The organism is Ralstonia sp. AU12-08, from assembly GCF_000442475.1.
In the GTDB taxonomy this organism is placed as follows: Bacteria; Pseudomonadota; Gammaproteobacteria; order Burkholderiales; family Burkholderiaceae; genus Ralstonia; species Ralstonia insidiosa.
In genome coordinates this window covers 1-55,152 of the sequence record NZ_ASZV01000032.1, presented here as the reverse complement: position 1 = coordinate 55,152, position 55,152 = coordinate 1, and the positions used below count along the sequence as shown (strand labels likewise).

General features: G+C 61.7%; 56 protein-coding genes and 1 pseudogene (1 of these 57 only partly in view). 24 read left to right on the top strand and 33 right to left on the bottom strand.

Features of this window, described 5'->3' with window-relative positions; all coding sequences use genetic code 11:
- On the bottom strand, positions 1–180 hold the 5' portion of the coding sequence (locus C404_RS47125; RefSeq protein WP_004631953.1) for a cold-shock protein. It extends 24 nt beyond the left edge of the window; only the first 180 of its 204 coding nucleotides appear in the window; it begins with the start codon at positions 178–180; the stop codon falls past the left edge of the window.
- A 269-nt stretch (positions 181–449) separates the two neighbouring features.
- On the opposite strand from C404_RS47125, the gene C404_RS60030 reads away from it, so the two are divergent.
- Genes C404_RS60030 through clpA form a run of 3 tightly spaced genes read left to right on the top strand, consistent with a single transcriptional unit; the run spans position 450 to position 3,367 of the window.
- A complete protein-coding gene (locus C404_RS60030) occupies positions 450–746 on the top strand; it encodes a hypothetical protein (protein WP_152524460.1) in 297 nt (98 codons plus the stop codon).
- A gap of 9 nt (positions 747–755) precedes the next feature.
- Positions 756–1,082, top strand: coding sequence for an ATP-dependent Clp protease adapter ClpS (gene clpS / locus C404_RS0130150; protein WP_003261876.1), 327 nt, complete (start codon positions 756–758; stop codon positions 1,080–1,082).
- The gene (clpA, locus tag C404_RS47120) at positions 1,079–3,367 is read left to right on the top strand and encodes an ATP-dependent Clp protease ATP-binding subunit ClpA (RefSeq protein WP_021195759.1); all 2,289 of its coding nucleotides are present in this window, start codon (positions 1,079–1,081) and stop codon (positions 3,365–3,367) included. Before clpS ends, clpA begins: the two co-directional genes overlap by 4 nt.
- A gap of 205 nt (positions 3,368–3,572) precedes the next feature.
- Here clpA and dut read toward each other — a convergent pair whose 3' ends face one another.
- Genes dut through coaBC form a run of 3 tightly spaced genes read right to left on the bottom strand, consistent with a single transcriptional unit; the run spans position 3,573 to position 6,264 of the window.
- Positions 3,573–4,019 (bottom strand): dUTP diphosphatase, encoded by a 447-nt coding sequence (dut, locus tag C404_RS47115; RefSeq protein WP_021195758.1) that lies wholly within the window; start codon positions 4,017–4,019, stop codon positions 3,573–3,575.
- On the bottom strand, positions 4,016–5,062 hold the full coding sequence (locus tag C404_RS47110) for an LLM class flavin-dependent oxidoreductase (RefSeq protein WP_021195757.1): 1,047 nt from the start codon (positions 5,060–5,062) through the stop codon (positions 4,016–4,018). Before C404_RS47110 ends, dut begins: the two co-directional genes overlap by 4 nt.
- A complete protein-coding gene (gene coaBC / locus C404_RS47105; protein WP_021195756.1) occupies positions 5,059–6,264 on the bottom strand; it encodes a bifunctional phosphopantothenoylcysteine decarboxylase/phosphopantothenate--cysteine ligase CoaBC in 1,206 nt (401 codons plus the stop codon). Before coaBC ends, C404_RS47110 begins: the two co-directional genes overlap by 4 nt.
- Before the next feature lie 142 nt (positions 6,265–6,406).
- On the opposite strand from coaBC, the gene C404_RS47100 reads away from it, so the two are divergent.
- Complete coding sequence (locus C404_RS47100) at positions 6,407–7,006, top strand: YdcF family protein (protein ID WP_021195755.1); 600 nt, start codon at positions 6,407–6,409, stop codon at positions 7,004–7,006.
- A gap of 115 nt (positions 7,007–7,121) precedes the next feature.
- Here C404_RS47100 and lspA read toward each other — a convergent pair whose 3' ends face one another.
- The 3 genes from lspA to C404_RS47085 all read right to left on the bottom strand — a co-directional run bounded on the left by lspA (position 7,122) and on the right by C404_RS47085 (position 11,628).
- The gene (lspA, locus tag C404_RS47095) at positions 7,122–7,646 is read right to left on the bottom strand and encodes a signal peptidase II (RefSeq protein WP_021195754.1); all 525 of its coding nucleotides are present in this window, start codon (positions 7,644–7,646) and stop codon (positions 7,122–7,124) included.
- Complete coding sequence (gene ileS, locus C404_RS47090) at positions 7,647–10,526, bottom strand: isoleucine--tRNA ligase (RefSeq protein ID WP_021195753.1); 2,880 nt, start codon at positions 10,524–10,526, stop codon at positions 7,647–7,649.
- A gap of 103 nt (positions 10,527–10,629) precedes the next feature.
- On the bottom strand, positions 10,630–11,628 hold the full coding sequence (locus C404_RS47085) for a bifunctional riboflavin kinase/FAD synthetase (protein ID WP_021195752.1): 999 nt from the start codon (positions 11,626–11,628) through the stop codon (positions 10,630–10,632).
- Positions 11,629–11,860: 232 nt separating this feature from the next.
- Between C404_RS47085 and C404_RS47080 the strand changes: the two genes are divergently transcribed.
- On the top strand, positions 11,861–13,696 hold the full coding sequence (locus C404_RS47080) for an ATP-binding response regulator (protein ID WP_031329630.1): 1,836 nt from the start codon (positions 11,861–11,863) through the stop codon (positions 13,694–13,696).
- Positions 13,697–13,748: 52 nt separating this feature from the next.
- Here C404_RS47080 and C404_RS47075 read toward each other — a convergent pair whose 3' ends face one another.
- Positions 13,749–14,414, bottom strand: a complete 666-nt coding sequence (locus C404_RS47075; RefSeq protein ID WP_021195750.1) for a response regulator transcription factor — start codon at positions 14,412–14,414, stop codon at positions 13,749–13,751.
- Positions 14,415–14,829: 415 nt separating this feature from the next.
- Between C404_RS47075 and purN the strand changes: the two genes are divergently transcribed.
- From purN to nadC, 7 genes are all read left to right on the top strand, one after another.
- Complete coding sequence (gene purN, locus C404_RS47070) at positions 14,830–15,480, top strand: phosphoribosylglycinamide formyltransferase (RefSeq protein ID WP_021195749.1); 651 nt, start codon at positions 14,830–14,832, stop codon at positions 15,478–15,480.
- Positions 15,477–16,886: an RsmB/NOP family class I SAM-dependent RNA methyltransferase gene (locus C404_RS47065; protein ID WP_021195748.1), complete on the top strand. Its 1,410-nt coding sequence runs from the start codon at positions 15,477–15,479 to the stop codon at positions 16,884–16,886. The genes purN and C404_RS47065 overlap by 4 nt, the downstream gene beginning before the upstream one ends.
- Positions 16,883–17,452 carry a phospholipase D family nuclease gene (locus C404_RS47060; RefSeq protein WP_021195747.1) on the top strand — a complete coding sequence of 190 codons (570 nt, stop codon included), beginning with the start codon at positions 16,883–16,885 and terminating at the stop codon, positions 17,450–17,452. Before C404_RS47065 ends, C404_RS47060 begins: the two co-directional genes overlap by 4 nt.
- Positions 17,453–17,490: 38 nt before the next feature.
- Positions 17,491–18,855 carry a mechanosensitive ion channel family protein gene (locus C404_RS47055; RefSeq protein WP_021195746.1) on the top strand — a complete coding sequence of 455 codons (1,365 nt, stop codon included), beginning with the start codon at positions 17,491–17,493 and terminating at the stop codon, positions 18,853–18,855.
- A 368-nt stretch (positions 18,856–19,223) separates the two neighbouring features.
- Positions 19,224–20,414 carry a DesA family fatty acid desaturase gene (locus C404_RS47050; RefSeq protein WP_021195744.1) on the top strand — a complete coding sequence of 397 codons (1,191 nt, stop codon included), beginning with the start codon at positions 19,224–19,226 and terminating at the stop codon, positions 20,412–20,414.
- A gap of 191 nt (positions 20,415–20,605) precedes the next feature.
- Positions 20,606–21,754: a quinolinate synthase NadA gene (nadA, locus tag C404_RS47045; RefSeq protein ID WP_021195743.1), complete on the top strand. Its 1,149-nt coding sequence runs from the start codon at positions 20,606–20,608 to the stop codon at positions 21,752–21,754.
- Positions 21,751–22,644: a carboxylating nicotinate-nucleotide diphosphorylase gene (gene nadC / locus C404_RS47040; RefSeq protein WP_031329629.1), complete on the top strand. Its 894-nt coding sequence runs from the start codon at positions 21,751–21,753 to the stop codon at positions 22,642–22,644. Before nadA ends, nadC begins: the two co-directional genes overlap by 4 nt.
- On the opposite strand, the gene nadB is transcribed toward nadC, so the two are convergent.
- From nadB to C404_RS47005, 7 genes and pseudogenes are all read right to left on the bottom strand, one after another.
- A complete protein-coding gene (nadB, locus tag C404_RS47035) occupies positions 22,645–24,246 on the bottom strand; it encodes an L-aspartate oxidase (RefSeq protein WP_021195741.1) in 1,602 nt (533 codons plus the stop codon). It abuts the gene before it with no gap.
- A gap of 201 nt (positions 24,247–24,447) precedes the next feature.
- A complete protein-coding gene (gene rpmG / locus C404_RS47030) occupies positions 24,448–24,618 on the bottom strand; it encodes a 50S ribosomal protein L33 (RefSeq protein ID WP_003262397.1) in 171 nt (56 codons plus the stop codon).
- A gap of 14 nt (positions 24,619–24,632) precedes the next feature.
- Complete coding sequence (gene rpmB, locus C404_RS47025; RefSeq protein WP_004631999.1) at positions 24,633–24,866, bottom strand: 50S ribosomal protein L28; 234 nt, start codon at positions 24,864–24,866, stop codon at positions 24,633–24,635.
- A gap of 191 nt (positions 24,867–25,057) precedes the next feature.
- Positions 25,058–25,321 (bottom strand): annotated as a pseudogene (locus C404_RS47020) (JAB domain-containing protein); the annotation flags it as partial.
- 74 nt (positions 25,322–25,395) lie between these two features.
- Complete coding sequence (locus tag C404_RS47015; protein ID WP_031329625.1) at positions 25,396–26,091, bottom strand: SOS response-associated peptidase family protein; 696 nt, start codon at positions 26,089–26,091, stop codon at positions 25,396–25,398.
- Between the two features lie 48 nt (positions 26,092–26,139).
- Positions 26,140–26,427: a hypothetical protein gene (locus C404_RS47010; RefSeq protein WP_021195738.1), complete on the bottom strand. Its 288-nt coding sequence runs from the start codon at positions 26,425–26,427 to the stop codon at positions 26,140–26,142.
- Between the two features lie 24 nt (positions 26,428–26,451).
- Positions 26,452–26,772 (bottom strand): hypothetical protein, encoded by a 321-nt coding sequence (locus C404_RS47005; protein WP_021195737.1) that lies wholly within the window; start codon positions 26,770–26,772, stop codon positions 26,452–26,454.
- Between the two features lie 247 nt (positions 26,773–27,019).
- On the opposite strand from C404_RS47005, the gene C404_RS47000 reads away from it, so the two are divergent.
- Positions 27,020–27,400, top strand: a complete 381-nt coding sequence (locus C404_RS47000) for a hypothetical protein (protein WP_021195736.1) — start codon at positions 27,020–27,022, stop codon at positions 27,398–27,400.
- Between the two features lie 48 nt (positions 27,401–27,448).
- Here C404_RS47000 and C404_RS46995 read toward each other — a convergent pair whose 3' ends face one another.
- A complete protein-coding gene (locus tag C404_RS46995) occupies positions 27,449–27,700 on the bottom strand; it encodes a DUF3562 domain-containing protein (RefSeq protein ID WP_021195735.1) in 252 nt (83 codons plus the stop codon).
- Between the two features lie 117 nt (positions 27,701–27,817).
- Complete coding sequence (locus tag C404_RS46990; protein WP_232317399.1) at positions 27,818–28,312, bottom strand: SDR family NAD(P)-dependent oxidoreductase; 495 nt, start codon at positions 28,310–28,312, stop codon at positions 27,818–27,820.
- Positions 28,313–28,592: 280 nt separating this feature from the next.
- On the opposite strand from C404_RS46990, the gene C404_RS46985 reads away from it, so the two are divergent.
- The 3 genes from C404_RS46985 to C404_RS61030 all read left to right on the top strand — a co-directional run bounded on the left by C404_RS46985 (position 28,593) and on the right by C404_RS61030 (position 30,074).
- Positions 28,593–29,246 carry a hypothetical protein gene (locus C404_RS46985; protein WP_152905869.1) on the top strand — a complete coding sequence of 218 codons (654 nt, stop codon included), beginning with the start codon at positions 28,593–28,595 and terminating at the stop codon, positions 29,244–29,246.
- Between the two features lie 241 nt (positions 29,247–29,487).
- Positions 29,488–29,883: a hypothetical protein gene (locus C404_RS46980; RefSeq protein WP_021195732.1), complete on the top strand. Its 396-nt coding sequence runs from the start codon at positions 29,488–29,490 to the stop codon at positions 29,881–29,883.
- A gap of 8 nt (positions 29,884–29,891) precedes the next feature.
- The gene (locus C404_RS61030; RefSeq protein WP_152524464.1) at positions 29,892–30,074 is read left to right on the top strand and encodes an integrase core domain-containing protein; all 183 of its coding nucleotides are present in this window, start codon (positions 29,892–29,894) and stop codon (positions 30,072–30,074) included.
- 88 nt (positions 30,075–30,162) lie between these two features.
- Here the strand turns inward: C404_RS61030 and C404_RS46975 are convergent, their stop codons facing one another.
- Positions 30,163–30,771, bottom strand: coding sequence for a DUF4304 domain-containing protein (locus tag C404_RS46975; RefSeq protein WP_021195731.1), 609 nt, complete (start codon positions 30,769–30,771; stop codon positions 30,163–30,165).
- A 127-nt stretch (positions 30,772–30,898) separates the two neighbouring features.
- Here C404_RS46975 and C404_RS60020 point away from each other — a divergent pair, with 127 nt between their 5' ends.
- Positions 30,899–31,195 (top strand): hypothetical protein, encoded by a 297-nt coding sequence (locus C404_RS60020; RefSeq protein ID WP_152524458.1) that lies wholly within the window; start codon positions 30,899–30,901, stop codon positions 31,193–31,195.
- Between the two features lie 543 nt (positions 31,196–31,738).
- Here the strand turns inward: C404_RS60020 and C404_RS46970 are convergent.
- Positions 31,739–32,383, bottom strand: coding sequence for an NADPH-dependent F420 reductase (locus C404_RS46970; RefSeq protein WP_031329623.1), 645 nt, complete (start codon positions 32,381–32,383; stop codon positions 31,739–31,741).
- 51 nt (positions 32,384–32,434) lie between these two features.
- On the bottom strand, positions 32,435–33,295 hold the full coding sequence (locus C404_RS46965; protein WP_198158895.1) for a type 1 glutamine amidotransferase domain-containing protein: 861 nt from the start codon (positions 33,293–33,295) through the stop codon (positions 32,435–32,437).
- Positions 33,296–33,309: 14 nt separating this feature from the next.
- Between C404_RS46965 and C404_RS46960 the strand changes: the two genes are divergently transcribed.
- The gene (locus tag C404_RS46960) at positions 33,310–34,242 is read left to right on the top strand and encodes a LysR family transcriptional regulator (protein WP_021195727.1); all 933 of its coding nucleotides are present in this window, start codon (positions 33,310–33,312) and stop codon (positions 34,240–34,242) included.
- Positions 34,243–34,347: 105 nt separating this feature from the next.
- Here the strand turns inward: C404_RS46960 and C404_RS0130140 are convergent, their stop codons facing one another.
- Together C404_RS0130140 and C404_RS46955 are read right to left on the bottom strand one after the other, a co-directional pair.
- On the bottom strand, positions 34,348–35,004 hold the full coding sequence (locus C404_RS0130140; RefSeq protein ID WP_021195726.1) for a superoxide dismutase: 657 nt from the start codon (positions 35,002–35,004) through the stop codon (positions 34,348–34,350).
- A 41-nt stretch (positions 35,005–35,045) separates the two neighbouring features.
- A complete protein-coding gene (locus tag C404_RS46955) occupies positions 35,046–35,756 on the bottom strand; it encodes an isochorismatase family protein (RefSeq protein WP_021195725.1) in 711 nt (236 codons plus the stop codon).
- Between the two features lie 68 nt (positions 35,757–35,824).
- Here C404_RS46955 and C404_RS58875 point away from each other — a divergent pair, with 68 nt between their 5' ends.
- A complete protein-coding gene (locus tag C404_RS58875; RefSeq protein ID WP_021195724.1) occupies positions 35,825–36,778 on the top strand; it encodes a LysR family transcriptional regulator in 954 nt (317 codons plus the stop codon).
- Here the strand turns inward: C404_RS58875 and C404_RS60015 are convergent.
- Positions 36,752–37,030: a hypothetical protein gene (locus tag C404_RS60015; protein WP_152524457.1), complete on the bottom strand. Its 279-nt coding sequence runs from the start codon at positions 37,028–37,030 to the stop codon at positions 36,752–36,754. The two genes, C404_RS58875 and C404_RS60015, sit on opposite strands and share 27 nt — an antisense overlap.
- A 23-nt stretch (positions 37,031–37,053) precedes the next feature.
- Here C404_RS60015 and C404_RS60695 point away from each other — a divergent pair, with 23 nt between their 5' ends.
- The gene (locus tag C404_RS60695; protein WP_232317400.1) at positions 37,054–37,800 is read left to right on the top strand and encodes an MFS transporter; all 747 of its coding nucleotides are present in this window, start codon (positions 37,054–37,056) and stop codon (positions 37,798–37,800) included.
- Between the two features lie 840 nt (positions 37,801–38,640).
- Here the strand turns inward: C404_RS60695 and C404_RS46945 are convergent.
- The 9 genes from C404_RS46945 to C404_RS46905 form a co-directional block, all read right to left on the bottom strand.
- Positions 38,641–39,228, bottom strand: a complete 588-nt coding sequence (locus tag C404_RS46945; RefSeq protein WP_021195722.1) for a hypothetical protein — start codon at positions 39,226–39,228, stop codon at positions 38,641–38,643.
- An 831-nt stretch (positions 39,229–40,059) separates the two neighbouring features.
- Positions 40,060–40,572 carry a hypothetical protein gene (locus C404_RS46940; RefSeq protein WP_021195720.1) on the bottom strand — a complete coding sequence of 171 codons (513 nt, stop codon included), beginning with the start codon at positions 40,570–40,572 and terminating at the stop codon, positions 40,060–40,062.
- A 142-nt stretch (positions 40,573–40,714) separates the two neighbouring features.
- Entirely contained in the window at positions 40,715–42,094 is a 1,380-nt protein-coding gene (locus tag C404_RS46935; RefSeq protein WP_235180657.1) for a catalase, read from the bottom strand.
- Between the two features lie 144 nt (positions 42,095–42,238).
- Positions 42,239–43,336 carry a porin gene (locus tag C404_RS46930; RefSeq protein WP_021195718.1) on the bottom strand — a complete coding sequence of 366 codons (1,098 nt, stop codon included), beginning with the start codon at positions 43,334–43,336 and terminating at the stop codon, positions 42,239–42,241.
- A gap of 109 nt (positions 43,337–43,445) precedes the next feature.
- Positions 43,446–45,284, bottom strand: a complete 1,839-nt coding sequence (locus C404_RS46925) for an amidohydrolase (protein WP_021195717.1) — start codon at positions 45,282–45,284, stop codon at positions 43,446–43,448.
- Positions 45,285–45,294: 10 nt separating this feature from the next.
- Positions 45,295–45,732: a DoxX family protein gene (locus C404_RS46920; protein ID WP_021195716.1), complete on the bottom strand. Its 438-nt coding sequence runs from the start codon at positions 45,730–45,732 to the stop codon at positions 45,295–45,297.
- A 16-nt stretch (positions 45,733–45,748) separates the two neighbouring features.
- Positions 45,749–46,036 carry a XapX domain-containing protein gene (locus C404_RS46915; protein WP_031329616.1) on the bottom strand — a complete coding sequence of 96 codons (288 nt, stop codon included), beginning with the start codon at positions 46,034–46,036 and terminating at the stop codon, positions 45,749–45,751.
- 102 nt (positions 46,037–46,138) lie between these two features.
- Positions 46,139–46,825 (bottom strand): hydrolase, encoded by a 687-nt coding sequence (locus tag C404_RS46910; protein WP_021195714.1) that lies wholly within the window; start codon positions 46,823–46,825, stop codon positions 46,139–46,141.
- 65 nt (positions 46,826–46,890) lie between these two features.
- Positions 46,891–47,712, bottom strand: coding sequence for an alpha/beta fold hydrolase (locus C404_RS46905; RefSeq protein ID WP_031329614.1), 822 nt, complete (start codon positions 47,710–47,712; stop codon positions 46,891–46,893).
- A gap of 772 nt (positions 47,713–48,484) precedes the next feature.
- Between C404_RS46905 and C404_RS46900 the strand changes: the two genes are divergently transcribed.
- The 4 genes from C404_RS46900 (at position 48,485) to C404_RS46885 (ending at position 54,179) form a co-directional block, all read left to right on the top strand.
- Positions 48,485–51,370, top strand: coding sequence for an ATP-binding protein (locus C404_RS46900; RefSeq protein ID WP_021195712.1), 2,886 nt, complete (start codon positions 48,485–48,487; stop codon positions 51,368–51,370).
- Positions 51,371–51,642: 272 nt separating this feature from the next.
- Positions 51,643–52,284, top strand: coding sequence for a hypothetical protein (locus tag C404_RS46895; protein WP_021195711.1), 642 nt, complete (start codon positions 51,643–51,645; stop codon positions 52,282–52,284).
- A gap of 213 nt (positions 52,285–52,497) precedes the next feature.
- Positions 52,498–53,454 carry a helix-turn-helix domain-containing protein gene (locus C404_RS46890; protein ID WP_021195710.1) on the top strand — a complete coding sequence of 319 codons (957 nt, stop codon included), beginning with the start codon at positions 52,498–52,500 and terminating at the stop codon, positions 53,452–53,454.
- 371 nt (positions 53,455–53,825) lie between these two features.
- Positions 53,826–54,179, top strand: coding sequence for a hypothetical protein (locus C404_RS46885; RefSeq protein ID WP_031329611.1), 354 nt, complete (start codon positions 53,826–53,828; stop codon positions 54,177–54,179).
- 196 nt (positions 54,180–54,375) lie between these two features.
- Here C404_RS46885 and C404_RS46880 read toward each other — a convergent pair whose 3' ends face one another.
- Complete coding sequence (locus tag C404_RS46880) at positions 54,376–54,756, bottom strand: OsmC family protein (RefSeq protein WP_021195708.1); 381 nt, start codon at positions 54,754–54,756, stop codon at positions 54,376–54,378.
- Positions 54,757–55,152 lie beyond the last annotated feature (396 nt).

The following is a 55,152-nucleotide window of genomic DNA, read 5'->3' as shown; positions in this document are numbered from 1 at the left end:
CTGCTTGCCCTTCGGGCCCTGCGTCACTTCGAACGAGACGCGCTGATTTTCCTTGAGCGTCTTGAAACCAGCCATCTGGATGGCCGAGAAATGCGCAAACAGCTCTTCGCCGCCTTCGTCAGGCGAGATGAAACCGAAACCCTTGGCGTCGTTAAACCATTTGACAGTACCGAGTGCCATGAAAACCCCTCCGAGAAAACACAAGTCCAAGCCGGGAGGGGTTGCCTGTCGGGGCAGAGCAGAGCGGTACCGCGCAGTCATCGCCCGGCCGCCGGCCCTGGGGCACGACGAACGGCGCGGATGGAACCGCGCCGCAAGCGATCGGTCTTCTTGTGGCAAAACACCACAGCCTGAAGCGGTTGTCGATCTGTTGTCGACTGGTGTGAGGCCTCCCGGGCTCACCATTCATGAGGCTTGCTGCCAAGTGTTTTTGGGGCAGTAAGGCGCACATGTTGAATTCGATTGTTCGAGGAAAGCAACAGACTGTCAAGGCTACCAAAGGTGGGTTTGTGGCGAAAAACGGTCAGTTTTTGAAGAGGTTTTGCTCGAAACTCGACAAATCGCCCCCACCTGCCGAAAACGTTCGGCATGCAGGGCTGGTGCGTGCCCCGTTCCCAGCCTTTGGCTGGCCGGGGAATGCCCCTCGCCCGGAGAGCCGGCTGGCGAACGCAATTCAGGCCAAACCATTTGCAGGGCTTGAAATCGGCGTTATTTCCCTAAATTGCGAAGTCGAAAGGAGTGGTTAGAATAAGACCATGGCAATCCGGCAAGCGACCACTCCACAACACGATGCAGGCACCGTCTTGGAGCGGAAAGAGCAAGCGCTCAAACCGCCCGCAATGTACAAGGTGCTGCTGCTCAACGACGACTACACCCCGATGGAATTCGTCGTGATGATCCTTCAGCAATATTTCAGCAAAGACCGGGAGACAGCGACGCAAATCATGCTGACTGTGCATCGGGAAGGTAAGGGCGTGTGCGGTATCTATACCCGGGATATCGCCGCGACGAAGGTGGAATTGGTGTCAACCCATGCACGGCAGGCGGGCCATCCGCTGCAGTGTGTGATGGAGGAAGCATGATCGCGCAAGAACTGGAAGTCAGCCTGCACATGGCGTTTGTTGAAGCCCGCCAGGCTCGCCACGAATTCATTACGGTGGAGCATCTGCTGCTTGCGCTGCTGGACAACCCGACGGCGGCCGAAGTGCTACGCGCCTGCGCCGCCAACATCGAAGACCTTCGCACGCACCTGAAGAACTTCATTGCTGACAACACCCCGGTGGTGCCCGGCACGGACGAGGTGGATACGCAACCCACGCTGGGCTTCCAGCGTGTGATCCAGCGCGCCATTATGCACGTGCAGTCCACTTCCAACGGCAAGAAGGAAGTGACGGGTGCCAACGTGCTGGTCGCCATCTTTGGCGAGAAGGATTCCCACGCGGTGTACTACCTCCAGCAACAGGGCGTGACCCGGCTGGATGTCGTCAACTTCATTAGCCACGGCATCCGCAAGGATCAGGCAGAACCGGCCAAGCACGGTGACGCCAACCCTGAAGGTGAGGGTGGCGACGGCAAGGAAAGCCCGCTCGAGCAGTTCACCCAGAACCTGAACGCGTTGGCCAAAGCCGGCAAGATCGATCCGCTGATCGGCCGCGAGCAGGAAGTCGAGCGCGTGGTGCAGGTGCTGTGCCGCCGCCGCAAGAACAACCCGCTGCTGGTGGGCGAGGCCGGTGTCGGCAAGACCGCCATTGCGGAAGGTTTGGCATGGCGCATCACCAAGGGCGAGGTGCCGGACATCCTGTCGAAGTCCGTCGTCTACTCGCTCGACATGGGCGCGCTGCTGGCCGGCACCAAGTACCGTGGGGATTTCGAACAGCGCCTGAAGGGCGTGCTGAAGTCGCTCAAGGACAATCCGAACGCGATCCTGTTCATCGACGAGATTCACACGCTGATTGGCGCGGGCGCCGCTTCGGGCGGCACGCTGGACGCGAGCAACCTGCTCAAGCCGGCGCTGTCGTCGGGTGCGCTCAAGTGCATCGGCGCGACCACGTTCACGGAATATCGCGGCATCTTCGAGAAGGACGCAGCGCTGTCGCGGCGCTTCCAGAAGATCGACGTGGTGGAGCCGACCGTCGACCAGACCGTGCAGATCCTGCGCGGGCTGAAGTCGCGCTTTGAAGAGCACCACGGCGTGAAGTACGCATCGTCGGCGCTCACGGCGGCGGCTGAGTTGTCGGCACGCTTCATTACCGACCGCCACCTGCCGGACAAGGCGATCGACGTGATCGACGAAGCCGGTGCCGCGCAACGCATCCTGCCGAAGTCGAAGCAGAAGAAGACCATCGGCAAGGGTGAGATCGAGGACATCGTCTCGCGCATTGCCCGCGTCCCGCCGCAAAGCGTGTCGCAGGATGATCGCAGCAAGCTGCAGACGCTGGAGCGCGACCTGAAGTCGGTCGTGTTCGGTCAGGACCCGGCGATCGATGCGTTGGCTTCGGCCATCAAGATGTCGCGCGCCGGGCTGGGCAAGACGGACAAGCCGATCGGCTCGTTCCTGTTCAGCGGCCCGACCGGTGTGGGCAAGACGGAAGTCGCCAAGCAGCTCGCGTTCATCCTGGGCATTGAGCTGATCCGCTTCGACATGTCGGAGTACATGGAACGCCATGCAGTGAGCCGGTTGATTGGCGCGCCTCCGGGCTACGTGGGCTTCGATCAGGGCGGTCTGCTGACGGAGGCCGTGACCAAGAAGCCGCACTGCGTGCTGCTGCTGGACGAAATCGAGAAGGCGCATCCGGACATCTTCAACATCCTGCTGCAGGTGATGGACCACGGTGCGCTGACCGACAACAACGGCCGCAAGGCGGACTTCCGCAACGTGATCATTGTCATGACGACCAACGCGGGCGCCGAGACGATGAACAAGGCGACCATCGGCTTCACCACGACGCGCGAACAGGGCGACGAGATGGCCGACATCAAGCGCATGTTCACGCCGGAGTTCCGCAACCGTCTGGATGCGACCATCAGCTTCCGCTCGCTGGATGAGGAAATCATCATGCGCGTGGTCGACAAGTTCCTCATGCAGCTGGAGGAGCAACTGCACGAGAAGAAGGTGGACGCCATCTTCACCGAGCGCCTGCGTCGCTTCCTGGCGAAGAAGGGCTTCGACCCGCTGATGGGTGCACGCCCGATGCAGCGCCTGATCCAGGACATGATCCGCAAGGCGCTGGCCGACGAGCTGCTGTTCGGCAAGCTGACCAACGGCGGCAAGGTGGTCGTGGACCTGGACGATGCCGATGCGGTGAAGCTGGAGTTCTCCGAGAACGAAGCGCCGCCGGCACCCGCGCAGGAAGAAGCGGAAGCCTGACGAACCTGCCCACGATCCTACTGCGCGGCCCGATCTTGAACCTGCGATGCTCACCGTACTCATGTACGGTTGCGCTTCTCGATTCAACCTCGAGCCGCTCGCTACGGATCGTGAACAGGTTCTAACGCTGATATCGCACTTGGCGATCGCCAAAGACAAACAGCCCGGAAATCCCGGGCTGTTTTTTTATCTCTGGATGACGCGCTCAGTGGCGGCCAGTGCTGCCGAAGCCGCCAGCGCCGCGGTCGCTCTCGGCAAAGTCGTCGACGATGTTCAGTTCGGCCTGCACCACGGGCACGATCACGAGCTGCGCAAGGCGCTCCATCGGGTTGAGGACAAATGCCGTGCTGCCACGGTTCCACGTGCTGACCATGAGCTGGCCCTGGTAATCCGAATCGATCAGGCCGACCAAGTTGCCGAGCACGATGCCGTGCTTGTGGCCCATGCCCGAGCGCGGCAGGATCAGCGCCGCATAACCGGGGTCAGCCAGGTGGATGGCCATGCCGGTCGGGATCAGGTGCGTGGTGCCGGGCTCGATGGTGAGCGGAGCGTCGATGCAGGCGCGCAGGTCCAGCCCGGCGCTGCCGGTGGTGGCGTACTGCGGGAGCTGTTCGTGCAGGCGGGCGTCGAGGATCTTGACGTCGAGTTTCATGCGGATGGGGCAGAAGAGGTGGCGGAAGCCGGGGATGGTAGCGCAAATGCCTCGGCCAGCAACTCGTACGAGCGCAGCCGGGCCTTGTAGCTCGGCGCGACGGTCAGCACGATCAGTTCGTCGGCGACGAAGCGGTCCTTGAGCGCGTGCATCTGCTCGGCCACCGATTCCGGCGTACCGATGATGCTGCGCGGCCGCTCGCGCATGACGATGGCTTGGTCACGCTCGGTGTAGACGTGGGCCTCGCCTTGCTCGGCCGTCGGGATCGGGCCGTTGGCGCCGAGCGCCATTTGTAGGCGGCGCAAGTCGACGGCGGCTTCATAGCGACGCGCTTCGGCCTCCGTGTCTGCGGCAATCACGAAGACAGCGGCGGCGCTGTAGGGGCGCGCGTCGTAGTTCGGTTCGAAGTCCGTACGGTACTGCTGCGTGACGATGTGGCCGACGTGCGGGTTGATGAAGTGCGCAAACGCAAAGCGGATGCCCAGACGGGCCGCCAGTGCGCCACCGAAATCGCTGGAGCCGAGCACCCACAGCTCGGGTTTGGTGTCGATCTCGGGCTGCAGGAGCACGCCGTAAGCGGGGTGATCGGACGGCAGCGTGCCGGTCAGGTGCCAGATCAGTTCCTGCACCTGCTGCGGGAAGATGTCGCCGCGGTTGTAGTCGCCCATGGCCACGGCTGCCGCAGTGCGCATGTCGCCGCCGGGTGCGCGGCCGACGCCCAGGTCGATGCGGTTCGGGAACAGCGCCTCCAGCAGGCGGAACTGCTCGGCCAGCTTGAACGGGCTGTAGTAGGGCAGCATCACGCCGCCGGAGCCAACGCGCAGGTGCTTCGTCGCGCTCGCCACGCGGGCGATCATCACTTCGGGCGCGGGGTTGCTGACGCCGCGCAGGCCGTGGTGCTCGGCGCACCAGTAGCGCGTGTAGCCGAGGGAATCCGTGAGTTGTGCAAGGTCGACCGTCGCGGCGATGGCATCGCGCGCGCCATGGCCGTAGATAACCGGGCTCTGGTCGAGGACGGACAGGCGGATCGGCGGCTTGCTCATGGCCGTGTCCCCGGGATGCGATCGGCAATGGCGGCAACGATCTGCCGTGCGAGCGTCAGCTTGTCGGCGCGCGGCAGGCGCGTGATGCCCTTGGCGTCGAACAGCGCGACTTCATTGTCGTCGCGGCCGAAGGTCTGGTGGCCGAGGTTGCCGACCAGCAGCGGAATGCCTTTTTTCTGGCGCTTGGCCTCACCGAACTCTTCCAGACGCTCGGTCTCGGCTGCAAAGCCGACGCAGAACGGCGCGTTCGGGCGGCGAGCAACGCCCGCCAGGATGTCCGGGTTCTGCGTGAACGCCAGTGTGGGCACGTCCGAGTCGTTCTGCTTCTTGAGCTTCTGGTCGGCAGCCTGCGCCACGCGCCAGTCGGCCACGGCAGCTACGGCGATGAAGATGTCGTTCTTGCTTGTATCCAGCTCGCGCATCACGGCGTCGTGCATTTGCTGGGCGGTCTGCACGTCGATGCGCAGCACGCCAGCGGGCGTGTCCTGGTGACAAGGCCCCGCGACCAGCGTGACTTCCGCGCCGGCTTGCGACGCGGCACGCGCCAGCGCGAAACCCATCTTGCCGCTGGAGAGGTTCGTGATGCCGCGCACCGGGTCGATCGGCTCGAATGTCGGCCCGGCCGTCAGCAGCACGCGGTGCCCGCGCAGCAGCTTGGGCTGGAAGAAGCCGACGAGCCGCTCGACGATGTCTTCCGGCTCCAGCATGCGGCCGTCGCCGACTTCGCCGCAGGCCTGATCGCCGGCATCGGGGCCGAGCAGGGTGACGTCATCGGCGCGCAGTTGGGCGGCGTTGCGCTGGGTGGCGGGTGCGGCCCACATCTGCCGGTTCATGGCGGGGGCGACGAGCAGCGGGCAGTCGCGCGCGATGCACAGCGTGGAGAGCAGATCGTCCGCCATGCCATGCGCGAGCTTGGCGAGGAAATCGGTGGAGGCCGGGGCGATGACGATGGCATCTGCCTCACGCGAGAGGTCGATATGCGCCATGTTGTTGCCGATGCGGTTGTCCCATTCCGACGTGAAGACCGGGCGGCCGGAAAGCGCTTGCATCGTCACCGGCGTGATGAAGTGCGTGGCGGCGTCGGTCATCACGACCTGCACCGTAGCGCCGGCCTTGGTCAGCAGCCGTACCAGTTCGGCCGACTTGTAGCACGCGATGCCGCCCGTCAGGCCGAGCACGAAATGTTTGCCTTGCAGTTCCATAAACACCTGCTTTTGAATCCGATTGACGCAATGTGCGTGGGCAGGATACAACCCGGTGCCCCAGTGTTTGCATTGCCCGCTGAACAGTGGCGATGATACCGGCTTGGCTTCAGGCGCGTCCGGCGCCTGGATTTGTCCTCAAATGCGCATTCTCGATATGGTTTTTGGTCCGGTTTTTCGTCGCCCGGCAGTTCGCAACGTATTGGCTGTGATTGGCGCTGGCGCTATCGTCGCCGTGGTGATTGGTGCCGTGCTCGTGCGCGAGTCCAAGGCTTGGTTACGGGAGGAGTCGGTACCCGCCCGCGCAGACGTGATCGTCGTGCTGGGTGGGGAATCGGGCCAGCGTGTGATCGGCGCAGCGGAGCTGTTCCATGCGGGCGTGGCGCCGCGTGTGTTTGTGAGCGGCGAGGGCGACTGCCTGCTGATCGAGCGCCGCCTGGTGATGGCCGGTGTGCCGGCCGACCGTATCGGCCACGAATGCCAGTCCGGCAGCACAATGGAAAACGCGCAGATGACGCGGCAGACGTTGGCTGATCAGCCCGTGCACAGCGCCGTACTGGTCACGAGCTGGTACCACACCGGCCGCGCATTGAACGTGTTCCGCCAGGTCTGGCCGGAAGTGACGTGGGGTGTGCGCGGCGTATTCCCAGGTGACACACTCACCAAGTCGTTCCCCATCTACGAAGCCGGGACGATCGTGGCGGAGTACATCAAGCGGGCGTGGTACGTCGTGCGCTATTGAGGGTGGCGATGGATGTTTCGCGGCCCGGCGCCTTGCCAATCAAGTGGTCCAGCACGTGCTGTCCTCGCCGGGGCGCAGCACGCCCGATGGAACCTTGGCCAGGACAGCCTTGACGTTAGCGACGCACGCGCCGCAGTTCGTCGATGATCAGCAGCACCGCGCCAATGCAGATACCGCAGTCCGCCACGTTGAAGGCGGGCCAGTGGTAACCGTTCAGGTGGAAGTCGAGAAAGTCCACCACGTGGCCGTAGACGACGCGGTCAATCACGTTGCCCAGCGCGCCGCCCAGGATCAGCGCCAGCGCGAAGCAGAACATCTTCTGCCCACTGTGCCGCTTGAGCAGCCAGATGATGAACACCGCCGCCGCCACGCCCAGGCCCGTGAAGAACCAGCGCTGCCATCCACCGGCGGCCGCCAGGAACGAGAACGCCGCGCCCTTGTTATAGGCCAGCACTAGGTTAAAGAACCCGGTGATGGGGCGCGACTCTCCCCAGACAAAGGTCTTGCTGATGGCAACCTTGGTCAACTGGTCCAGCAGGATCCAGATGACAGCCAGGCCCAGCCACGGGCCCACGCCATGGCCGCTACCGCTTTTCTTTAACCCAACCGACTTGCTTTTACCGTTCTTACGCGTCGCCATTTATGCCGCGCTCCGTTGTTCACCGGCGCCGAACAGGTTGTCAGTGCAACGCTTGCAAAGGGTAGGGTGGGCGTGGTCGTGGCCGACGTCAGCGCGGTAGTGCCAGCAGCGTTCGCACTTGGCGTGCGTTGACGGCACCACGCTGATGAGCAGATCGCCGCCTTCGGGCGCGCGCTCGAGCTTGGCCGCCGATGTGATCAGCACGAAGCGCAGATCGTCGCCGAGGCTGTTCAGTGCGTCGTACACCGTGTCACCGGCCGCGACCGTCACTTCCGCTTGCAGCGAAGAGCCGATCTTGCCGTCCGTGCGCAGCGTTTCCAGTTGCTTGGTCACTTCGCCACGCACGTTGCGGATGGCGGCCCACTTCTCCAGCAGGGCGCTCGCGCCTTGCGGCACCGGGGCGTCGTAGTAGGTGCTGGTGAAGATGGTGTCGGTGTGCTCCGTGCCATGTGCGAACACCTGCCAGGCTTCTTCGGCGGTGAACGACAGGAACGGCGCCATCCAGTGCAGCATCGACTGGGTGATGTGATACAGCGCGTTCTGTGCCGAGCGGCGCGCCACGGAATCCGGCGCCGTGGTGTACAGGCGGTCCTTCAGCACGTCGAGGTAGAAGCCGCCCAGGTCTTCCGAGCAGAACGTCTGTAGCTTGGAAACCACCGGGTGGAATTCATAGACGTCGTAGTGCGACAGCACTTCCTTCTGCAGAGCATCCGTCAGCGCTACGGCGTAGCGGTCGATCTCGAGCCATTGCTCGGTCGGCAGCGCGTGCTTGGCGTGATCGTAGTCGGTCAGGTTGGCGAGCAGGAAGCGCAGCGTGTTGCGGATGCGGCGATAGCCTTCCACCACGCGCTTCAGGATCTCGTCCGAGATGGCGAGTTCGCCCGAGTAGTCGGTCGAGGCCACCCACAGGCGGATGATCTCGGCGCCCATCTTGTTGGCGATTTCCTGCGGCGCGATCGTGTTGCCGATCGACTTCGACATCTTGCGGCCTTCGCCATCCACCGTGAAGCCGTGCGTGAGCAGGCCCTTGTACGGCGGCTTGCCATACAGCATCGAGGCCGTCAGCAGCGACGAGTGGAACCAGCCACGGTGCTGGTCGGAGCCTTCCAGGTACAGATCGGCCAAGCGGCCGTCGGGCAGGTCAGCCGAGGCGTCGTACAGATCCGCCGCATGCGAGCCGCGGATGACGTGCCAGTGCGTCGTGCCCGAGTCGAACCACACGTCGAGCGTGTCGCGGTTCTTCTCGTACATGTCGGCCTCGTCACCGAGCAGTTCGCGCGGGTCGAGCGTTTGCCACGCTTCGACGCCGGCCTTTTCGATGCGCTGGGCGACTTGCTCCAGCAGCTCGGGCGTGCGCGGGTGCAGCGCGCCGGTTTCCTTGTGCACGAAGAAGGCCATCGGCACGCCCCATTGGCGTTGGCGCGAGAGCGTCCAGTCCGGGCGGTTGGCGATCATGTTGTGCAGGCGCTGCTTGCCCCACGACGGGTAGAACGCGGTGGCGTCGATGCCGGCCAAAGCAGTCTCACGCAGCGTGGCGTTGCCGTCGTTGGGCTGCACGTCCATCCCCGCAAACCACTGCGACGTGGCGCGGTAGATGATCGGCGTCTTGTGGCGCCAGCAGTGCATGTAGCTGTGTGGGTGCTTGTGCGCGTCGAACAGGTTGCCCGAGTCACGCAGCACTTCGACGATCTTCGGATTCGCATCCCAGATCATCTGGCCACCGAACAGCGGCAGCGTCGATGCGTACACGCCGTTGCCCATCACCGGGTTGATGATTTCCGAATCAGGCATGCCGTGCGACTTGCACGACTGGAAGTCTTCCACGCCGTAGGCGGGCGCGGAGTGGACGATGCCGGTGCCGGTGTCGATCGTCACGTAGTCGCCTAGGTAGACGGGCGAAGTGCGGTCGTAGCCGGCGTCCATCTTGGCGAGCGGGTGGTGGAAGCGCACGCCCGAGAGCGCGGCGCCTTCGCACGTGGCCAGCACAGTGCCTTCGAGCTTCCAGCTCTGCAGGCAGGCTTCGACGCGCTCCTTGGCGACGATCAGCAGCCCGCGCGGCGTGTCGACCAGTGCGTATTCGATTTCCGGGTGCAGGTTCAGCGCCTGGTTGGAAGGGATCGTCCACGGCGTGGTGGTCCAGATCACGATCCAGCCTGGCTTGGCCTTGAGCACATCCGCGCCCACGTGGAAGGCGCTGGCCAGCGCGTCGATGTCCGCAAACGGGAAGCCGACGTCGATCGACAGGTCGGTACGGTCCGCGTATTCGACTTCCGCCTCAGCCAATGCCGAGCCGCAATCGAAGCACCAGTTGACCGGCTTCAGGCCGCGGAAGACGTAGCCCTTCTCGAGGATCTTGCCCAGCGCACGCACCTCATCCGCTTCGTTGCGGAAGTTCATGGTCAGATACGGATCGGCCCAGTCGCCCAGCACGCCCAGGCGCTCAAAGTCGGCTTTTTGGCGGGCGATCTGACCGGTGGCGTAGGCGCGTGCCTTCTCCTGCACTTCCTTGACGGGCAGGCCCTTGCCGAACTGCTTTTCGATCTGGATTTCGATCGGCATGCCGTGGCAATCCCAGCCCGGCACGTAGACGGCGTCCAGGCCGGTCAGGCCGCGCGCCTTGATCACCATGTCCTTGAGGATCTTGTTGACCGCGTGGCCGATGTGCAGATCACCGTTTGCATACGGCGGGCCGTCGTGCAGGATGAACTTCTTCGCGCCCTTGCGTGCGGCACGGATCTTCTTGTAGAGCTGCTTGTCCTGCCATTGCTTGACCCATTGCGGCTCGCGCTTGGGCAGGTCGCCGCGCATGGGGAAGGGGGTGTCCAGCAGGTTGACCGGGTACTTGCTTTTCTCCGGCGTGGGCTTCTTGGCGTCAGACATGGTGTGATGTGGGGCAGATTCGGGCAAATCGGATCGGAGCAGCGCGCCTATCAGGGCAGGGCACGTGCGCGGCGTAGCTTCGGGCGGCGAGAGTATCGACCGCCTACTGAATTCGGTCGGTGGCGGAGGTAGCGAAGTCGCGCCGCAAGGCTGGCGATTCGCCGTCGGCGGGCACAGCCAAGCCGAAGAAATGGCGCGCGTCGATGCAGTCCTGCGCGATGGCATCTTTCAGCGCGTCGAGCGAGTCGAAGCGGGCCTCGTCGCGCAGCTTCTTCATGAATTCCACGCGCACCAGCTTGCCGTAGACGCTGGCGTGGTAATCGAAGATATGCGTTTCCAGCAGCACGCGGCCGGAATCATCCACGGTCGGGCGCACACCGATGCTGGCGACGGCCGGCAGCGGCTTCTCAGCCAGCCCGTGCACCTGCACGACAAAGATGCCCGATACCGCTGGCTTTTTATGCGAGATGCGCAGGTTCAGCGTCGGGAAGCCCAGCGAGCGGCCGAGCTTCTGCCCGTGCACCACATGCCCGCTGATCGCGTAACCGTGGCCGAGCAAGCGGCGCGCGTGTTCCAGGTCACCAGCGGCCAGCGCCTCGCGCACGGCCGAGCTGGAGATGCGGATGCCGGATTCCGATACTGAGCCCATCTGCTCGACCTCAAAGCCGAACTGGGCGCCGGCGGCCTGCAGATAAGTAAAGTCGCCCGCGCGCTTGGCGCCGAAGCGGAAATCATCGCCCACCAGCAGCCAGCGCGTGTGCAGGCCGTCAACCAGCACGTTGCGCACGAACTCGTCCGGCGTCTGCCCGGCGAAATGCGCGTTGAAGTGCTCCACGACCACACGGTCGACGCCTTGTTTGCGCAGGCTCTCCAGCTTGTCGCGCAAGAGCGCGATGCGGGTGGGCGCACGGTCCGGCATAAAGAATTCGCGCGGATGCGGCTCGAAGGTCATGACCGTGAGCGGCAACCCGCGTGCGTCGGCCGCCGCGCGCGCGCGGGCCAGCAGCGACTGGTGGCCACGGTGCACGCCGTCGAAGTTGCCGATGGTCAGCGCGCAGGGCGCGCGGCTCTCGGCGTTGGGCAGGCCGCGAAAGACTTTCACGAGAAGCGTCGTTGGTCGAAGAAAAAAGAAACGGCTGGGATACGGTTTCCGTGCCGGATTGGCGTGACAATCCGCAAAAATCCAGCAAAACGTACATTATATAAGGGATTGCCCCAGCGCCGGCGGCGCGGGGGGCGAACGGGCGGGGGTGTTGCACAATCGTCCGAACGGTGTGCCCGTCCGCCGCAACCTTGCGGCACAATCCGATATCCGGTTTCTTCCCCGCACCCCTTTGAACGCCCCGTTGCGCATCTTCTTCACCAAGTTTGGGCTCGCCAGCCGCGCGCCGCTTGAATTGGACGCCCGAGCCAAGCTGCTTGCCGCCGTGCATCGCGGCGCCCCCATGGGGATCGCGGCGTCCGTCGTGCTGCCCGCCCTGACGATGGCAGCTTTCTGGGGGGATGCCTCGATCCGCCCGGCGCTGCTGGGCTGGTGCCTGATCATGCTGTGCCTGACCGCCTCGGGCCTGCGCTTCTATTTCGGTTATCGCTACGACCTGACCCGCATGACGCTGGCCCCGCACACCCGCAAGTGGTGGACGGGCATGCATGTGATGTCGGCCGTGGGCGGGGTGGCCTGGGGCTGCTCGGCGGGGTTGTACCTGATGTCGCCCTCGCTGGAGTTCAGCAGCCTGCTGATGATCGTCATCATTGGGGTGGCGGCAGCGGCGGTGCTCTCGCAGGCGCCGGTGCCGTCCAGCCTGCTGATCCTGGGGACCGGCATTCTGGCGCCGCACTTCTTGCTGGCCGAGCAGGCGTTTCCCGGGCACGGGCTGTACCTGCGCGGCGTGCTGCTGTTCTTCGCGGCGCTGCTGACGCGGCACGCTGTAAATATCCACAACACGCTGGTGCGCGAAATCCAGCTTGAGAACGAAAGCCGCCAGCTCGCGCGGCGCTATCAGGACGAGAAACAACGCGCGCTGTCGGCGTCGGAAGAGAAGTCGCGCTTCCTGGCGGCTGCCAGCCACGACCTGCGCCAGCCGGTGCACGCGATCGTGCTGCTGGTGGAAGCGTTGCGGGCGCGCAATCAGTCGGAATCGCTGGCGCCGCTGGTGGAGCAGCTTGCCTCGGGCGCGGCCACCATCGATCTGCTGTTCCGCTCGCTGCTCGATCTGTCAAAGCTGGAGAGCCGCAAGACCTCGCCGACGCTGGAGCCGGTGGATCTGGGCGAGGTCATCACCGAGGTGGTTCAGCAGTTCATGCCCGATGCGCGTGCGAAGGGGTTGACGCTCACGCAGCGCATTCCGCCGCTGCCGGTGTTCGGCATGGCCGAGCCGGTGCTGTTGCGCCGGGCGCTGTTCAACCTGCTGCAGAACGCCTTGCGCTACACCGAGCGCGGTGGCGTGATGGTGGCGCTGCGCGTGCGCCAGAAGTACCTGCGGATCGAGGTGTGGGATACCGGCATCGGTATCGCGCCCGAGCACCAGAAAGACATTTTCTCGACCTACTACCAAGTCGAGAACCCGGAGCGCGACCCGAGCCAGGGCCTCGGTCTGGGCCTGTCGATCTACAAGGAATGCGTGCGTCTGCTGCGTGGCACCTTTGGCGTGCGCTCAGTGCCGGGGCGGGGCTCGATGTTCTGGATGGCGTTGCGCCCGGTGCCGGCCGAGATCAAGGCGCCGCTGGCCGCGCAGCCGCGTGCCGAGCAGAAGCGTGCGGTGCTGGATCAGCCGCGCTTCTCGGGCGTGGTGCTGGTGGTGGACGACGATCCGCAGATCCGCAAGGCCTGGCACGCGCTGCTCGAAGCCTGGGGTGTGGAGGTGCACAGCGCCGCCGATGGCACTGCCGCCGATCAACTGCTCGCGAAGGGTCTGCGCCCGCAGATCATCTTCTGCGACCTGCGCCTGCCGGGCAAGGAAGATGGCCTGCAATTGCTGGAGCGCTGGCAGGTCAGCCATCCGGACGCGCACGCCGTGCTGCTCACGGGCGACCGCAACTCCGCCGCCCTGGCGCGTGCCGAAGAAGCCGGCTATCTGCTGCTGGCCAAGCCGATGGACCCGAACATGCTGCGCGTGCTGCTCAAGCGCTGGCTGCGCGGGCGCGCGGCCGAGCCGCAGGTCGCGTACTGAGGTAAGAGGGGGGCGGCGCCGTCGAATGCGGCGCCGTGATCCAATCAGGCGATCAAGCCGCGCCGGTCAGGCGGAAGCGCTCCATGCGCGAGATGATCTGGATACGCGTGCGCACGCCCAGCCGCTGCAGGATCGCCGAGACGTGTTCCTTGACGGTGTTCTCCGTCAGACCCAGTTGGCGGGCGATGGACTTGTTCGGCAAGCCCTCAAGCAGCAGTGCCAGTACTGAACCCTGACGCGGCGTCAGGCCCAGTTCGGCCGGCGTGATGGGGATGCCGTGCGAGGCGTTGCCCTTGCCGTTGATGCCACCCAGGTCGTCCTCCGACGGGAACGACGAATCCCCACCGAAGATACCGGCGACCGCCTTGGAAAACGCATGTGCATCGGCGTGCTTGCCGATGAAGCCGATGGCGCCCAGGGCCTGTGCCTTGGCGACGATTTCGGGTGTGTTCTCGGCCGACATGAAGGCAAAGCGTGCCTCGGGCAACTTGCCGCGCAGCTCGCGCATGGCATCGAAGCCGGTGCAGTCGGACAGCCATACATCGAGCAGCACGACGTCCGGGCGGACACCGTCATCGACGAGTGCCAGTGCCTGGCGGCGGCCGATGGCCGCGTGCACCTGGACTTCTGGCAAGGCTTGTGCAAGAAACGTGGTCGTGCCAGACAAGGCGAGAGGGTGGTCGTCGACCACCAGCAGGCTACGCAGCGAGCTCGTCATTCTTATTCCCCGGTGAGGGCAGTGCCCTCTTGTTGTTGTAACGCGTGCCGACCCGGCGCGGGCGGTGGCTGTCAAGCTTGGTGCCGATCAGCCGTCACGGTTATCGACCGCACGATGTTGCAGCGCAGGATGATCGTTGGCGAGATATGCGACGGATCACCGCTGGCAGCACCCCGACCCCCGGGTGCGCGGACAATTATGGGGCCGAGATTATCAGACCGCGGCGCAGCGCGCCAACGTCCCTACGCCCGTTTTTATCGGCACGATAGGGATTTTGCTGAAGCCCGTCGGCTAAATACCACGCTACCGGTAAAAGCGGGCCTGGCGCGGCCATGGCGGCGGCGCCCCGGGCGTCATCCGAGGCATCACACCGGATTTTCTCGGGGGAGTGCGGCGCACTTGATAAAATGCCGCGATGAAAAACATCGTCATTCTCATTTCCGGACGTGGCTCGAATATGGAAGCCATTGTTCGCGCATGTCAGGCCGAGGGTTGGCCCGGGCGCATTGCCGCCGTGATCTCCAACCGCCCAGACGCCGCCGGCCTCAAATTTGCCGCCTCACACGGCATTGCCACCGCGGTGGTCGACCACAAGGGCTTTCCCGACCGCGACAGCTTCGACACCGCCCTGGCGCAGGTCATCGACGGCTTCTCGCCCGATCTGGTGGTGCTGGCGGGCTTCATGCGCATCCTCACGCCGGGCTTCGTCAACCATTACGCCGGACGCATGTTGAACATTCATCCGTCTTTGCTGCCGTGCTTCCCAGGATTGCATACGCATGAGCAGGCGCTGGCCATGGGCGTGAAGGTGCACGGCGCGACGGTCCATTTCGTGACTGCCGAACTGGACCACGGTCCGATCGTATTGCAGGCCGCCATCGAAGTGCGGCAGGGCGACACGCCGGACTCGCTCGCCGGACGGCTACTGACGCAGGAGCATGTGATCTATCCGCGAGCCGTGCGCTGGTTTGTGGAAGGACGCTTGCGCGTCGAACAGGGCGTGGTCCGGGTTTCGCCGGATGCGTCGCAACTTGTGATTGGCGTTGACGCCCAGGAGGCAGCATGAGTCAGGATCGTCAGCGTTCGCGCAACGGCGGTGGTAACAGCGGTGGCGGCAACAAGCGCCCGAGTTCAGGTCACGGCGCGGGTGGCGGTGGGTGGTATCGCGCACCGCAGGGCAAGCCCCAGCAACGCAGTGCTCCGCGCCCCCGCACGGGCGTGCACGGCAGCCATTTCGAGCACCTGGACAAGGTGCTCGCCCGCTTGCTGCACTTTGCGGCACCGGCCGACATGGTGGTCAGCCAATACTTCCGTGAGCACCACGAACTCGGCCACCGCGAGCGCGGCATCATCGCCGAGGCGGCATTTGCCGTGCTGCGCCGCAAGGTCGAATTCGGCCAGTTTGCCGAGAGCGGCTCCGGCCCCGCGCGCCGTCGCCTGGTGGTGCTCGGCCTGCTACAAACCGCGGGCCGTGCGGCCATTGCCCCGTTCTTGACGCCGGCCGAGGCCGAATGGTTGGACCGTTGGGAACTCCGTGATCGCGCTGCTCTGGCGCCGCGCGTGCGTGCCAACTTGCCGGACTGGCTGTTCGACGCGCTCGTCGCACAGCATGGCGCTGACTTTACCGAGGCGCTGGCCCAAGCCTGGCTGACGCCGGCGCCGCTGGACTTGCGCGTCAACACGCTCAAGGGCGAACGCGACGCGGTGCTTGCTACGTTGGCCGAAGCTGGCATCGAGGGCGTCGTGGCGCCGCTGTCGCCGGTGGGCATCCGCCTGGCGGGCAAGCCGGCGCTGAACAAGCTCGACATCTTCACCAACGGCACGGTCGAGGTGCAGGACGAGGGCAGCCAATTGCTGTGCCAACTCCTGGCGCCCAAGCGCGGCGAGATGGTGGTGGACTTCTGCGCGGGCGCGGGCGGTAAGACGCTGGCGATTGGTGCGGCGATGCGCTCGACCGGGCGACTGTATGCCTTCGATGTATCGGAAAAGCGCCTGTCTAACCTGGGCCCGCGCCTGGCGCGTAGCGGCTTGTCGAACGTACACCCGAGCCGCATCGACAGCGAGCACGATGCCAAGATCAAGCGCCTGGCCGGCAAGATCGACCGCGTGCTGGTCGACGCGCCGTGCAGCGGCCTGGGCACGCTGCGTCGCAATCCGGACCTGAAGTGGCGTCAATCTGCGCAGGCCGTGGAAGAGATGTCGACCAAGCAGCAGTCGATTCTTGCCTCGGCGGCGCGGCTGTTGAAGCCGGGTGGTCGCCTTGTCTATGCGACGTGCAGTGTGCTGGCGCGCGAGAACCAGCAGGTGGTCGAGCAGTTCCTGGCCGCCCATGAAGACTTCGTGCTCGTGCCTGCCGGCGAGGTGCTGGCCGCGCAGAAGATCGCGCTGGAGATGGGCCCGTACCTCGAGCTGTATCCGCAGGTGCATCAGACCGATGGTTTCTTTGCCGCCGTGCTGGAGCGCCGCGCATGATGTTGCGCCGGCTGGGTTTGCTGTTGGCCACCGTGTTGGCCTTCAGCGCGGGCAGCATCGCCCAGGCGCGCAACACGCCGCCGGTGCAGCCCGCCAAGGGCACGGTGCAGGCGGCCTTCACACCGGATGACGACATCGAGGGCTTGCTGGCCGACGCCATCGATCAAGCCTACGAGCAGGTACTGGTGCAGGCCTACCTGCTCTCGAACAAGGCGATCACGCGGGCGTTGCTGGCGGCGCATCAGCGTGGCGTGGACGTACGTGTGCTGGCCGACCGTGAGCAGATGATGCGTTCGAACGGCAGCCGCATCCCTGAAATCGCCAACGCCGGTATCCCCGTGTGGCTGGAGGTGCGCTACAAGAACGCGCACAACAAGGTCATCGTGGTCGACCCACGTGGGTCGCATCCGGTGCTGGTGACTGGCAGCTTCAATTTCACGCAGACCGCGCAGCGCGGCAACGCCGAGAACGTACTGATCGTGCGCGGCGATACTGACCTCGCGCAGCGCTACGCCGCCAACTGGCAGAAGCATGTGGGCGATGCGTTGCCCTATCGTGCGCAATAACGGTGCCCAATGAGCGCACCCGGTAATCGACGTCTCGGATGAACGAACTGCCTCTGAACCACATCGCACTGGGCCACATGATCGGCGACATCGTCTCCGATCTGGGCGGCCCGCGCTTCATCTGGCAACTGGGCGTGCTCGTGCTGCTGCTGGGCGCGGCCTGGTTGATGGCGCGGCCCATCGCGCGGCGCCTGCATGCCAGCCACGTGAATGAGACCTTCGCGCTGCGCTTCGCGTGGTCGAGCCTGGAGCGGGCGATGTTCCCGCTGATTGGCTGGCTGCTGGTGCTTGGGGCGCGCTATGCGCTGGTCGGGGTCATGCCGATCAGCGTGTTCCGGCTGGCGGCGGTTCCGCTGTTCGGCCTGACGATGCTGTACCTCACGTTTTACGTGCTGCGCCGCGTGCTGTCGGCCAATGGTGAACTGCACGGCATGCTGGTGCTGGTTCAGCGTGTGCTGACCACCTTGATGTGGATCGGCATGGTGCTCTACGTGCTGGGCGTGCTGGGTGACGTGATCGATTATCTGGACAGCATCAGGTTCGCGATCGGCGGCAAGCAGAAGGTGAGCCTCGCGGCCATGCTGATGGGGGCGGTGTGGATTCTGCTCACCGTGCTGGTCGCAATGTGGTTCGGCTCGTGGCTGGATAACCGTATCACGCGCGCCAAGGCCATCGACGCCAACCTGAAGGTGGTGCTCTCGCGCGTGGCCAAGGCGGTGCTGCTGCTGGTGTCGCTGCTGCTGAGCCTGTCGCTGGTGGGGATCGACCTGACGGTGCTGTCGGTGTTTGGCGGCGCGCTGGGTGTGGGCCTGGGCTTCGGCTTGCAGAAGATCGCCAGCAACTACGTCTCGGGCTTCATCATTCTGCTGGAGCGCTCGCTCAAGCTGGGCGATCAGATCACGGTCAGCACCTATACCGGCATCGTCACGCAAATCCGCACGCGCTACACCGTAGTGCGCAACGGCGACGGCGACACGCTGGTGCCGAACGAGCTGATGGTTGCGCAGGCGGTGCAGAACCATAACGAGCGCGGCACGGTGCGTGTGGCGGTGCGGGTGCAGGCGTCGTATGCGGCGGATCCGGAAGTGGTGCTCGCGCTGCTCGTGCAATGCGCCGAAGGCGTCCCACGCGTGCTGACCGATCCAGCGCCGGCCGCTTTCATGGCCTTGTTTGCCGACAGCGGCATCGAGTATGAGTTGGGCGTGTGGATCAATGACCCGCACAACGGCAAGCTGGGCGTGCAGTCTGGCTTGAACCGCGCCATCTATCGCCGCTTCAAGGAGGCGGGGATCGAGATTCCGTATCCGCAGCGCGAAGTGCGTGTGCTGGGGCCGCTGGCGCTGCAGCAACGTGCTTCAGGTGATGTGGGCGCCCCATCTGTCGATCCATCTGCGCCGGCTTGACGATTAGCACAGTGCCGTCAGGAACGATGTCCGTTTGTTTTGGGTCAAACTGACGGTTTTCCCTCATGGAATAGAGGGGGTATTCGGTTAAAATGTCGGCTGCTCCCACAAAGGATCAGACGGCACCGTCGCAGTGTTTTACTTGCGGCAAAGCGCCGCAAACCGCTTGCATTGCGCTGGGGCGGAGGTCACATGACCGGCGACGGAACGCTCGCCGATGTGACGCGCAAGCCGGGTGCCAACACCCGATTCCCCGCCAAGACGACCCCACTGTTGCAACGCTGCGACAGCGGATGGCCTCAAGAGGCAGCAACGTCGCTTGCGACCTAGGCTGCTTTGATCACCCCGAGTTGACCACGGAGACCACTTTGATCGACTCCTTTTTGAATTTCCTTGCCAACGGCACCCTGGATTGGGCTTGGTGGCAAATCCTGATTTTCACGCTGGTGGTGACGCATATCACCATCGCCGCTGTCACGATTTTCCTGCACCGCTGTATGGCGCACCGTGCGCTGGATCTGCATCCGATTCCCGCGCACTTCTTCCGCTTCTGGCTGTGGTTGACGACCGGTATGGTCACGCGTGAATGGACTGCCATCCACCGCAAGCACCACGCCAAGTGCGAAACCGAAGACGATCCGCACAGCCCGCAAACGCGCGGCATCCGCAAGGTGCTGCTGGAAGGCGCCGAGCTGTATCGCGCTGAGGCCAAGAACCAGGAAACCATCCAGAAGTTCAGCCACGGCACGCCGGACGACTGGATCGAGCACAACCTGTATTCCAAGTTCACCTGGCAAGGCGTTGGCCTGATGCTGATCCTGGACGTGCTGATGTTTGGCGCGCTTGGTCTGACGGTATGGGCAGTGCAGATGCTGTGGATCCCGATCAATGCTGCCGGCATCATCAACGGCCTGGGCCACTATTGGGGCTATCGCAACTTCGACTGCGAAGACGCCTCGACCAACGTGTCGCCGTGGGGTCTGATCATCGGTGGTGAAGAGCTGCACAACAATCACCACACGTACGCCACGTCGGCCAAGTTCTCGGTCAAGTGGTACGAGTTCGACATCGGTTGGGGCTACATCCGCGCGCTGGAGATCGTTGGCTTGGCCAAGGTCAAAAAGGTGGCGCCCAAAGCACGCTTTGTGGATGCAAAACCGGTTGACCAGAACACGCTGGAAGCCATCATCGCCAACCGCTACGACGTGATGGCCCGTTACGCCAAGACGGTTAAGACCGCCTACCGCCAGGAGCTGGCCAAACTGAAGGAATCGCGCGACGTCGAATACCGTGCGCTGAAGCCGGCACGCAAGTGGTTCCACCGCGATGAAACCAAACTGGGCGCGCCGCAGCGTGAGCAGCTCTCGCAAATCGTGTCGGATCACTCGTCGCTGCACACCTTTGTTGAGATGCGCCGCGAGCTGGGCGCCCTCTGGGGCCGTTCGAACGCCACGCGTGAGCAACTGCTGCACCAACTGCAGGACTGGTGCAAGCGCGCCGAGGAAAGCGGTATCCATGCACTGCAGGAATTTGCCCTGCGCCTGCGCCGCTACGCCTGAGTTTTCTGTTTCATAGGTGAAGCCCCGCTCCGCAGCGGGGCTTTTCTTTTGGGTAAACTGCGTTCAATCACACGTTTAACAGGCCGCACGAATCGCCCACGAGAGCGCATCGCGGCACGTGTCCTCCTCACACGCCGTCCGTTTCATTGCCACGCCACCTGCGCGGCGCCCTGCCGGACGGGGAGATCATCATGGAAGCCCACATCAAGACGGTTGAATTCGATCGCCCGGACATGCTCACCGACGAGCAGTCCGGCGCCAGCTGCGTCGCCCATGCCTGGGCCAAGGTGCCGCCCGTGTTGTCGCGCGAGGAGCGCGATGAACTGAAGGCCCGCATCAAACGGCTGCTCAAGGAGCGGGAGGCCGTGCTGGTCGCGCATTACTACGTGGATGCCGATCTGCAGGACCTGGCCGAGGAAACCGGTGGCTGCGTGTCGGATTCGCTGGAGATGGCGCGCTTTGGTCGCGACCATTCGGCCAAGACGCTGGTGGTGGCGGGTGTGCGCTTCATGGGCGAGACCGCCAAGATCCTCAGTCCGGAAAAGACCGTGCTGATGCCGGATCTGGATGCGACCTGCTCGCTCGATCTGGGCTGTCCGCCGGATGAGTTCGCGGCTTTTTGCGATGCGCATCCGGATCGCACCGTGGTCGTCTATGCCAACACCAGTGCCGCCGTGAAGGCGCGTGCGGACTGGATGGTGACGTCCTCCATCGGCCTGAAGATCGTGAAGCATCTGCACGAGCAGGGCAAGAAGATCCTCTGGGCGCCTGACCGCCATCTTGGCAACTACATCCAGCAGCAGACCGGCGCCGACATGTTGATGTGGCAGGGCTCGTGCCTGGTGCATGACGAGTTCAAGAGTGTCGAGCTGGACCTGCTGCGCGCTGAGCACCCGAACGCGAAGATCCTCGTGCATCCGGAGTCGCCAGCCTCGGTGGTGGCGCAGGCGGATGTGGTGGGCTCGACCTCGCAACTGATTGCGGCAGCACAGTCGCTGTCGGCGCAGGAGTTCATCGTGGCGACCGACAACGGCATCCTGCACAAGATGCGCATGGCTGCGCCGGGCAAGCGCTTCATCGAAGCACCGACCGCCGGCAATAGCGCCACTTGCAAGAGCTGCGCGCATTGCCCGTGGATGGCGATGAATGCGCTCACGAACCTGGCCGAGGTGCTGGAAACCGGCCGCAACGAAATTCACGTCGATCCAGTGATCGGCAAACAGGCCGTGGTCTGCATTGACCGCATGCTTGATTTCTCCGCACGTGAGAAGGCCGCGGTCCGACCGCAGGGTGACCTGGCGGCCAACGCACAGCTCTTTCAAGGAATTGGCCCGGCATGACGGCAACTCAAATGAACGTGAACGCCGCACAGGCGATTTTCGATAGTTTTGGCCCGGCGCTGCGTGAAGCGCTGGCCGCTAACGTGGCCGCCGCCATTGCCGAGGACGTCGGTACGGGGGATCGCACGGGCTTGCTGGTTCCCGCCGATCGCCATGCGCGTGCGCGCGTGATCGTGCGTGAAGACGCCGTGCTGTGCGGCACGCCTTGGTTTGACGCCTGCATGCGCGCGGTGGATCCGTCGCTGCGCGTGACGTGGCATCAGCAGGAGGGCGATCGCATGTCGCCCGATTCGGTGGTGTGCGAGATCGAGGGCCCGGCGCGTTCGCTGCTGACTGCCGAGCGCCCGTCGCTGAATTTCCTGCAGTTGCTCTCTGGCGTGGCGACCGCAACAGCGCGCTATGCCGATGTCATTGCGGGTACGCGCGCTCGCGTGCTCGATACACGCAAGACGATGCCCGGTCTGCGCCTGGCGCAGAAGTACGCCGTGCGCATCGGTGGGGGCGAGAACCAGCGCCTGGCGCTGTACGACGGCATCCTCATCAAGGAAAACCACATCGCTGCGGCGGGTGGCGTGACGGCAGCCCTGCGCGCAGCGCAGGCGCTGAACACCGGGGTGTCGATTCAGGTTGAGGTGGAAACGCTCGCGCAGCTGGATGAAGCGCTGGCGGCCGGCGCCACGTCCGTGCTGCTTGATAACTTCGACACGCCCGCCATGCGGGAGGCCGTGCGCGTGACGGCGGGCAGGGCGCTGCTGGAAGTGTCCGGCGGCGTGAACATCGACACGATCCGCGCATTTGCCGAGACGGGCGTGGACCGCATCTCCGTCGGCGCGCTCACGAAGGACGTGCGCGCCACCGACTACTCCCTGCGTATCGTCGAGTCAGTCTGACTAGTTCCTGCGGGCGATCTGCCGATGGGTCGGCTGCATGACCGTCGGCAGTGCCTTGGGTAGTGTCTCGGGGTAGTCGCGCGAGAAATGCAGGCCGCGGCTCTCGTGCCTTGACAGCGCGCCGTCGACGATCAGCGAGGCCACCTCGACGAGGTTGCGCAGTTCCAGCAGATCGTGGCTCACACGGAAATTCTTGTAGTACTCGGCAATCTCTTCGCGCAGCAGTGCAATGCGATGCTGCGCACGTTCGAGCCGCTTGTTCGTGCGCACGATGCCGACGTAGTTCCACATCATGCGGCGCAGCTCGTCCCAGTTGTGCGAGACGACGACTTCTTCATCGGCGTCTGTCACGCGGCTCTCATCCCACGCCGGCATCTGAATGGCAGTTGGCTTTGACTGGGGTTGGGCAAGGATGTCTTCTGCCGCGCCGCGCCCGATCACCATGCATTCCAGCAGCGAATTGCTCGCCAGCCGGTTGGCGCCGTGCAGGCCGGTGTAGGCCGTTTCTCCCACGGCGTACAGGCCGGTGATGTCTGTGCGGCCGATGTGATCGGTCACCACGCCGCCGCATGTGTAGTGCGCGGCGGGCACCACCGGAATCGGCTGGCGCGTGATGTCGATGCCCAACTCCAGGCAGCGCGCCAGGATGGTTGGGAAATGTTCCTGGAGGAATGCGGGGCTCTGGTGGCTGATGTCGAGGTACACACAGTCCAGGCCGCGCTTCTTCATCTCAAAGTCGATGGCGCGGGCAACGATATCGCGCGGGGCCAGTTCGGCGCGTTCATCGTGTGCGGGCATGAAGCGTGTGCCATCCGGCAGGATCAGCTTGCCGCCCTCACCACGCACGGCTTCGGTAATCAAGAAGGATTTGGCGAACGGGTGGTAGAGGCAGGTCGGGTGGAACTGGATGAACTCCATGTTCGCCACGCGGCAGCCCGCGCGCCACGCCATGGCGATGCCGTCGCCGCTGGCCGTATCCGGGTTCGTCGTATAAAGGTAGACCTTGCCCGCGCCGCCGGTGGCCATCACGGTCTGGCTGGCGGTAAGCGTTTTGACTCGCCCGCTCTTGCAGTCGAGCACGTACAGACCGTGGCAATGCATACCTGGCCGGCCCAGCTTTGCATCGGTAATCAGGTCGATCGCGAAGTGGTCTTCCAGTAGCGTGATGTTCGGGTGATTGCGGACTTTTTCCACCAGCGTCGTCACCACGGCATGGCCGGTGGCATCCGCGGCGTGAATGATGCGGCGGTGACGATGGCCGCCTTCGCGCGTGAGGTGGAAGCCGAGTTCAGCCTGCTCGTCACGCGTGAACGGCACGCCGTGTCCGATTAACCATTCGATGGCTGAGCGCCCGTTCTCGATGATGTAGCGCGTGGCAGCCTCGTCGCATAGGCCAGCACCGGCGATGAGCGTGTCGTCGACGTGCTCGTCATGGCTGTCGCCCGAATCTAGCACGGCGGCAATGCCACCCTGCGCCCAATCGCTGGCGCCTTCCGGCAGGCTGCGTTTGCTGATGACGACCACACGGCGGTGATCGGCGAGGTGCAGGGCGACGGTCAGGCCCGCCAGGCCGCTGCCGACAACGGCAACATCGAAATTCATGGGAGACGCGAGACGCTGGGCAGACGCGGCTGCGGACCGGGGCAAGCCCTAGCACAGTCGCGTGTCAATCGAAAAGAGAAGCAGTGTACACCGCGCCTCGCGCCCCTGCGGGCAAATGCGACAGGCAACAAAAAACCCGCCTTGAAGCGGGTTTTTGCTGTCGGTCGTGCCGACGGAAACAAGACAATGCAATCGCGAGGATTACTTGATCTTGGTTTCCTTGTAAGCGACGTGCTTGCGGGCGACGGGATCGAACTTCATGATCTCCATCTTTTCCGGCTTGGTGCGCTTGTTCTTGGTGGTCGTGTAGAAATGACCCGTACCTGCGGTCGATTCCAGCTTGATCTTGTCGCGTCCGCCTTTGCTGGCCATGAGTTAACTCCTAATTAGACTTCGCCGCGTGCGCGCAGATCCACGAGCACTTCGTCGATGCCTTTTTTATCGATCAGGCGCAGACCGGCGTTCGAGACGCGCAGGCTCACCCAGCGGTTTTCGGATTCGACCCAGAAGCGGCGGTTCTGCAGGTTCGGCAGAAAACGGCGCTTGGTCTTGTTGTTTGCGTGGGAAACGTTATTGCCGACCATCGGCGCTTTCCCGGTCACTTGACAGACGCGTGCCATGGAGCACTCCTAACTAAATACGTTGGCTACAGTTTGCGACCGGGCGCTTTTGGCCAGACCTTGACCAAACCAAGCGCAGCGCCACTGTAGAGGTGGGACTTCAGCGAAACGCGGATTATACACACAAAACGGCTGGCAAATCAACGAGATCAGTGGATTGCCGTTGTGCAACCTGTGAGGCGGCGTCAGCGCTACATCTTGCCGTGTTCCAGAAAGCCATAGACCGTGGTGCGACCGACGATCATGTGATCCAGAACGATCACGTCAAGCAACGCCAGCGCGCGGCATAGCTCGCGGGTCAGGACGATGTCGGATTCGCTGGGTTCGGCGTGGCCGGTGGGGTGGTTGTGGGCCAGGATGACGGCTGCCGCATTGTGATGCAGAGCGCGCTTGGCAATTTCGCGCGGGTAGACGCGTGCCTCGGTTACCGTGCTAGATATGCGAAATAGCTTTTGCGCGTCCAAAGTGTGCAACGGTCTTTGGTAGCTAGGGGGAAAGTCCCGGTATTACTGGCCTTTTTTGTCCGACTTCAAAACAGATCGCCGCTCGCGGATCGCGGATTCTGCGCCTTTGGCTTCTTCTCTAGTGGCGCAGGCGCTGCCTCGATCAACTCCGCCGGATAGAGCGACAGGAAGGTTCGAGCCACCTCCTGGTCCCGGCAAGCCAGCCACTCACCCCATCGGTCGCGCCTCAACATGACAACCCCGCGCTTTTCGTTTGGAGTGCCATCTGGGTTGGTCGGCTTGTGCATGCGTTTGAAGATGGCGTGGTCGTCTGCGTTCAGCGTCAGCATTGCAAACGCGTAACGTGGCGGTCCACCTGCGGGCGACTCCCAAGTGCGCCAGACGCCAGCGATACCGAACTCGGCTTCACCCTTAATCCAGATTTTGTGCCGCACGTTGTGACCCGACTCGTAGCAGGGCTCGTAGATGGCCTCGACGGGCACGATGCAGAGATTGCAAGCTCTCCAGTACTTGCCGAACATTCGATTGGTGGCCACGGTTTCTGCACGCGCGTTCACTGGATTGGGAATGCCCGCGCGGGCGTACTCGGCGGGCGCGAATCCAAAGTTGGCTACGACGCAGTCCTGCTTGCCGTCTTTGTTGATGAGGATGAGCGGGGAATCGTAATCAGGGAATGTCTCTGGCGGGTACTCAAGCGGAGGACCAAGGCCCAGGAGCACCCTCAAGCGTTCGACCTTCGCCGGCGAGTAGTTGGTACACATCACGCTCCTCCCCATGCCCAGGACGCGATGGACCATTGTAGGCATTCTTCATGGTGGCATCTTTCCGCACGTGTCTATCTCGTACTCCCACTCCCGCAACCAGGACTCAGCCGCCAATTCGTCTCGAAGCGCGCCAAGGATGAGGCCTGTATCGGTTGTGCCTTCACCCGGCGGCAGTGACTGCTCGAGCTGCCGTGCGCGCATGATGACAACCTGCAGGCATTTGATTTCCCATAGCAGTCGGCGCACAACAGGGTCGTGGCCATACTGCTGCTGAATTTCCTGCAGGCGCCTTCTGGTGAGCGGCGGGAAGCGGCGCCGTAGTGGAAACGACATGTGGAATCCCCCAACGCGGTAACGCTACCGCCGGCCACGCGACAGGCGTTTCAACGCCTGCTCTTCTTCCGTCGACCAACTAATCGGCCGCTCCCAGAGGCTTGGCTCGGCGAACAATGCCGAATCAAGCGCATTCAATCTCGCCAAGAAGGGCTTATCGATGCCCCACAGCCGCGCCAGCGTGAGAACGCCGTACGCCTGTCTGGCGATGTCTTGCAGACGATAGATTTCCCAGAGCAGGTCGCGCACGTCGGGCGTGGGATTGCGCTGCCAGACGGCGCGAAGCGCTGCTGAAGAGAGCTTCTTACGCTGGTTTGCGGAGGTGGGAACGTCACGTGCTGGCATGGCTGAGATACTGTATATTTATCCAGTATCTGAGGCCAAAGACATCCCGTCAATGAGCGCCCGCTCGATGTGGCGGATGAGCCGCCAACAACGCGCGGCGAGTGCAGCTGACCTCTCGTCCAAGTGATGGCCAATAGCGGTCGGCTCAACCAAGCAGGCAGCGCCCATCTGAGTGCGCTCGAACAAAAAGATGATGCAAACAGAACAAGGGGTACGCATGCCCTCGCGAATTCCGCGGAACGGCCATATGACGACAACCACGGCGCGCGCCGGTACCAAGGAAGAGGCCCTGCGGCTGGTGGGGTCTGGCGGTGTCGCAGTTGTCGAACTGGACTACGAGTCAGGTTGGCAAGACGCCGTTGAGCTTGGCCGGCTCGGGCGGGCTGTAGGCGTTCGTGTCGAGTTCCGAGGGCACGAGAGTATCGCGGTCAAATCACTGGAAGCACTGGCTGCTGGACTTGCGCGTGCGAAGACCTCATTCCGGCAGCGGAATCTCTACTGCCAATTCGATCTGGACAATCTACCTGCTGCCGAGCTAACTCAACTTGAGGCGAAAGCAGCAAAGCTGGGTGACTACATTCTTGGTGGTCACTTGCTGCGCGACGTGGATATGGTTTGGGCTGCGTAGTGTCTCGCTCAAATAGTCACGAAGCTGCGCCCGCTTACTCTGGCCTGCTCAATAGTTACCACGAAAGGGGGCGCTGCCACTGGCAGCCGTGCTCTTAAGCTTCGACAACGTTTTCTTGGCTGCGAGCAGAACCACGTACGTTTCTACCGTTGCCTCCGCAGTCAGCGTCAGCAGCGTCTCGCGAAAGACCGGTGCGACCACTTCTGGCGGCAAACCAACCCTGTCGGCAATGTCGCGCACGTAAGCGTAGTGCGCTTCGTGAAGCTCAGGGACGTTCATGTCTTCCGTGGCGCTTGCCACGACTTCGAGTTTCCCGACTTTTCATGATAGCTCGGCCAGGTCCTCAGGGATCGGCCCGTCCGCAACTCGCGGCCACTGAGGCGAGCATGGCCAGACTGGTGATGACCTGCCCCCCATTCACCAAATGGGGGCCGTTGCCTGAATGGAGAGAAATACCCCACGCACATTGATGTCGCGCATCCTGTCAAGCTCCTCCAGGGAAACCGCATCAATAGTGCGCATAGTCAAAATGCCGGCGTTGACCACCACGACGCTGATCGCGCCAAATCGTTCGACTGCCTGCGCCACCGCTCGGCTGATGGCCTCGGGATCGGTGCTGTTGGCTTCGATGGCTGCGGCGCGGCCCCCCTCACTCTCGACCAGACGGGCGTGGTAGCTGCTCTTGGCGGGCAGTCCGCGCGCTGCGACCGGGGTACTTCGCCCATCGTCCGTGGCCACAAAAGGCAACGCCCGAGGCGTCGCCATATTGTGCCAATGGTCTCGAAAATCTGGAATTAGAGGAGTTACTCTAATAAAAAATTTAACTACTAATTCGCACCAGTTTTTCCAAACAGCTTCGCAATCCCTCCAAAGGGAGGCATCGAAGCTCTTCTTTTTACGTGGTTCGCCCATTAATATGCGGTCATCCGCGACAGGAAATCGCCTAATTACGCCGTTGTGCTTAAAGGCAGAAAATGATCTTCCGCGCGCTATACCAAATAACAGATCTTGATTTCCTTGTCGGCACTCCTCGCATACGAGGCAGTTTTCGTGGCTTTCAGAAAACGCCCCTCAGCATCTCGAGTTTGCTGAGTACGTCATCACTCTTTGATCAGACAGCGGTCGCCATTATCGGCGGCCGCAGGGTACTTGCGACCATGTGTCGTGCGATAAACCAACAACTGCAAGTGATATGAAAAGAATGAACGATTTTGGTGATGGCGTACATGCCGTCGGTTCCCTGACTTTCTTCATGAAATTCTGCCCTACACCGGAGATTCCACACGGAATGCCTATATCTGTGGCGGCGCTGACCTGCTCGATGAATGCGGCGAGCCTGGCCAGCCTGCCGGAGGATTTGTCGCCTGCGACAATGACCTTTGAAAGCGTCGTGCTTGGCAGGCATCCGGTTATTAAGATGAAACTGTCGGTCGGCGAACTCGAAGTTCTCTGGCTTGCTGACGCGCAGGACCAGGATACTTGGCAGGACATTTATTTGTGGAAGGAGTCGAAGTTCCTGCCGATTGTTATCGGCGTTGAGCTGGACAATGAATGGGTCTACCGGACATATATGCCGGAGATGCCGGATTGCGCCATGGAAGAGCCGCGCGAACTGCTGCACAAGAACGATATGTGGGGTGACGTGGAGCCTTGGGCCAGTATGGTTGAGTACGCCAAGGGCCACCAAGCCGCATATCCTTACATGACTAATCGGGTGCCGCCAGTTCCCCGTCCCGACGACATGAAGGACGTCAAGTTGGTCCTATCGCCTAGTGAGTGGGTGAATTCTGCGCGTTCTCCGCTGGAGCACTTGCCCTTGTGGCAATTGCAGGAAGCAAAGCACTGATACGAGTTAGACGTCATAGTTGTCACATGGCTAACCGTGGCCTGAAGTTCAGGCCATCCTCGACAGGAAATCACCCAGATCAAGCTGCTTGCGGGGCAGGGTAGAAGCAGATCTTCCGCACGCCATATCAAATAGCAGATTCTGATTTCCTTGTCGGTGCGTCTATGCCAAAAGGGGAATGATCTGCAGAGTTTGATTCGATGGCGTGCTTACCTTTAAAAATTTATGTAGGATTGAAGAAGTGGAAACGGAATTCACGACGGGAACGAGCTTTCTGGCAATCGGTGAACTGAAGGAGCTCCAGTCATTTGGAGTGGAGTTCAAGAATGCGCGCGGATTGCCTGGAAATCTTCCTGTGTTGACGTGCCATATTGGGGAAAAGCAGAAGCATTTTCTGGGGCCAAAAATCGGAAAAGGCAGTCTCGGTTTTGGATATATCCCGCTCGACGATGGAATCAAGCTGCAGATGATTCGCATCCAACTTGGAGACTTGCAGTTCTGCTGGATAGCGGAGATGGACGACCCCGACCTCTGGGCTGACCCACCCGCGCAGCGTCAAACCAGCTGCAAGAACGTATATCTCCAAAATAGGGTGATGTTTTGCGCGGGCGGGGCCGAAAGCCAAAATGAGCGGTAGAACGCAGGCTGTTTTTTTTTGCTCGCAAATGCCAAATTCGGTGCGTCAACTGCACAGAGCTGGCGTGCCGCCGAGAAGGCAGCTCAAGCCGCGTAGTTGCCAGGAAACTGATTGCGAAATGGCGCATCGAGTACAACACCGAGCGGCCTCGCAGCTCGCTCGTGCGCTCAAGCAATGCGTGGAGTTGTTAAGGCACAACGAGGATGTATCTACCTACGTCGATGTAAGCCCCCGGCGAAGGCAACTTGAAGGTGGCGATTGAGCGAATTGAACAGTTCCTCACCGTTCGATAATTGCCTGTAGATTCTCGCGCAGCGACACCGCGCGCTCGGGTACACGCGGTAGTGCCACCTCGGCGATGCAACGCTCGAGTAATGAGTCCCCAAGGATGTGTGCAACCCGCGCCCACGTCAGCAAATGCGCCGGATGGTGTAGCTCCGCATTCGCTGCCACGGCTCGGGCCGCATTGTGGAAAGTTCTGGGATATGCAGCGAATGGAGCGAAAAATGCATCAGATTGCCGGGGCCACTCGGATACGAGGAAAGCAACCGACTCCGTTGCATCCTGCTCTGTCGCGCCATACGCGAACTCGGCATCGGAATCATTTCGGAAGCCAGAGATGATTGATCCACGCCAAGCGCAATCGAAGTCACGGAACGCCTGTGGGGCCGGTAATTCACCGCCGGCGATATCGCCCAGGGCAAGGAGATGTGCGCCGAGTTTGACCTGAAATACGTGACCCCGAGCACGATGCTGTATCTCGACCACGTGCACCACCCCGCCAGGAAGCTCACGTCGTGCGATGTCGCCATTTCGTTTGAATCCCGCATTCGTGAGACATGGAAAAAACTGCTCGCGCAACTCGCGGCTCACCGCTTTCTTATCCATAGCGTAGTTTCACCTATTGGCTTTCATTCACTATCGCAAATATGGATGCCCCATACAACACGATCGTCACCAGAAATAAAAGAGCAAGTGAGAGTTCAAAGAGCCCTCAGCTCTTCAAGACAAAGAATTGCTCATCCAGGAAGGCAATCGCGTAGCTTGGTTGGCTGTAGGCACCCGGCGAGGGCGTTTTGCTGTGAATGAAGTTGCGGGCCAGCAAGGTACCACCTTCGGCGCCCATCGATGGGGCAGCAACTCGCCGATGATCCTCATCTTCTGCGTAGGCAACCTTTTCAACAAACGCTATATCGGCTCGTTGATCGTCAATGATGCGTCAGGCGCATCAAACACGGGGCAGGGTCGCTACTTTGAGGGAGCTCCCGGGCGCAACTGGATTGTCGGAGCAATTCTTGCTTATCAGTTTTGATGCTGGATCTCGCGGGTGAAAACGCGCTGGAACCGCCGCTATTGTCGTCGATAAAACGGGCCCGCGCGGATTGCAGGGCCATGATGTTGGCGCGCCGGTGGAGCTAGCGAGCACGATTGCTGCACGTTGGCGTTCGCGTCGTGTCCATCTGGCTGCCTTGGCACGAGGCGTCGTCCGGCTGGCCGCGCTCGTCGGCAGCGGCAGAAGCGCCGGGCGCGCCTTGCGATGGAGAGATACCGCGATTGTTCCGGGGCTCATCGCCCTGAGCCTTTGGGGCGGGATGGCGCGAATGGACCTGGGTATTCAATTCGTAGCCATACACAAATTCCCCATGACTCGCGGACGGGAAGGCGAGGGCTAGCAGCACGAGGGCGCTGTCTGTGGTTTGAAAGCGATAAGACATAGGTTGCTCCACATCGCACACACTTCCGATATTCGATTCCGTGTTCTGCGCGGTTCAGTGCGGTATCGGGAGGGTGGCGTTTGGCGTTGTGATTCCAAACGAAGTGTGTCTGCCGGAGTTCTGTCATTCCGTTGGCGCGTTTACGTGTCTGCGTTCATGGACCGCATGCGCACGAAACCGAAGTGCCGGCCATGGCCAAGCTTGAGCGCCATCTCGATCCACACCATGGCCCACGGTTCGAGGTAGCGCGCGGCTTTCAGTTCGCCCATGTCGACCGCGTCGAATCCCAGGGCCATAGCCAACGCCATCACACGCTGCCGCGCGGCGGCGTCGTCGCCGGCCACCGGCATGAACAGGTTGCCGCCGGGATAGCGTGGGTCGCGCATATTTTCAAAGCCGGTGGTGTTGAAGGCCTTGACGACGCGCGCGGTGGGTGCTGCCCTGGCGATTTCCTCGGCGCCTGAACTGGTCGTGCCGATCGAAAGGCCCACCAGCCCTGGCGCGATCGGATTGGTCGCGTCCACCAAGATTCGGCCTGTCCACTGAGGGATGGCCCGTGCGATCTGGAGCGCGGCTGCATACGGCGTTGCCAGGATGACGAGGTCCGCCGTTTCAATAGCGTCTTCTACGGTCGTGACCACCACACTGCGGTCTTCGGTCGCTGTTGCCAGATGCCGATATTTTTCCGGCTCGGGCACACCGAAACGCACGGGGTATCCGGCGGCAAGAAGCGCCGAACCGAGTGACTGACCGACTTGGCCGGCTCCAAGAATCGCGACTGGCATGGATTGAGATGGTTGCATGGAAGGGGGTAATGAAAGCCGTGATTCAGACCGTTATTCGCCCAGCGCCCGGATGACAAGCTCCGCCGTCTCCATGCCCGAGAAATTTTGCTGGCCCGTGATGAGGTTGCCATCGCGTACGGCGAAGCTGCGCCACAAACCGGCCTGCACATAGTTCGCGCCGATGCGGCGCATCGCATCTTCAATGCACCACGGCATGACATGGCGATCGCGCGAGAGCAGGTTCATGTTCCAGACGGCGTCATCGGCAAATGCCTCTTCGACATTGGCAAACCCGGTTACCGTCTTGCCCTTGGCCAGGTATTCCCCTGATGGCAACCTCGCAAAGTTCAGAATCGACACGCCGTGACATAGCGCCGCCGCCACCTTGCCTGCCATGTAGAACTCCACAAACTTTGCATGCAGGTTGACGGCCGCTTCCATGGTGAACATCGGCGCTTGGCCGCCGGCCACCACGATGGCGTCAAATGCCTCGACGTCTATTTCGTCGACCTTGCGGGTGGAGTCGACCAGTGCGCGCAAGCGCGGCGTATGGATAAAGCCCTGGCTGATTAAGTCGTTCGCGGAGTACCCGCTTGCGTCACCCGGGGCGCTCATGGCGTCGGCCTCGCAGGCGCCGCCGTTAGGGCTGAAGAGCGCCACTTCGTAGCCCTTTTCACTGAATGCAAAGTACGGGTGCGTCAGCTCGCTCCACCAGAAGCCCACGGGCCAGCCTGTCGTGGTGGACACGGCAGGGTTGGATAGAACAATGGCAACCCGCTTTGGCGTATTCGGATTCAGGGGATTGGGGTCTTGCAGGCTCATGGGCTGTCTCTGTGCAGGGCTGGATGTGGGAATTGTTGTTGTTTTCTCCGGGAAGTTAAATACACAATAAAGCGACTCATCGTTATCCATAAGGGCAACAATTCATGACGCTCGCGCAGCTGGAGATCTTCGTAAAAGTGGTGCAATCGGGCAGTTTTACCCGTGCAGCCGAGCTTTTGGGCACGAACAAGGGCTACCTGAGCCGGGTGCTTGCGCAGATCGAGGCCGAGCTGGGTGCCAAGCTTCTGGAGCGGACAACGCGCACGCTTTCGGTCACGGAAACTGGCCGGGAGGTGTTTGAGCGATCGGTCGGCATTCTTGCTGCGGTGGAGGAGACGCGCCGCGTTGCGCAACACGCGCAGAGCGAACCGCGCGGACAGCTACGCCTGACTTGCGGTGTTGAATTCGGCATGCTGGCCGTCACTGGCTGGGTGCAGGAGTTTCTGGCGCGGTTCCCGATGGTGTCGTGCGATGTGGAATACACGTCTCGTGTAATCGACCTTGTGCATGAAGGGTTCGATCTGGCTATCCGCATCGGGCCGCTGCCCGAGAGCCGGCTCGTGGCGCGCAAGTTGGGCGAGTTGGAGTATGGCCTGTTTGCCTGTCCGCGCTATCTGCAACGGCACGGCGTGCCGCAATCCGCAGATCAGCTGGACGCGCATAGCCTCATCATGTTTTCTGCCGGCTCGCACCGCGCGGGCTGGACTCTTGCGCAAGCGCGTCAGCAACTGTCCATCGATACCGTGCCGCGGCTGCGTGTGAACAACAGCTTTGCGGTGCGTGACGCCGTGCTCGGTTCGCTCGGTATTGGCCGGCTCCCGTTGATGGTGGCGGGGCCTGAAGTAGAGGCGGGGCGCCTCGTGCGCGTGCTGGCCGATTGGCACACGCCCACGGCGGAGGTGCATGCCGTGTATCCAAGCAGCCGCTACCTTGCACCGAAGGTCAGGAGCTTCATCGATTTTGCCGCCGAGAGCTTTCCGCGCTTGGCCGAACGGGCGCGGAGGTCGGTCGCAGCGAATTGCCAGGCATCGGGCTGACTGTCGGTTTCGGCCACAACCTGGGTAGGCAGGCTTGGTGCGGGCACCTGGAGATGTCGTACATCTCTCCTTCGACGCGGGACCAATTCCCACGCGCGGTCAGGCTTACAACTGCTTGAGGCCGGCCAAAATGCCGGCGTGACGCGTGGCAACCACCTCCCAATCCACAAGCCGCCAAAATGCCTCGAGCCATTCCTCTGGATCAGCATAGTCTCCGGCCCATGCATGGTGCCAGACGTCGCACACCAGCAGTCCGGCTTTCCCGAGCGGAAGGACGTTTGCATTGCCCGGTAGTGCGATTACGTCCATGTGCATCGCATTTTCCGGGTCCATCACAAGAAAGACCCAGCCGTCTCCGCCAAGGCCGACCATAGCGTCCTTGAACACGGTGCGAAACGCGTCGAACGATCCAAACCGTTTCTCGATGTGCGTCAGCAGCGGGCCCGACGGATCCAGCAACGGTGCTGGGCGGACAATCTTCCAGAAGAACTGGTGATTGGCATGACCGGCACCGCTGTTGAGTACCACTTGCTTCAGGGCGACCGGCATTTCCGAAGACCGACGCAACAACGCCTCGATCGTCTGGCCGAGCCACGCATCGTGCTCTCGAAGTGCCGCGTTGACGGCGTCGACATGCGCCTGCTGCACCTGACGCAGGCGTCTGACGGCGTTCCTGCTCAACAGGGGCTCAAAGGCATTGTCGGCGTAACGAGGCGGCGGCAACAGGAACGGGGCAAGCGCCCCTGCGCTTGACGCGTTCATAACGACTTGCTCGACATGAATGGAGCCCCCGATTGCACGCGTTATGCCTCTACGAGATGTTTGAGGTTCTCTTCATAGAGAATCGTCTGGATTGCCGCGCCGCGCGGGCTGGCCCAGTCGGTTGCAAGCTCCGCCAACAACTGGTTGGTGGTGGTAATGGTGACGCCGTGCTTCGCCATCCGATCAAGAGAGGTCTGATCTGCCATCTGTGTGGGCGAGCCGCCTGCATCCGCAACGACCTGCACCTCAAAGCCGTCTTCCACCGCGCTGATGGCGGGGTAGACGATGCAGACGTCGTTGGTCAGGCCGGCCATGATGATCTTCTTTCGACCAGTCGCCAGTACTGCCTGCTTGAAGGGCTCATACATCCAGCAGTCGACGACACCGGGGCGCTTGATACGGTTCTCGTAGGCCTGCGGTGCAATGTGCTGGATGTCGTCAAGGAGGAGCCCTTGGAAATGGTCTTCCTGGCTGGATGTCAGCACGAGTGGCATGTCGGACTCAATGGCCGTGCGCGCCAATGCGCGCGTGTTGCGCACAATCTCTTCATAGGGAGTCGACGTTGCCAGCTTGATGGTTCCCCGCTGATGGTCAATCAGAAGCATGACGGCGTTGTCCGGGGAGAAGAGGTTTTTCATCGCGTAATCCTTGTGAGCGCAGACGTGGAGGGCAGCGAACGACAAAGCGAATCGCCGCCGGCGAGCGATCGCAGCCAGGTGTTGTGGCAGCGTCTCGAGATCAAACGGTTGCATTTATAGACGTTGCTTTTGTCTGTGACTAGATGAACAATCGGATACAGTTTGTCTATTGAATAAAGACAATGGATCAATTGGATACGCTTGAAGCGCTCGTCGTCGCGGCGGATGCGGGAAGCTTTGCTGCCGCGGGTCGGCGGCTTGGAAAGTCGCGCGACTATGTCAGCAAGGCGGTGGCCGAACTGGAAGCGCGCTTGGACGTTGTGCTTATCCAGCGGACAACGCGCCGTGCCGCGTTGACCGAGGCAGGGGAGGCCTATGTCAGAGAGATTCGGCCACTAGTAGAGGGCTTGCGCACCGCAGACCGGAACACGGTGTTTCACGCGCGTGGCGTACGCGGCAAGATCCGTGTCAACGCCCCGTTGATGTGGGGGCAAGCCGTGCTTTCGACGTACATCCCCGGCTATCTCGAAAGCCATCCGGATATCGAACTCGAGCTTCAACTGAGCGACGAAATTTCTGACGCGCCGTTGGCGACGGCCGATGTCACGGTCCGGTTGTCTCCGTCAGTGGATGCCGAACTGTATTCGGACGAGCTTGGGCAGATCAAACGCATGCTGTGCGCAGCGCCCGATTATCTAGACCGGCATGGCGCACCCCTGACGCCGGAAGGCCTGCTGAAACACGAGTGCCTGCTATACGGAAACCTCTCCTCCGGCCCTACGTGGATTTTGAAGCGCAGAGGTGAAGTGATTCGACTTCCCGTCCATGGGCGCTTTTCATGCAACAACGGCAATGTGCTGGCGAACGCTGCCTGCGCTGGTCAGGGAATCGTGACGTTGCCGGAATTCGTCGCGGCGCCGTATCTTGCGGACGGTCGGCTGGCGCTCGTGCTGCAGGGCTGGGAGCCCGCTCCGCTGATCTTGCACGCTATCGTTGCACATGCCAACGCAGAATCGCCCCGCATTCAATCGTTTGTCGGTTACCTCCGCGACTGTCTATCTGCGGGTCTAACGAAGCCGGCAAACGCCACGCGGCGTCGCAAACCGCAATCAAATCGGCGAACGGCGGCAACGTAGCGACCACCATGTGCCTCGTGGCTGGTGTGCTGAAGCATATTTTCGTCGCCATCTGGCAACGTGCCGATCAAGTCGATCCTTTTCGGGGACCGCAATGACCTGGCTGATCTCGCTGTCCCAACGAAGCTGCCTTCGCAGCCTGGTGTCGCCCTTCAAGAAGATGATGGTTTCTTCGTCGACTTTGGCCCGCTTGCTGGCGATTGGGAAGGAGATGGAGGCGATACCTTCGTCGTTGGAGGCGTTCGTTTGCATGATTTTGTTCCTTGGCGTTGGGCGTGCTCGTCCTCTCCACCAGCTATTGGGCCGTAGCCGTTATCGGCGGCGCGCTCGCCGTCTTCAGCGGCTTCGTGCTCAACGCCTACTACACCTACATCCCCGAGACGATGCCGACGCAGTTGCGTGCCTTGGGCAATGGCATCGTGATGTCGGGTGCACGGGTCGGTGGTGGGGCATCCGGCGTAATGGGCGCGGCACTCGTGACAGCAGGTGGCCTGCAGTACGTGACGTGGACCGCCGCCGCAATCTACATTGCGTTTGCCATCCCTGTGCTGACCTTCGGCCCGCGCACCACGAATCGTTCGCTGGAAGCCGTGGCGGATGAACAGCTGGGGCTGCGCAATGGAGGCGAGGCCCCAAGGCTGCCACACACGCGACTGCCTGAAATCTCTTTTACGTGCCCCGGCTGTAAGGACTATTCCATGTTGCCTGTTCAAGAAAACCGGGTGGTCTCCACGCTCGGGGGCACCTACGACGTTAAGGTCGACCAGGGGAGAGTGGAAATCTGCCACGGTGCCCCATGCAGCCAGTCGACGAGTATGAGCGCAAGGGGATCGCTCTCGGCTCTGGCACCGCGGTGCATGGCGGTAAGTGTCATATTGCTCAACGCATTTTCCCGAGTTCACGGGGATACGCCCAGAGCGAGATGTGCCTGCTCACCGTGCTTACCATTTCATCTTGCCTTGCTCTGCGCGCGTGTCCTCTTCTGTTGCCTGCTGGCGCCAGCCGTCAGCGACGCTGGTTAGCGTTGCCGATGCCTTGGGGTAAAGATGCGTCTTGTCCGCCTATTGCTGATACCGCTCAGCAAGATGTCGCGCTTGGCCGCCTCCGCAAACTGCGCAGCCTGATCCCCCAGTCGCACAATGGATTGGTGGTTTCTTCCCCAGTCTGGCAATGCTCTAACGACTTCATCCACGCATTGCTGAGGCGTCATGCCATTTACGTGGAGGCCAACCGCAACCGCGCTCCCTGGTTGCCCTCAGTTCAGCGCAGGAGAGACGGCTTGCGGGCTCGCAGGACCAATTGTGTCGGGCGGCTCGTAACAAGTCCGTGTATCTATCTACCTATGTGGCTCGATAGAAATGTAGATGTGTAGAAATGTATGGCAACCAGGGGGTCCGCTGTCGGCGGCGCTTGATAGCCAATCCATATCGCGTCTGGTCCTCATCGAAAGGTGACTGGGGAGGGCAGTTCGATGGACGCTCATACCGTAGTGCCTCAGAGGTCTTGGACTGAGGCGCGTCTCGCCAGCACCAAGACCAGGTAGCAGGGCTACCTATGCTACAAAGTCTATAAATACTAAGCGGTGGCGTCACGACGAAGAACTGCTTTGGTTTGGCCTCAAATTTTGCCCTGATCGCCAGGTGTCGCGCTGTCGAGGTCAAGTGAGCGCGATGTGGAGGTCAAGTCCACGCGATGTAGAGGTCAAGTGAAAGCGATGTGGAGGTCAAGTTTCCGAGGGTACCGGCAAAAAAAATATGTGCCCCTGTTCTCGACCTGTTCCTGAGAATTTGCCTGCGTCGCGTGAGTTGTAGCCGCAAGATGCGTGTCGTTTTTCCATATACAAGTGGGTCGCTGTCGCAAGTTCATAACTTGTAGTAGCACCTCACAACGCCGTTCTCAGTCGCATTCGCGAAACACGAGCGCAGCCACCAGTAGGTCAAGTAGAACGCGTGGTCGTTGAAATGCTTCACGCCGACAAGTTTTGACGGCTTGTAGTGCAAGAAATCAGGCGCATCTGCATCTTTCTTATAGATTTCCACTTTCACCATGGCCTTCGATGCCCGGTCATTCCACGCGTCGAAGTCCGCGACAATCTTCCTGGCTGCACTCGGCCCGAACGTCTCCATCGAGTAGTCGTAATGGAGCAACTCAATGAAGGGACCGTCAGCGGGATAGGCGTCCTGATTGTCTCGGTCGAAGCCAACCATTTCCGCCAGGACGTCGTGCCAGTCCCTACCAGGACACCCGAGTTCCAATGAGTATTCGTGCCGTAGCTCGTAGGTGTAGATGGAGGCACTCTTCAGTCCATCCGACCCGTATCGACCGGGTACCTCGTCGATATACGTCGCGTTTTCCCACTTGTGCCCTGTTTCGGGATCTATCCACCATCCGAGCGTGCTGACGCCCTCTGCCAGCAGCTTCAGCCCCTTGCACATTTCATAGACAAACATTTGTGTTTCCTGCATTCCTGGTTGCGAGCGGGTCGATTGACCCACCCGCGCAGCATCAAACTAGCTGCAAGAACGTATATCTCCAAAATGGGGTGATGTTTTGCGCGGGCGGGGCCGAAAGCCAAAAAGAGCGGTAGAACGCAGGCTGCTTTTTTTTGCTCGCGAATGCCAAATTCGGTGCGTCAACTGCACAGAGCTGGCGTGCCGCCGAGAAGGCAGCTCAAGCCGCGTAGTTGCCAGGCAACTGATTGCGAAATGGCGCATCGAGTACAACACCGAGCGGCCTCGCAGCTCGCTCGTGCGTTCAAGTAATGCGTGGAGTTGCTCAGGCACAGCGAGGATGTATCTATGCACAGCAGCGGGCCGCTGGTGGCGCGCTTCACTGCAGGCAAGCCTGCGTGCGGCGGACGAGCCCGTGTACGGCCACCCGGCTCTTCTCGCCGCAGTGGCGGCCATCGAGCGGTGTACCCGTGAAGGCGAGAAGGTCCTAGTGTTTGGCCGCTACACTAGGCCCATGCAGGTCTTAGAGCAGTTGCTCCACACTCGGGAGATGCTGCGTAGGCTGGTTGATGGCCGCTATTGGCCAAAAAGCCGCCTGCGTGAAAGCAGTGACGGTGCCGGCCAACGAACCGCAGTACGCGCTGCCCAAAAGCAATGGGCGCACGAGCATGGGGTTGCACACCTATAGCTTTGGACCGGATCAATGAGGACCTCGCTCAACGGTTCCGGTGCACGTGGCGTCTAGCGCTCGGAGAGTCAGTGCTCGTGGGCGAGCGCCGGCTCACTTCTTGCGCTGCGGAATACGGTGTAACTGTGCCAATGCCTCGCAACTCATTCTGGATAGTGCGCGCCCCCAGAAATTTCGCCTGCGGAGTTCAGTCCCCGAACCTGAAGTGCTGAGGTCATCAGGAAGATAACCAGCAGCACGCCAGTTGCCACTTTCAGTTCAGGAGCGTCAGCGTTTGGGAGCAACGGCGCCCCAAGGGGCAAGCGCGTACTTGTTTCGGTGATGCCGGGAATCAGGTGGAAAAAGAACGTCGCAGTCATTGCCACGGTTTCCACCCGACGGCCGTTCGTACTGAAAAATGTCGTCTTCCGCGCGAGCCATACGATACCGAGAGTCAGCAGGGTCAGGATGCCAAGCACATGCGGCTTTCCGAAGCCTCCATGCTGGAAGATGCCAAAGCCGGTGAGGCAGGACAGCACCGTTGCTGCAACGTAGATTTGACCGGCGACCGACGCTGGTTCGATACGCCGATTCTGCGCAAATGCGACAACAGCTGCAATCACTGCGATGAGGCTGAGTAGGGTGTGCACTACGCCGAGCTGTGTGAGGCCGAACATGATGAGGGCTCCTATGGGAAACGACCATCAAAACAAAAGAGCCGCTGGCGCACACGGAAATAGAGGGAGTTGGTGCGCCAGCGGGACACGACGAACCGGTCAGCGATGAGTGTGCTTTTGGCTGATGCCGAAATTTGCGGTGTCACGCGAGATCAAGTGCACGTTTCACACCTGCACCGTAGGCCGGGTCGGCCTTGGTGAAGTGCTCGATTTGCGCGCGCTGGATGTCTTCCGGCACCTGCGACAGGCCCCCCGCGATGGTTGCAAACAGGCGCTGGCGCTGGTCTTCGTCAAACAGGCGGAACAGCGCACCGGCCTGACTGTAGTAGTCCGCATCGACACGGTGGTCATGGCGCGCGGCTACGCCTTCAAGCGCAAGCGGCGGCTCTTCGCCACAGCGGTCCTGCGCGAACGCGCCCTCACGGTTGGGCTCGTAGTTGAGCTTGCTGCCGAGGTTGCCGTCGGTGCGCATCGCCCCATCGCGATGAAAGCTGTTGTGGAACGGGCACTTGGGTGCGTTCACCGGAATCTGGTGGTGGTTCACGCCCAGGCGGTAGCGCTGTGTGTCGCCGTACGAGAACAGGCGGCCCTGCAGCATCTTGTCGGGCGAGAAGCCGATACCCGGCACCACGTTGGCCGGTGTGAAGGCGGCCTGTTCGAACTCGGCAAAGTAGTTGGTCGGGTTGCGATTGAGCTCCAGCACGCCCACGTCGATCAGCGGGTAGTCCTTGTGCGGCCACACCTTGGTCAAGTCGAACGGGTTGAGGTGGTACCTGGCCGCATCGGCCTCGGGCATGATCTGCACCTTCAGGTTCCAGCGGGGGAAGTCGCCACGTTCAATGCTTTCGTACAGATCGCGCTGGGCACTTTCGCGGTCTTGCGCGACCACCCGTGCGGCTTCTTCGTTTGTGTAGTTCTGGATGCCCTGCTGCGTCTTGAAGTGGAATTTCACCCAGAAGCGCTCGCCGGCTTCATTGATGAGCGAGAAGGTGTGCGAGCCAAAGCCGTCCATGTGGCGGTACGTCTTGGGGATGCCGCGGTCGCTCATCACGATCGTCACCTGGTGCAGCGTCTCGGGGTTCTTGGAGAAAAAGTCCCACGCCGCGACGGCGCTGCGCAGGTTGGTGCGCGGGTCCCGCTTCTGCGTGTGGATGAAGTCCGGGAACTTGAGTGGATCGCGCAGGAAAAACACCGGCGTGTTGTTGCCCACCAGATCCCAGTTGCCTTCATCGGTATAAAACTTGATGGCAAAGCCGCGCGGGTCACGCTCGGCATCGGCCGCGCCGCGTTCGCCAGCCACGGTGGAGAAGCGCAGGAACACCGGCGTTTCCTTGCCCAACTGGGCGAAGATCGAGGCCTTGGTGTACTGCGTGATGTCGTGCGTGACGGTGAATTTGCCAAACGCACCCGAGCCCTTGGCGTGTACGCGGCGCTCGGGGATGACCTCACGATCAAAGTGCGCGAGTTTTTCCAGGAACCACACGTCTTCAAGCAGCATCGGGCCACGGGGGCCGGCAGTCATTGAGTTCTAGTTGTCGACAACGGGGGCACCGGCGGTGGTGGTCAGGATGTCTTTGCTCATGGTAATCCTCATGATTCGTTGAGCGCCAGGAGCGCCAATACTGGGACGTCTCCAGGGCATGGAAAATCAGAAAGGTGCGGCGGCCTAGAAGTTGTGTCGCATACCCAGTGCAAAAGTCTGCGGATGCGCACCGGCCTTGACGCCGATCTGGTTGATGGCGAAGTCGTAGATGGCGTTGCTGCGGTTGTTGATCCGGCTGTAGTACGTGTACAGGGCGGTGCGCTTCGAAAGCGGGTAGTCGTAGCCGGCGGTCAACTGGATCGCGCCGGTGTTGGCGCCGCTGTGGAAGAAGCCCACCGTTTCCTGCGCGTCGCCCGAGCCGTTGCTTGCCAGCGCAAAGCCGACCCGCACGCTGCCGGACCCGAGCTGTTGAATGATGGAGGTGTAGTAGCCGCTACGATAGAGGTCGCCCGTGGCGGTGCGATAGTGCAGCCGCTCATAGAGCAAGGCGATTTTCGTCGTCGAGAACTGGTAGGCGACACCGATCTTCATGGCGTCGTCATTGCGGCCGGCCGTCTGGTAGTGCTGATGGATTTCATAGGCGGCCGTCACGTTCAGCGGCCCGCGATCGTAGTTGGCGGCGAACGAGTACAACGCCGGGTTGCGTGGCACGCTGAGCTTCTCTTCGTTGACGCCCCAGGCCATGCTGCCGCTCAGTCCATCCCATGTGGGACTGCGGTACTGGATGATGTTCTGCTGGCGGCGATCGAACGAACTCGTGTCCTGCACGTTGTTGGAACTGGATGTGGAGCCGTTGCTGATCAACGCCATGTAGCCCGCAGTGGTGGGGTAGTACGGATCGTAGCTTGACGTTGCCTCGGTGTATGGCGTCTGCCAGTGTCCGAGAAAGACCTTGCCGTAGTCCCCCGACAGACCCACCGCAGTATTGCGGCCGGCAATCTGGCCCTGACCCGTGTCGATCGAAAGATTGCTCTCGATCTGAAAAAACGCCTTGGTGCCGCCGCCCAGGTCCTCTTCACCTCGGAAGCCGAAGACGGAACGATTGTTCGTCAAGCGCGTGGTCGACCCAATGTTGGTGCCGTTGCTTGCAGTGCCGCCCTGGGTGTATTCGATGGCAGTGTTGAGCCTGCCGTAAATCGTGACCGATGACTGCGCGTGCGCTTGGGTGCAGCAAGCCGCAACACAGGCAAGCAGAAGCCATTGTTTCGGGGCGCGAGTCATCAAAGGACGCATGTTCTTCATCGATTTTTCTTGTGGTTGGCGAGCGAGAACCAGTCACATCAGGAAGCGAGCGGACGATGATGAGGCGGCCATCGGAGCCGCTGCCGTTTCAGAAGGCAAAGCACGAACACCCGAAGGCGCCCCAGAAACCACGGAAGTCGGTGGTGGGCACGTTGGCCGTGCGCGCCTTCTGGTGCGTGTGGCCGTGCACCGAGCACGCGCCGGCACAGTGGTGGACCTGCTGTTGCAGCGGCGCCGCCGGCCGCCAGTGCCCCGGCACGCGCGAGACGGGCGACCACTCCGGCAGCACCGGAATCGGCGGCGGGCCGAACTCTGTGAACTCCCTCGCGCCGTAGACGATGCGCCCGCCCACCACCGTCAGCACCGATTCGATGGTTTTGATGTCCGCCTCGTCCACGCTAAAGAAATCCGCTGACAGAGCGGCCAGGTCGGCCAGTTGCCCCACCTTGATCTGTCCCTTGTTGCCCTGATCCGCCGAGAACCACGCGCTGCCATGCGTGTACAGCTCCAGCGCCACCTCACGCGACAGTCCTTCTGGATAGAGCGCCATGCCGCCGACGGTACGTCCGCTCACGAGCCAATACAACGAGGTCCACGGGTTGTAGCTGGAGACGCGCGTGGCATCGGAGCCGGCGCCCACCGGCACGCCTTCGGCCAACATGCGCTTGATGGGCGGTGTCTGCTCGGCCGCCGTTGCGCCGTAGCGGTCGACAAAGTATTCGCCCTGGAAGGCCATCCGGTCCTGGATGGCGATGCCGCCGCCCAGCGCGCGCACGCGTTCGATGTTCGCGGGCGAGATCGTCTCCGCATGGTCGAAGAACCACGGCAGGCCATTGAACGGAATCTCGCGGTTCACGCGCTCGAACACGTCGAGCATGCGCGAGATGGATTCGTTGTAGGTGGCATGCAGGCGGAACGGCCAGCGCTGCGCGACGAGGTGGCGCACCACACCCTCCAACTCCTTCTCCATGTTTTCGGGCAGGTCGGGGCGCGGTTGCAGGAAGTCTTCAAAGTCCGCAGCGGAGAAGACCAGCATTTCGCCCGCGCCGTTGTGGCGGAAGAATTCATCGCCCTGGCGATACTGCACGCTGTTGGTCCAGTTCTTGAAGTCGGCCAACTCCTCTTTGGGCTTCTGCGTGAAGAGGTTATAGGCGATGCGGATCGTCAGCTGATTCTGCTCCGCCAGCTCGCGGATGACTTCGTAGTCGTCCGGGTAGTTCTGGAAGCCACCGCCTGCATCGATGGCGCTGGTGATGCCCAGTCGATTGAGTTCACGCATGAACTGGCGCGTCGAGTTGACCTGGTACTCCGCCGGCAGCTTGGGGCCCTTGGCCAGCGTGGAATACAGGATCATCGCGTTGGGCTTGGCGAGCAGCATGCCGGTGGGCTCGCCATTCGCATCGCGAATGATCTCGCCGCCCGGCGGGTTCGGGGTGTCCTTCGTATACCCAACCTGCTTGAGCGCCGCGCGATTGAGCAGCGCACGGTCGTAGAGGTGCAGCACGAACACCGGCGTGTCGGGCGCGGCTTGGTTCAGCTCTGCCAGCGTCGGCATGCTGCGTTCGGCAAATTGAAATTCGCTCCAGCCACCAACGACGCGCACCCACTGTGGCGATGGCGTGCGCGCGGCTTGCTCCTTGAGCATGCGCAGCGCATCCGCTAGCGTGGGCACGCCTTCCCAGCGCAGTTCCAGGTTGTAGTTCAGTCCGCCCCGGATCAGGTGCAGGTGTGAATCGTTCAGGCCGGGGATGACGGTGCGCCTGCTCAGGTCGATCACCTTGGTGGCTGTGCCGCGATGGGCCATGACGGTGGCGTCGTCGCCCACGGCGATGAAGCGGCCATCGCGCACGGCAACCGCGCTGGCGGTGGGGCGTTCGCGGTCAACCGTGTGGATGCGGCCGTTGTGCAGGATGAGGTCGGCAGTCATGGTCTTCGTCTCAGTATTTGGGAAACAGCGAGAAGCGTCCCGGGCCAGCAATCAGCACCGTGGTAAAGATGATCAGCAACATCCAGCCGAACTGACCGTCGGCAATCGACCATTCGCGGTGCACCACCAGCAGCGCTACCAGCAGCAGGAAGATGATGGGCAGGCAAGCCAGGCGCGTCAGCACACCGAGCGCGATCAGTAGAGGGCCAATGGTTTCCGACAGGATCGCCAGCAGCAGCGTGGGCGCGGCGCCGAGGTGGAACGGGTCTTCGATGCGCGTGAGTTCCTGGCTGTAGTGCAGCACCTTGGGCAGGCCGTGCACGTAGAACAGCAATGCACTGCCGGTCACGCGCAAGAAGAGAAGGCCCACGTGGATTGCCAGGTTCTGCGCATCGGGTGCAGCCACGGCTGGCGAGGCGGCGGCGTGCTCTTCAGGAGAACGCGTCATGGCGGTCGGGGGCTCGTCAGGTCGGGCTGGGTGGCGTGCTACCGGCTGCATTAGCCGTGACATCGTTTGGTTTGGGCGGTGGCGCACCGGTAATTTTGGGCACGCATTCATGACGGAACCACGCCATGGTCAAGGGTTCACCCGCCAGCAGGCGCTGGACGCTCGGCACGATCTGCTCGCCGATCAACATGCCCAACAGCCCAATGAGCGCGATTGCGGGCGGTGCAGGTGAGCGGACATGCAACAGTGCGTAAATGATGCCGACTAAGATGCCGGCAGCCATGGAAATGAGATACGGCTTCAAGGTGGACCCCCGTGGCAAGCGGCCAAATGGTGTTTGGGACATGGTGCCGGCGCGGTGAGCCGCGCCGGCACGATTACCGCCAGTGAACCCGCGCGCTCGCTTTTACTTGGCCGGGACCGCAGGCAGCATCTCGTGTGGTGAAGCGGTCCGCTCCGGCGCCTTGTGCACCATCGTGTAGGCATAGTCCACGCCCATGCCATACGCGCCGGAATGCTCCTTGACCAGCGCCATGACCGCATCGTACGAATCGCGGTGGGCCCAGTCGCGCTGCCATTCGAGCAGCACCTGCTGCCAGGTCACAGGCACCACGCCGGCCTGCACCATGCGCTGCATGGCGTAGTCGTGCGCGTCCTTTGATGTGCCGCCCGAGGCGTCGGCCACCATGTAGATCTCGTAGTCGGCATCGTGCATGGCCGACAGCGCAAAGGTGCAGTTGCACACCTCGGTCCACAGGCCCGAGACGACCACCTTCCTGCGGTTGTTCTTCGCCAGCGCGTCGCGCACCTTCTGGTCATCCCACGAGTTCATCGAGGTGCGTTCGAGCAGTTCCTTGCCCGGAAACACGTCGAGCAGTTCGGGGTAGGTGTGGCCGGAGAAGGCCATCGTCTCGACGGTGGTGATGGTGGTGGGGATGTTGAAGATCTTGGCTGCCTTGGCAAGACCGACGGTGTTGTTCTTCAGGGCCTGGCGATCCATCGACTGCACGCCGAAGGCCATTTGCGGCTGGTGGTCGATGAAGATCAGTTGGCAGTTCTGCGGGGTGAGGACTTCCAGTTTCGGATTGCTCATGATGATTTCCTTCTTGGGTCGACACATTGCCTGCTAGATTGAGCTGCGGTGGGGCGCCGACAGAGTCAGCTCTTGATGAATGCCAGCAAGTCGTTGTTGATCAGGTCGGGGTGCGTCGTGCACATGCCGTGCGACAGCCCCTTGTAGACCTTCAACGTGCCATTGCGGACCAGCTTTGCGCTCAGAAGGGCAGAGTCCGCAATCGGGACAATCTGGTCGTCGTCGCCGTGCATGATCAGCACCGGTACGTCGATCTTCTTCAGGTCGTCCGTGAAGTCGGTCTCGGAGAATGCTTTGATGCAGTCGTACTGAGCTTTGGCGCCGCCCATCATGCCTTGGCGCCACCAGTTTTCCTTGACGCCTTCCGAGACCTTGGCCCCTTCTCGGTTGTATCCATAAAACGGGGTAGGGACTTCCTTGTAGAACTGGGCCCGGTCCGTTGCTACGCGCGCACGAAAGCCATCGAACACTTCAAGGGGCAGGCCGCCAGGGTTGGCCGGTGTCTTCACCATGATGGGGGGGACGGCGCCGATCAACACCGCTTTTGCAACGCGGCCGTTGCCGTATTGCGCAACATAGCGGGCCACTTCGCCGCCGCCGGTCGAGTGTCCAATGTGCACGGCGTTCTTCAAGTTCAGATGCGCGGCGAGCGCAGCGACGTCGGCGGCGTAGGTGTCCATCTCGTTGCCCGTCGCCGTCTGGGTGGAGCGCCCATGGCCACGGCGGTCGTGGGCAATCACCCGGTAGCCTTTCGCCAGAAAGAACTGCATTTGGGCATCCCAGTCGTCAGAACTGAGCGGCCAGCCGTGATGAAACACGATCGGCTGCCCGGTTCCCCAGTCCTTGTAGAAAATCTCGGTTCCATCCTTGGTGGTGATGGTGTTCATCTTCTGGCGTCCTTTGTTGCGCGAGGAGGGGCTGTCGGTTTGATTGGACTTGCTTGCGGCGTGGGAAACGGAGAGCGTTGCAGCGGCAACGGCGGTGACACCTGCCTTCAGAAGGTTGCGGCGTGACACTGTCTGCGTGTCGTTTTTTTCTTGTTGGGGCACGGTTGACTCCTGTTCTTGGGTGGGAAAGCAGGGTTTCGGAGCTCCACAACCACCTCGCCTGGAAATCGTGGGACTGCAGATGGCTCAGGCAGAGCGCCGCATTTGCGCAACTCACTTCGGAGGCAAGATCGGCGGACTCTCCCCGGACCGTGCACAGTGATTGCGCGAAGACCAGCATAGGCCCCGGAGGAAGTCGGAGACTTTGATTTGTTCTGAAATCTTCTGAAAGCATGAGGAAATCGCGTGATGCGTTCACGATCTGCATACAAGAGTGCACCGCTGCAGCGGGATGACCGATCGGACGCCGGCGGCTGCGCCAGGCGAGGCAAACAGTCATCGTGGCCAGGTAGCATGCCGTGAGGAGCCGTGCATCTTCGGTTCCGATACATACAAGACAAAGTGCTGCTCAATACAAGCTGTATGGTTCAGCAGGCGCTACCATGAAAAAACCTGAATCAGGGGATGGTCTCGGCATGCAGCGCTGGAAGTCATGCGCCCGGGGCTAGTCGAACTGGCTGTACACAGCAATCGACGTAATGAACCCTGACCCTACTGGGGATGGGGTGCCGATGAACCGCACTGAGCTAGTGCGGGCACAAATGAGGTCACCATGATCCGCATCGGAAATCTGCAGGTGGACTTCTCCCAACGCTGTATCGAACGCGACGGCGAGATCTTGCGAGTCGGTTCGCGAGCGCTCGACATTCTGGAGATTCTGAGCAACGCCAACGGAGAGATCGTCTCCAAAGATGAGCTCATGAGGCGGGTCTGGCCGCGCGCGGTCGTGGAGGAAAACAATCTCCAGGTGCATATCGCCACCCTGCGGAAGATGCTCCGTGACGACCGCCAACTGATCTCCACCGTGCATGGCCGTGGATACAGACTCCTGCGTGGGGCCCATGCCAGGGACAACGCGCGCGCCAGGGCGGTGTTGCCCACAGAAGCGATTGCTGCGCCCGCGTCGAATGCTTCCCAAGCTGCGTTGCCTGCTGCGGATGGCGAGCTATGCGGGCGCGACGCTGCACTTCAGGAGTTGTTGCCGCTGTTGCAGCGGTCGCGCTTGCTGACCTTGACCGGCGCGGGTGGCATCGGCAAGACCCGTTTGGCCATTGAAGTCGCAAGGAAAGTTGCAGCGCAATATCCCGATGGCGTGATATTCGTGCCGCTGTCCCAGGTGACCGAGCCCTGCTTTGCACTGGACGTGCTCGCGACAGCGCTGAACCTGAAAGCATCCCCGGCTCCCATGTCGTTGCATTCCATCCTGGATGGGTTGCGGGGGCGCCGTTCACTCATCGTTCTGGACAACTGCGAGCACGTCAAGCATGTGGCCTCTGAGCTTGCCGTCGCGCTGTGCGCATGTGGGAGCACCGTTCTCGCGACCAGCCGAGAAGCTTTGCGCGTTGCGGATGAAATGGTTTACGTTGTGCCTCCGCTGGACGTGCCCGCCATTACGGCAACGGAGCAGGGGGTGCTACTGGCCGGCGCTGTGCGCTTGTTCATGACGAGGCTTAGGGCGCAGGAGCCAGGATATCGACCTGATGAAGTCTCAATCCTGCGCGCTGGTGCGATCTGCCGCGCGCTCGATGGCATTCCTCTCGCCATTGAACTGGCCGCGGCAAGGGCAGCGACGCTCGGCATCGACGTGCTGTGTGAGCATTTGGGTGACCGTTTGCGCATCCTGACCGGCGGGTGCCCGACAGCGCTACCTCGGCATCAAACGATGAACGCCACGCTCGACTGGAGCTACCGGTTGCTAACCCAGGTGGAGCGGCGGATATTGCGTTGCCTTGGTGTCTTTGTGGGCGGGTTTACTTACGATGCGGTTGAATACCTGGCCGCGGCCGATGGTCTGAGCGAGCGGGAAGCGAAAGATGCACTGCATGGGCTCTTGAACAAAAGCATGATCTCGCAACACCTGAGCGGCGACTGGCATCGGTTCCGCCTGCTTGAGACCACCAGGGAGTACGCGCTGCAGAAGCTGGAAGACAATGGAGAGCTTCGTTTCGCAACTGGCTTACAAGCGCGTTTCTTATTTCAAACGTTTGATCGCCAATCCATTCGCCGCCGTGCCGAAGCGGATACTAAAAGTCTTGCCGAGTTTTCTGCTGAATTGGCCAATATCCGCGCGGCGTTGGATTGGGCGCTCTCACCCGCTGGGGATGTTGCGCTGGGGGTGGCGTTGGCTTCAGTGGTCGTGCGCTACCTGCTCAAACTCTCACAGCCCGCCGAGTGCTGCCTGATCGCCAGACAAGCGCTTGCAGCGAGCGAGCGTGCTGCACCAGAGAGCATCCGTGCTGAAGCGCTCATGATGCTGCAGGCAGCCTACGCCGCAGGCCTTGTCTATACGAGCGGTCCCGGGCAGGTAACGCGGCAAGCCTGTACTCAAGCGTACGCGGATGCGATGTGTGCCGGCAATATCGAGTGCGAACTGAGCGCGCTGTGGGGTCTCTGGAAGACGCATCAATACTCCGGAGAGTGCCGGGATGCATTGAGAGTGGCCCGGCACTTCAACGATGCCGCGCGCAGAGCGAAAGACTCCAGGCGCCTGCTGCTAGGCATGCGGATGGAAGGCGTCGTATTGCACTATCTCGGTGATCAGTCGGCCGCAAGAGCCATGCTGGAAAGGATGCTTCCTGAATTCGATTCAGGAGTGGATCAAGTGCTCGGATCTGGGTTGCATGTCGGGTGCGATATCGCAGCACGAGCGTCGCTTGCGAGAGTGCTGTGGTTGCAAGGGGAGGCAGAGCAGGCGTTGCACTTGGCGCAATCGATGCTCAATGCCGCCATGGCGGGCGGCAACGAGTTGGTGCTCTGCTACGTTCTCGCGGAGGCCGTCATTCCGTTGGCGCTTTTGTCAGAGGATGCCGAGCAGACGATTCGTGCGACGCGACTGCTGAAAGAGACGGCTTCGCGCATGTCGTTTCAGATTTGGGTCGCGGCATCCGCATGTTTTGAACAGTGCATTGTGGCGATGGCCACCAGGGCCGAGGCTAAGTTGCATGAGTTCGCTTCTGCGATTGCGCAGCTCAAGGCCATCGGCTTTCTGGCGCCGCTGACGCTGGTCATGGGGCGATTTGCGCAAGCGCTCATTAACACAGGGCGGCTCAACCACGCGATGGCGGTTGTCAATGAGGCCTTGGGGCATTGCGAGGTGACGGGCGAGCGGTGGTTTTATGCAGAACTGAGCCGCATTAAGGCCAGCATTCTTTTGCAGCTCAGGTCGGGGGACACTGCTGCGCAGTGGTTGACGGAGGCGTTGAACACCTCGCGTGAACAAGGTGCAGCAATGTTTGAAAGGAGGGCGACGATTGCCTTGGCGCGATGGTTGCTCGTCACCGAACGAGCGGAGGAAGCCTCCGCACTGCTAAGCGCCCTGGATCAACGTCTTCCCGGTCATGCGTTTCGATTGCCGCTGGCACGTGTGGAGGCGGATCGAATGCAGATCGATTCCGCATGGTTTGGTAGCCAGGATTTCTACGGCGAACACGCGGCGTGATTCCGTGGTTTGACTCAGGGGACGGTCATCTGCCTCTGTATTTTCTGGCGTCTATCTGTCCGTCGCGGCTCAGTTGAGCGTGCCAAGTGTTCAGCTTTTTTAAGAAAAATTGGCGGATGTTTCCCCTAACGTAGGAGGCTGGGGTCATTGAGCTAGCTCGGGCAACGGGAAGATCGTCCCGCGCATGCCTGTATTGGCGTTGGCCGACGCCACCTGCTTCCTGAACGTTGAGCCAGACGGAGCGGGCCAGGGCGGCTTCCCGCGGAGGAGATATGCGTCAGCAGATTGCGGGAGTCCTGATTCCGGACAGCCCGATGGCTCAGGCGGCACGACATTGCGCCGAGCAAGCCGAGAGTGAATTGCTTTTCAAGCATTCGCATCGCGTATTCCTGTTCGGCATGCTCAGTGGTGTTCGACAGGGTATTTCGGTTGATGGCGAACTGTTCTATGTGAGCGCGCTGTTTCACCGTATCGGCCTGACCGATGCCTATCAACGCTCGCAGCTGCGCTACGAAATCGATGGCGCAAACGAAGCGCGTGCGTTCCTTCAGCGCTTTGGCGTTCCAGCGCCCAGCGTACAAGACGTATGGGATGCAATTGTGCTTCATACATCGCCTGGAATTGCCGTCTATAAATCGGGCATGGCAGCACTGCTCGCGCGTGGCGTCGAGGCCGACGCGATCGGCCTTCATTTGGATGAGTTCACGGAAGCGCAGAAGCAGCAAGTGGTCGCAGCCTACAGCCGTGGCCAGCGTTTCAAGGAGCGCATCATTGAAGATCTCGGGGCCGGGATGCTGCATCGCCCAGCAAGCACCTTCGGCACCATCAACGCTGACATCCTCGACCGGCTTGATCCGGACTACCGGCGCATCAACTACTGCGGACTCATTCTGGGCGCACCGTGGGCTGACTGACGCCATGTACACCCGCGCGGCAGTGCCCGCGCCGGGCTCCCCCCTTTCCAACTATTGACAATCAACCTGGCGAAGACGAATGTTGTCGCGCTCAGCGCATACGTTTTTTTTGACGGTATAGAGGGGGCTCATGCGAGGCGCATTCGATCTCCAGGGCGGCGTTCAATATGCCGCCGGACGACTACCGCAGCCAACAGGCATCGGAGCGCAGCCGTGATCTCGAACTTCAACCTGGATGAATTGCCCGCCAGCAAGCGCTTCAGCTATTGGCAGGAAATTGTCGAGGACCTGTTTGCTGCGGTCAGCATCAAGTGCGAATCGCCGGAGACCTTCAGAACTTGGAGAAAAGCGACGCTCCTGGGCGAGTTGCCGGCCGGGACATCGCTCGTCACGCCGGTGAACATCAGTCGGACGAGGCATCACGTTTCGCGGTCGTCCGCCGATGCGCTGAAGGTGGTCGTTCCTCTCTCGGGAGCGCTCGCAATCAGCCAGGACAAGCGAGACACACTTGTTCAGCCTGGGCAGTTCGTTCTGGTGGATCCCGCACGCCCGTATCAGGAGAACATCACGGACGACCTGACCTTTATCTGGATGCACTTGCCAAGAGACACGGTGGCGTCCAAGGTCAGTCAGCTCGATAAATTGACGGCGATCGGATTTGACCGGACTACGCCCTATGCAAAGGTGGCCGGTGATTTCATGATGAGTTTGTCCCAGGTTTGGAACGATGTTGAGGGCCAAGCAGCGACTCACCTTGCATCCATTGCACTGGACCTGATCACCATGGCGCTATGGGAGCGGCTGGATCGTGTCAACACGCACAGTACGACGCACCGTTCTGCGCAATTCCAACGCGCCAAAGCCTACATCGATGAACGCATCGCCGATCCCAGCCTGTCGCTCGGTGCGGTCGCGGCGGTGCTTGGCGTTTCGTCGCGTTACGTGAGCATGCTCTTTGCGGAGGCCGGTTTTTCCTATCGGCACTATGTGTTGGAGCAGCGGCTTGCGCGCTGTGCTGACGATCTTGCCAGTCCGTACCTCGTTCACCGGACGATCACGGACGTCGCCTATTCGTGGGGGTTCTACGATGGTGCACATTTCAGCCGCGCATTCAAGGCTGCTTATGGAATGTCGCCGAGCGAGTTCCGCGCTTCCAAAGCCGTGCGTTGAACGTGGTGTTCCGGTTGGTCTGCTCTTCAAGCCGCAGTTGACCGACACGTTCCCATGAAGATCAGGCTCGGAGATCGGGGAGCGTCGTCACAGGAATCCTGAATTGTTCTGAATTGGCTAACGAGCCATGCCACTGCTGTCCATGCCCGGCAGCACCTTGCGATTGCGGCGCGCCGCCATTTCATATGTAAAGGCATCGCGGCGTATCGGTCGCACATTAACTTCCGTGCCGGCTCATGCGGTGTTCGTGCTTTGACTTTCTTTCGACCACGATCTAAGTTGCTCTAGGCCGGCTGCCAATCGCTTATCGCCGGAGATTCCATCAACGTCCCTGGGTTGGCTCTGCGCTTTCCTAGGATAAGGAGCGTCTCATGCGATATAAACCTCTCATGGTTTTTGCGGCCGCCACGGTTGCGGCCCTGGCAACGACGGCAACGTACGCGCAAGCCGACAAGAAGCCGGATCCGTACACGCAAGGCGCTGATCGCCAAGCTGACACGTACGAATATCTCAAGAATAAGGGCGAGAAATATGACCCCTACACACAAGGTGCGAATGGCACGGCAAATGCCTTGAATCCAGGGGCTCAACCGGCCAATGTCGATCACGGTAAATATGATCCCTACACGCAGGGGGCGCGTGCGGGGGATGCGACCAGTCCGTACACGCAAGGCGCACGGGCAGGGGATGCGACGAGTCCCTACAATCAGGGCGGAAAACAATAGGGTTTCAGCTGCATTGGTTGGTTCGACAGCAGCCTGGGCGTTGCTTTGATATCGCCGGTGATTGCCTGGTCGTATTGCAACTGAACCACTGCACGCCCTTTAGGCACTCAGGGCATGCCCGCCGGGGCGGAGCGTTGACTCGCGAGCAGCCTCGTGAAAGTGCGGGTCATCTCTGTACTTCGTCCGGGCCTGGAACTCACGCCAGGTGCGTGTCGATCGGCAGCCCGGACTTCAACGTCAGGGTAACGGGCGTGCGCTCGGCAACCTCCACAAGCCGGGCCTTTTGTTTCTCGTCAAGGCCGACGATGGAGAGCGTTCGCTCGATCCGCCGATCGTCAATTCCGATGAGTCGCAGGGAGACGTCGAGCGATTCGAGAGGCCACTCCTTACGGGCGGCATACATCTTGAGCGTAATCGCCGTGCACGCCCCAAGGCTTGCGAGTAGCAGGTCGTATGGGGCAGGTCCAACGCCTTGGCCTCCCAGGGACTGAGGTTCATCGGCGGTGATCACGTGTCCGTCTACAACGATGTCCGTGCGATAGGGCGTCGATCCGATATGTGCAGTGCCGTGGGTCATGGTTCCAGTTTCCTCTGCGTGACGATATGGGCGCGTCAGCGCTCAGTTTGGTAATTCGTTGGACGTTGATCGTCATGCAGTCAATGCGGTGCGTCAAGCGCGGAGCAACGGCGGTAAGCCCGAACTATGCGTCCATACGAGGCACGGTGTCCTGCAGAACAACAAGGCGCACCAAGTGCGGCGGCGCTGCAAATCCACCTCTCCAAAGGCACCACGGCCTATGTGGAGGGCATCTACCGCGTGCGCAGGGCGATGCTCCGGTCACGCGCGCGAGGATCAACAGCCTGTTGCAGCCCGACGGTGCGGCAAGCGACCAGTCGCAACGTGCTGGCGCGGGTGGGGATGCTGCTGAAGTTTTGGAGTGGAGCAGGCAGTCGAGAAGGCGGGTGTTGATTT

Excerpts from the sequence above, each read along its gene's own strand:
- C404_RS47075 (WP_021195750.1), bottom strand. The coding sequence starts at position 14,414 with ATGACGAGCTCGCTGCGTAGCCTGCTGGTGGTCGACGACCACCCTCTC.
- purN (WP_021195749.1), top strand. The coding sequence starts at position 14,830 with ATGAAAAACATCGTCATTCTCATTTCCGGACGTGGCTCGAATATGGAA.
- C404_RS46895 (WP_021195711.1), top strand. The coding sequence starts at position 51,643 with ATGCGTCAGCAGATTGCGGGAGTCCTGATTCCGGACAGCCCGATGGCT.
- C404_RS46885 (WP_031329611.1), top strand. The coding sequence starts at position 53,826 with ATGCGATATAAACCTCTCATGGTTTTTGCGGCCGCCACGGTTGCGGCC.
- rpmG (WP_003262397.1), bottom strand. The coding sequence starts at position 24,618 with ATGGCCAGCAAAGGCGGACGCGACAAGATCAAGCTGGAATCGACCGCA.
- C404_RS60015 (WP_152524457.1), bottom strand. The coding sequence starts at position 37,030 with ATGCAAACGAACGCCTCCAACGACGAAGGTATCGCCTCCATCTCCTTC.
- C404_RS46960 (WP_021195727.1), top strand. The coding sequence starts at position 33,310 with ATGACGCTCGCGCAGCTGGAGATCTTCGTAAAAGTGGTGCAATCGGGC.
- C404_RS46920 (WP_021195716.1), bottom strand. The coding sequence starts at position 45,732 with ATGACGCGTTCTCCTGAAGAGCACGCCGCCGCCTCGCCAGCCGTGGCT.
- C404_RS47010 (WP_021195738.1), bottom strand. The coding sequence starts at position 26,427 with ATGTCGTTTCCACTACGGCGCCGCTTCCCGCCGCTCACCAGAAGGCGC.
- C404_RS47000 (WP_021195736.1), top strand. The coding sequence starts at position 27,020 with ATGACGACAACCACGGCGCGCGCCGGTACCAAGGAAGAGGCCCTGCGG.
- C404_RS47005 (WP_021195737.1), bottom strand. The coding sequence starts at position 26,772 with ATGCCAGCACGTGACGTTCCCACCTCCGCAAACCAGCGTAAGAAGCTC.
- C404_RS46930 (WP_021195718.1), bottom strand. The coding sequence starts at position 43,336 with ATGACTCGCGCCCCGAAACAATGGCTTCTGCTTGCCTGTGTTGCGGCT.
- C404_RS46975 (WP_021195731.1), bottom strand. The coding sequence starts at position 30,771 with ATGGATAAGAAAGCGGTGAGCCGCGAGTTGCGCGAGCAGTTTTTTCCA.
- nadA (WP_021195743.1), top strand. The coding sequence starts at position 20,606 with ATGGAAGCCCACATCAAGACGGTTGAATTCGATCGCCCGGACATGCTC.
- nadC (WP_031329629.1), top strand. The coding sequence starts at position 21,751 with ATGACGGCAACTCAAATGAACGTGAACGCCGCACAGGCGATTTTCGAT.
- coaBC (WP_021195756.1), bottom strand. The coding sequence starts at position 6,264 with ATGGAACTGCAAGGCAAACATTTCGTGCTCGGCCTGACGGGCGGCATC.
- C404_RS46935 (WP_235180657.1), bottom strand. The coding sequence starts at position 42,094 with ATGACTGCCGGCCCCCGTGGCCCGATGCTGCTTGAAGACGTGTGGTTC.
- C404_RS47110 (WP_021195757.1), bottom strand. The coding sequence starts at position 5,062 with ATGAGCAAGCCGCCGATCCGCCTGTCCGTCCTCGACCAGAGCCCGGTT.
- C404_RS46985 (WP_152905869.1), top strand. The coding sequence starts at position 28,593 with ATGAAAAGAATGAACGATTTTGGTGATGGCGTACATGCCGTCGGTTCC.
- C404_RS47055 (WP_021195746.1), top strand. The coding sequence starts at position 17,491 with ATGAACGAACTGCCTCTGAACCACATCGCACTGGGCCACATGATCGGC.
- clpS (WP_003261876.1), top strand. The coding sequence starts at position 756 with ATGGCAATCCGGCAAGCGACCACTCCACAACACGATGCAGGCACCGTC.
- clpA (WP_021195759.1), top strand. The coding sequence starts at position 1,079 with ATGATCGCGCAAGAACTGGAAGTCAGCCTGCACATGGCGTTTGTTGAA.
- C404_RS46900 (WP_021195712.1), top strand. The coding sequence starts at position 48,485 with ATGATCCGCATCGGAAATCTGCAGGTGGACTTCTCCCAACGCTGTATC.
- C404_RS46940 (WP_021195720.1), bottom strand. The coding sequence starts at position 40,572 with ATGTTCGGCCTCACACAGCTCGGCGTAGTGCACACCCTACTCAGCCTC.
- C404_RS46990 (WP_232317399.1), bottom strand. The coding sequence starts at position 28,312 with ATGGGCGAACCACGTAAAAAGAAGAGCTTCGATGCCTCCCTTTGGAGG.
- C404_RS58875 (WP_021195724.1), top strand. The coding sequence starts at position 35,825 with ATGGATCAATTGGATACGCTTGAAGCGCTCGTCGTCGCGGCGGATGCG.
- C404_RS46905 (WP_031329614.1), bottom strand. The coding sequence starts at position 47,712 with ATGAACACCATCACCACCAAGGATGGAACCGAGATTTTCTACAAGGAC.
- rpmB (WP_004631999.1), bottom strand. The coding sequence starts at position 24,866 with ATGGCACGCGTCTGTCAAGTGACCGGGAAAGCGCCGATGGTCGGCAAT.
- ileS (WP_021195753.1), bottom strand. The coding sequence starts at position 10,526 with ATGTCTGACGCCAAGAAGCCCACGCCGGAGAAAAGCAAGTACCCGGTC.
- C404_RS46925 (WP_021195717.1), bottom strand. The coding sequence starts at position 45,284 with ATGACTGCCGACCTCATCCTGCACAACGGCCGCATCCACACGGTTGAC.
- C404_RS47100 (WP_021195755.1), top strand. The coding sequence starts at position 6,407 with ATGCGCATTCTCGATATGGTTTTTGGTCCGGTTTTTCGTCGCCCGGCA.
- C404_RS46910 (WP_021195714.1), bottom strand. The coding sequence starts at position 46,825 with ATGAGCAATCCGAAACTGGAAGTCCTCACCCCGCAGAACTGCCAACTG.
- C404_RS47015 (WP_031329625.1), bottom strand. The coding sequence starts at position 26,091 with ATGTGTACCAACTACTCGCCGGCGAAGGTCGAACGCTTGAGGGTGCTC.
- C404_RS47065 (WP_021195748.1), top strand. The coding sequence starts at position 15,477 with ATGAGTCAGGATCGTCAGCGTTCGCGCAACGGCGGTGGTAACAGCGGT.
- nadB (WP_021195741.1), bottom strand. The coding sequence starts at position 24,246 with ATGAATTTCGATGTTGCCGTTGTCGGCAGCGGCCTGGCGGGCCTGACC.
- dut (WP_021195758.1), bottom strand. The coding sequence starts at position 4,019 with ATGAAACTCGACGTCAAGATCCTCGACGCCCGCCTGCACGAACAGCTC.
- C404_RS0130140 (WP_021195726.1), bottom strand. The coding sequence starts at position 35,004 with ATGAACGCGTCAAGCGCAGGGGCGCTTGCCCCGTTCCTGTTGCCGCCG.
- C404_RS46965 (WP_198158895.1), bottom strand. The coding sequence starts at position 33,295 with ATGGATAACGATGAGTCGCTTTATTGTGTATTTAACTTCCCGGAGAAA.
- C404_RS46945 (WP_021195722.1), bottom strand. The coding sequence starts at position 39,228 with ATGTTTGTCTATGAAATGTGCAAGGGGCTGAAGCTGCTGGCAGAGGGC.
- C404_RS46955 (WP_021195725.1), bottom strand. The coding sequence starts at position 35,756 with ATGCAACCGTTTGATCTCGAGACGCTGCCACAACACCTGGCTGCGATC.
- C404_RS60030 (WP_152524460.1), top strand. The coding sequence starts at position 450 with ATGTTGAATTCGATTGTTCGAGGAAAGCAACAGACTGTCAAGGCTACC.
- C404_RS47060 (WP_021195747.1), top strand. The coding sequence starts at position 16,883 with ATGATGTTGCGCCGGCTGGGTTTGCTGTTGGCCACCGTGTTGGCCTTC.
- C404_RS46970 (WP_031329623.1), bottom strand. The coding sequence starts at position 32,383 with ATGCCAGTCGCGATTCTTGGAGCCGGCCAAGTCGGTCAGTCACTCGGT.
- C404_RS46880 (WP_021195708.1), bottom strand. The coding sequence starts at position 54,756 with ATGACCCACGGCACTGCACATATCGGATCGACGCCCTATCGCACGGAC.
- lspA (WP_021195754.1), bottom strand. The coding sequence starts at position 7,646 with ATGGCGACGCGTAAGAACGGTAAAAGCAAGTCGGTTGGGTTAAAGAAA.